Raw genomic sequence first — 57,671 nt, forward strand, 5'->3', positions numbered from 1 at the left:
ACGTACACACGCGTGGTGTGTACGTCGACGAAGAGCCCCTACGGAGAACCCTGAAAGCGAAGTGGCGTCAGCCCCGCTTCTCCTGCTTGCGGGACTTGTCACCGACCATGACCAGGCCCGCGATCACCAGGAACAGCACGATGGGCGCCACGACATAGAGGCCGAGCGTCTCGACCACGCTCAGGCCGGGACCCGGATCGTCGCCGTCGTCGCGCGTGAGCGCGAGCGCGGGGGACGACATGAGCAGCATCATCAGCGTCGTACCGGAAGCCAGGGCGCCGGCGCGCAGGGCGTTCTTCTTGTCCACGGTGCCAACGTAGCGAACTGCTAAACGGGCCGCGCGCCCGGGGGTGCCGTACGGGTCCTTTCGCGTGCTTCGCGCGAGCGGAACGCGTCCATGAACACGTCCATGAACGCGTGCACGCGCGGTGCGGCGGCGAGTTCCTCCAGGGTGACGGGGCGTCCGTCGGCGTCGGCGATCGGCAGCCGCCAGTTGGGGTACTGGTCCCAGGTGCCGGGGAGGTTCTGCGGGCGGCGGTCACCGACCGTGTCCGGCAGCCATACGCCGACCATGCGGGCCGGGGTGGCCAGCAGGAAGCGGTGGACGGCGCGGATCTCCTCCTGCTCGTGCCCACCGCCGCCGGGCAGCATCCCGAGGCGGGAGAGCAGCGCGAGCCACTCGGCCACGTCGGCCGCCGCCTCGGCCTGCTCGACGGCCGCAGGCCGGGTCAACAGGCCGAGGCGGTCGCGGAGTTGGACGTGCTCGCCGGTGATGCGGGACGCGGTGGACGGCAGGTCGTGGGTGGTCGCGGTGGCCAGGCAGTCCGCGCGCCAGCTCTCGGGCGGCAGCGGCCGTCCCGTACCGGCCCAGTCGCGCTCGAACCAGAGCACGGAGGTACCGAGCACGCCGTGCCGCTGCAGGGTCTCGCGGACGCCGGGTTCCACCGTGCCGAGGTCCTCGCCGATGACGAGGGCGCCCGCGCGGTCCGCCTCCAGGGCGAGGACGGCGAGCATCGCCTCGGCGTCGTACCGGACATATGTTCCCTCGGTGGGTGCGCGGCCCTCCGGGACCCACCAGAGCCGGAAGAGCCCCATCACGTGGTCGATGCGGATCGCACCCGCATGGCGGAGCAGGGCGCGCAGGAGGCCGCGGTAGGGGGCGTACCCGGATTCGGCGAGGCGGTCGGGGCGCCAGGGCGGAAGGCCCCAGTCCTGGCCGCGCGCGTTGAACGCGTCCGGCGGCGCGCCCGCCGACATGCCCGCGGCGAAGTGCCGCTGCTGCGCCCAGGCGTCGGCTCCCGCCGGGTGCACCCCGACGGCGAGGTCGTGCACGAGGCCGATGTCCATGCCCGCGTCACGGGCGGAGCGCTGCGCGGCGGCGAGCTGGGCGTCGGTGAGCCAGGCGAGGCGGCAGTGGAAGTCGACGCGGTCCATCAACTCGCGGCGGGCGCGGGCGGACTGGGGTGAGGCGGGGTCGCGCAGGGGCGCGGGCCAGGTGTGCCAGTCGGGGCCGTACCGCTCGGCGAGCGCGTACCAAGTGGCGTGGTCCTCGAGGGCTTCGCCGTGCTCGGCGAGGAAGTCGTTGTAGGCGGCGCGGCGGCCGGGGCCGAGCGGGACCTCGTGGATCAGCTCGAGGGCCGCCAGCTTGAGCGCCCAGACCGCGTCACGGTCGATCAACTGGCCCTGCTGGAGGACGGATTCGCGCAACGCGGCGGCCCGGCGCGTGAGATGCGCGGCCACGTCGCGGGCCTCGCCGTCCAGGTGGGCGTACTCGGGAACGTCCTCGACGCGCAGGTGCACGGGGTCGGGGAAGCGGCGCGAGGACGGGCGGTACGGAGAGGGGTCGCAGTGTCCGTCCGGCGGCTTCGGAACGGCCGCGTGCAAGGGATTGATCTGCACGAATCCCGCGCCGATGGCCCGCCCGGACCAGGCGGCCAGCTCGGCGAGGTCCCCCAGGTCGCCCATGCCCCAGGAGCGGAGGGAGAGGAGGGAGTACAGCTGGACGAGTATCCCGTACGACTTCTCGCGCGGGGGCGGCAGGCGGTGCGGGGCGACGATCAAGTGGGCGGTGGCCGTCCGGCCGTCCGGGGTCTCGGCTCCAAGCCGGTGGACGCCCAGGGGCAGGTCCCGCGCCACTCCCGGCTCGGGGTTTGCGCGGCTTCGCGGGGCGTCCTCGTCCGGCGGCGTGTCCCACTCCACCCGCTCCCCGCGCTCCGTCTCCACGCACACGCGCGTGCCCGCCGGCAGCGCGGACCAGGGTGGCGGGGCCGCGCGGGGGCCTTTCTGCCACTGCACCACCGTCGGCGGCAGGAGCCGGGTGCTCAGCTCCGTCTCGCGGGCCGCGAGGGCACGCCGCACCGCCTCGGGGGTGCTCGCGTCCACGTCGAGGGCGGCCAGGGCCGCGATCACCGCGGCGTCGGTGGCCGGAACCGGTCGGTCCGGGGACGGGGAGTAAGAGGTCGCCACGCCGTGCAGTGCGGCCAGGCGGGAGAGTCCGGTGAGTCCAGGGGTGGGCCCGGTGGGTCCGGGAGTGGGTCCCCTCGCTCCGGGTGGGGCCATTTAGACCCCCATGTAGGCCAGACCCGACGCGGTGCCGGTGGAGGTGGGCTCGCTGGTCAGCGGGGCGGCGTCGGCGAGCGGAGGCTCGCTGGTCAGGGGTGCGGCGTCGGCGAGCGGGGGCTCGCTGGTCAGGGGCGGCTCAAGGCAGCCGCAGGCGCAGGATCCGTCCAGTCCCGAGTCAGGACCCGAGACCTGTTTGGAAAGAGCGGAGAGCAGGAGGTTCGCGGAAGCGGGCACGTAGGGCTCCAATGTCAGGGGGCAGGTCTTCGGCAGCCCTACCCAGTGCGCGGGATCGCAGACATATCCGTTGTATGAACGTGCGCGTACTCACATTCGTTTCTCTGAGCGGGGGTCCGGACGCAAGATCTTCCTTTTCCCCGCCCCCGTCCCTTCCCCGATCCGGCCAAGTCATTCCAGCCCCTTCGGCGATCGGGGGCGGACCCGGTCGTGTTCCGGCCATGCGCCCGGCGATGTCACGGGCAATGTCACAGGGAAGAAAACCCCCACAACACCCACGGCCGTTGACACCCGCGCCACGCGAGTGGTGGGCTCAGTGACACCCTGAGACAACAAGCGCACCACACGTGATCATCGGGCCGGGAAACAACGAGGAGAGGGCCGTGCAACTGCGGCGCAGGAAGGGCGCGGCGGCCATCGCCGTCGCCGTCATCGCGGGCGCGCTCAGTGGCGCCCCCGGCGCCGTCGCCGCCCCCGGCCTCCCCGGAAAACCCGGCACCCCGGCCACCTCCCCGGACGACGACCGGGAGAGCGACGGCACCCTCCCCCCGGTCTGGCCCCGCCCTCAGTCGATGACCGCGGCAGGGACCCGGGTCACCGTCACCGACGAGGTCGTCCTGGCCACCGGCCGGGATCCCGATCCGTACGCCATGGACGCCCTGCGCGCACTCCTGCGCGACGCGGGCGCCCGCGAGGTCGTCGAGGTCAAGGACGGCGAGCAGCTTCCCGCGGGCGGCGGCAGGCTCCTCGTCCGCGCCGACGGCGCCGGTGCCGACCAGGCCCTGCGCACCCTCGGCGCCCGCGCCCGGGGCGATCTGCCGTCCGGCGGCTACCGCATCGCGGTGGGCCGGATCGGCGGCCAGGACACCATCGCGCTGGCGGGCACGGGGCAGGACGGCCTCTTCCACGGCGTGCAGACCCTGCGCCAGCTGGTCACCAAGAGCCCCGACAGCACCCGCAAGACGGTCCCCGGAGTCCAGATCCGCGACTGGCCCGGCACCGCGGTCCGCGGCATGACCGAGGGCTTCTACGGCACCCCGTGGACCCGCGAGCAGCGCCTGGACCAGCTGGACTTCATGGGCCGCACGAAGCAGAACCGCTATCTGTACGCCCCCGGCGACGACCTCTACCGCCAGGCACGCTGGCGCGAGCCGTACCCCGCCGCCCAGCGCGCCGACTTCCGCGCCCTGGCGGAGCGGGCCAGGGCCAATCACGTGACGCTCGCCTGGGCCGTCGCCCCCGGTCAGGCCATGTGCATGTCCTCGGACAAGGACATCAAGGCCCTGAACCGCAAGATCGATGCGATGTGGGCCCTGGGCGTGCGCGCCTTCCAGCTCGGGTTCCAGGACGTCAGCTACAGCGAATGGCACTGCGAGGCGGACGCCGAGGCCTTCGGTTCGGGGCCCGACGCCGCGGCGAAGGCGCAGTCCCGCGTCGCCAACGCCGTGGCCGCGCACCTGGCCGAGCGCCACCCCGGCGCGAAGCCGCTCTCGCTGATGCCCACGGAGTACTACCAGGACGGCTCCACCGAGTACCGCGACGCCATCGCGGACCGCCTCGACCAGGGCATCGAGGTGGCGTGGACCGGCGTCGGCGTGGTCCCCAAGACCATCACGGGCCGCGAACTGGCGGGCGCCCGCAAGGCGTTCGGCTCGCACGCGCTCGTGACGATGGACAACTACCCCGTCAACGACTTCGCGCAGGACCGTATCTTCCTCGGCCCGTACACGGGCCGCGAGCCCGCCGTGGCCACCGGCTCGGCCGCCCTGCTCGGCAACGCCATGGAGCAGCCCTCCGCGTCCCGCATCCCCCTCTTCACGGCCGCCGACTACGCCTGGAACCCGCGCGCCTACCGCCCGCACGAGTCCTGGCTCGCCGCGATCGACGACCTCTCGGGCGGCGACGTCGAGGCGCGGGGCGCCCTGCGGGCCCTCGCGGGCAATGACGCCTCCTCGGTGCTCGGCGCCGACGAGTCGGCGTATCTGCGTCCGCTCATGGACGACTTCTGGCGCGCGCGTACGACGACGGACACCGCCCGCATCGAGAAGTCCGGGCAGGCCCTGCGGGACGCCTTCACCGTCATGAAGGAAGCGCCGCGGCGGCTCGCCGACAGCGACGTCGACACCGAAGTGCGGCCCTGGGTGGAGCAGTTGGCGCGCTATGGGGAGGCCGGCGAGACGGCGGTCGACATGCTGCGCGCCCAGTCCACCGGCGACGGCGCGAGCGCCTGGCGTGCCTCGCGCGCCCTGAGCGGGCTCCAGAAGGACCTGAAGGCCGGGCGGGTGACCGTCGGCAAGGGCGTCCTCGCCCCCTTCCTGACGCGCGCGCAGAAGGCGTACGGGACATGGGCGGGGCTCGACAGCGAGCAGGCGACCGACCGCGCGACGGTCCGCGCCCCCCGTGCCCGCCCCCTCACCGCGGTGACGGCGCTGACCGACCCCGGCACCAAGGGCAGCATCGAGGCCCACGTCCCCGGCGAGGGCTGGCGGCGCATCGGCGCCCTGTCCGGCACGGGCTTCACGGAGGCCAGGCCCAAGGAGAAGACCGCCCCCCGCACCGACGCCGTCCGCGTCACGCTCACCGAAGGCACCGTGCGCCACGTCGTGCCCTGGTACGCCGACTCCCCCGACGCCCGCTTCTCCCTGGCCCGCACCGAGGCCGACGCGGAGATCGGCGGCGGCCCGCAGCGGATCACGGCGAAGCTGACGTCCCTGCGCCCCGGCGACGTACGGGGCAAGGTCACCGCGAAGGCCCCCAAGGGCATCGAGGTGCGCACTCCGGAGAGGTCCACGCTGCCGCGCGGCACGCAGGTGGACGTCCCGGTCGACGTCACCGTCCCCGCGGGCACCCGCTCGGGGACGTACGAGATCCCGGTCACCTTCGACGGCCAGACCAGGACGGTCTCGGTGCGCGCCTACCCGCGCACCGGCGGACGCGACCTGGCGCGCGGCGCGAAGGCCTCGTCGTCGGGCGACGAGACGAAGGACTTCCCGGCGTCCGGGGCGAACGACGGCGACCCGAGGACCCGCTGGTCCTCACCGGTCGAGGACGGCGCCTGGTGGCAGCTGGAGCTCGCCGAGCCGGTCAGGCTGGGCCAGGTCGTGCTGCGCTGGCAGGACGCGTACGCGGCGGGCTACCGCGTGCAGACGTCCGCCGACGGCAGGACCTGGCGCACGGCGGCCACCGTGAAGGACGGCAAGGGCGGCCGCGAGGCGATCCGCATGGACGCCCGTGACACCCGTTACATCCGCGTCCAGGGCGACGAGCGGGCCACGCGCTTCGGTTACTCGCTGTGGTCGGTGGAGGCGTACGCCGTGGCAGCGGCCGCCGACGGGTGACGGCGGCCGACAGCCACGCGGTGGCCCCGTGCGGGCGGCCACGTACAACAGAGCCCGGATCGATTCCTAGGCAGAAATGCCATCGATCCGGGCCATCGCGTCGTCCGCGCCGAACGGCTGCAAGTACGGCAGCCAGCGCGGATCCCGATGCCCGGTCCCGATGATGCGCCACGCGAGGCCCGAGGGCGGCGCGGGCTTGTGACGCAGGCGCCACCCCAGCTCCAGGAGATGACGGTCCGCCTTGGTGTGGTTGCAGCGGCGGCACGACGCCACCACGTTCTCCCAGGCGTGCTGACCGCCACGGCTCTTCGGAATGACGTGGTCGACGCTGGTTGCGACGCCACCGCAGTACATGCACCGACCGCCGTCGCGGGCGAAGAGCGCCCGCCTGGTCAGAGGAACGGGCCCCCGGTAGGGGACCCGGACGAACCGCTTGAGGCGGACCACGCTGGGTGCGGGGACTGTGCGCGTCGCGCTGTGCATGAAGGCGCCGGATTCCTCGAGGCAGAGAGCCTTGTTCTCCAGGACGAGGACGAGCGCGCGGCGGAGCGGTACGACGCCCAGAGGCTCGTACGACGCGTTGAGGACCAGGACATGCGGCACGGATGCCTCCTATTACGCCGGCGGCGCGTGGCTCGCGCCGGGACGATCTGTAGCCAGTCTCCCCTCATGCCTGGTCCAAGCGCCACCATCTGCTGGTAACGGGCTCGGAGTGTTTTCGACCACACCTGTGCGTCACCCTCATCTTCCCCAGGTGAGCACTGTCTCTCCCTCGAACATCACAACGATCCACACACAATGCCCCGTTAGTGTGGTGTCTCTGCCCGGTGCATCTCCTGGGCAGACCGCTATGCCTGGAGGTACCTGCCGTGTTCCTGTCCGTCCTGTCAGCAGCCGGAACGGACCCGGACGACAAGACGACGCCGAAGTCCCCGACCTTGGAAGATGCCCAGGAGAGCGCGACGAACGCCGCGAGCTGGGTCGAGCAGAACTGGTCGGCGTGGCTGGGCATCGGGCTCCGCATCCTGCTGATCGTCGCTGTCGCCGTCGTCCTTCGCGTGGTCATCCGGCGCTCGATCACCAAGCTCATCGAGCGCATGAACCGCACGGCCCAGTCCGTGAACGGCACGGCGCTCGGCGGTCTCCTCGTGAACGTGGAGCGCCGCCGCCAGCGCTCGCAGGCCATCGGTTCGGTGCTGCGTTCGGTGGCGTCGTTCCTGATCCTGGGCACGGCCGCGCTGATGATCCTCGGCACGTTCCAGATCAACCTGGCCCCGCTGCTCGCTTCGGCGGGTGTCGCGGGTGTGGCGATCGGTTTCGGCGCCCGCAACCTCGTCACGGACTTCCTCTCCGGCGTCTTCATGATCCTGGAGGACCAGTACGGCGTGGGTGACTCCATCGACGCCGGTGTGGCCTCCGGCGAGGTCATCGAGGTCGGCCTGCGGGTCACCAAGCTGCGCGGCGACGCGGGCGAGATCTGGTACGTCCGCAACGGCGAGGTCAAGCGCATCGGCAACCTCAGCCAGGGCTGGTCCACGGCGGGCGTGGACGTCACCGTCCGCCCGGACGAGGACCTGGAGAAGGTCCAGGCGAAGCTGGTCGAGGTCGGCGAGTCCATGGCCAAGGACGAGCCGTGGAACGAGCGCCTGTGGGGCCCGGTCGAGGTGCTCGGCCTGGACAGCGTGCTGCTCGACTCGATGGTCGTACGGGTCAGTGCGAAGACGATGCCGGGCAACGCGCTCGGCGTGGAGCGCGAGCTGCGCTGGCGCATCAAGCGGGCCTTCGACGCGGCCGGCATCCGGATCGTCGGCGGTCTTCCGCTCCAGGCGACGGAGGAGGCCGCCGACCCGTCGGCGGGTGTCGCGGCGCCCTCGGCGTACGCGTCGGCCACCTCGCCCCAGTCGCTCGCGGCCTCTCCGATAGCACCGCCGCCGAACCTGGCGAAGTAGATCCGGGCGCCTCACTCCGCGAACGCGGTCGTCCCCAGAGCCATCGCCGGGCGCCGCGTCCGATAGCTGTCGGCGTCGAGGGCGACGACCTCCGCGTGGTGGGCCAGGCGGTCCACCGTCGCCGAAGCCGTCGCGGCGTCGCCGAACACCTCGCCCCAGCGGTCGAGCGCCAGGTTGCTGGTGACGATCAGCGACGCCCGCTCGTAGCGGTGCGAGACGAGCTGGAAGAGCAGGCGCGCGGCCTCGGGTTCGAAGGGCACGTAGCCGACCTCGTCCACGACGAGCACGGGGTACGCGTCCAGTCGGGCGAGCTCCTTGCGCAGCCGGCCCGCGGCCTTGGCGTCCGCGAGCCGGGCGCCCCACTCGGCGGCCGTCGCGAACAGCACCTGGTGTCCGGCCTGGCAGGCCCGTGCGCCCAGGGCGACCGCCAGGTGCGTCTTGCCCGTGCCGGGCGCACCGAGCAGCACGACGTTGGCCTTGCGGGTGACGAAGTCGACCTTGCCGAGGCGGGTGATCACCTGCGGTTCGGGCGCCCGCAGACGCCCTTCGTCGAACATCTCCAGGACCTTCCTGGACGGGAACCCGGCGGCCTCGATGCGCTCCTCGGCGCCCGTACCGACGCCCACGCCCACGCCCGCGTACGGCTCCCCCGCCTCCCCGCCGTCCCGCTGGGCCGGGATGACCGCGCCCCGCGGGTCCTCCTCCCGGTGCGCGCCGCGCGCCCTCGCCTCCTGCGCCGCCATGGGCCCGGACATGTACGCGAGGATGGCCGCCGAGGCGATGAACGCCATGTGGATGACCGTGCCCCAGAGCAGGTCGTGCCGGGGCGTGTGGTGCACGTCGACGAACATCTGGAGCAGATGCACCGACGAGATCCCCACGATGGCCGTGGCCAGCTTGACCTTCAGCACGTTGGAGTTCACGTGCGAAAGCCACTCGGGCTGGTCCCGGTGCCCCTGGAGGCCGATCCGCGAGACGAAGGTCTCGTATCCGCCGACGATCACCATGATCAGCAGATTGGCGATCATCACCACGTCGACGAGCTTCAGGACCGCGAGCATCACGTGCGTCTCGTCCGCGCGCCCGCTGACGACGTGGTGGATGAGGTGCCACAGCTCGTTGAAGAACTTGTAGACGTACACGCCCTGCGCGGCCACCAGGCCGAAGTACAGGGGTGCTTGGAGCCAACGGGTCGCGAAGAGGGAGCACCCCAGGGTGGTCATGTTCGGTGGGGATGAGGCGGAGCGGGACACCAGACCTCCAACAGCCGTGAGGCTCGTCATTCTTGTGGTCCGCGACCGACAATCTGAATTCGAGCCACCCGTTGGGATTAATAGGAATCCAGTCGGACAAGATCGACGACCTGACGACCCGACGGCTGCGGGGTCCCCGCGCCGGGCGCGGCGGGAGCACTCCGTGCAACACCGGCCCCCACCAGGTAACGACTTGGTTGCCGCGAGGCCGTTCGCTATTGACGCCCGATTCACGACGGCCGTACGGTCCTCACGAATTGGAAAGTTTCCTAACAGTTAGCCGTCACCGGGAAGCAGGTTCGTCATGGCAGCAGGCAGCACTCCGGGGACCCCGGGCACGCCGAGCGTCCTGCGCGCCATGAACGACCGGGCGGTGCTCGATCTGCTCGTCGTACACGGCCCGCTCACCCGCACCCGCATCGGCGAGCTGACCGGGCTCTCCAAGCCCACCACCTCGCAGCTGCTCGGGCGGCTGGAGGCCGCGGGTCTCGTGCACACCACCGGCAGCCTCAGCGGGCGGCCGGGACCCAACGCCCTGCTGTACGAGATCGACCCGGGCGCCGCCCATGTCGCCGCGCTGTCCGCCGACCCGAACGGGATCACGGCGCTGGTCGCCGACATCACCGGTACGGTCCTCGGCCAGGCCCGCGTCGAGGCGCACGCCGTGGCCGAGGACGTGCGCCACCGCACGGCGCAACTGGTCGCGGAGGCCGTCGACGGGGCGCTGCGCCAAGCGGGTCTGGGCCACGACGATCTGCGGGCCGCGGTGATCGGCACCCCCGGCGCCATCGATCCGCACACCGGTGCGCTGCGGTACGCCCCGCATCTGCCGGGCTGGCACTCCCGGACGCTGCGCGACGATCTCGCCGCCGTCCTCGGCACGCCCGTCGTCATCGAGAACGACGTGAATCTGGCCGCCGTCGCCGAGCAGTACGAGGGCGCCGCCCAGGACAACGACAACTACGTGCTGACCTGGCTCGACGAAGGCGTCGGCGCCGCGATCGTGCTCGGCGGCAACCTGCTGCGCGGCGCGACCGGCGGGGCGGGCGAGATCGGCTACATGCCGCTGCCGGGCGCTCCCCTGGCGCGCGGCGGCTCGGGGGACGGCGGCGGCTTCGAGAGCCTCGTCTCCGCGTACGTCGTGCGTGAACTCACCGGCGGCGGGGCGACGTTGGCCGAGGTCATGGCCGACGACGCCGCGCTCGGCGAGGTCGCCCGGCGCATCGCCACCGGAATCGCCGCGGTCGTCGCCGTCGTCGACCCCGAACTCGTCGTGCTCTCCGGCTCGGTGGCGCAGGCGGGCGGCGACAAGCTGCGCGTCAAGGTCGAGGAGGAGCTGACCGGGCTCGCACTGCCGCGCCCGCAGATCCGCATCAGTGAACTCGACGGCGACCCGATCCTCACCGGCGCCCTGCGCTCGGCGCTCACCCAGGCCCGCGACCAGGTCTTCGACACGGCCTGAACGCCCTGCCCCTGCGCATCCCCCGCTTCCCCGCACCTCACTTCCCCGCCCCTCCCCCGTAAAGGAAGTCCGCCATGCCGCGATGGCGCATACCCACCTGCGCGTCCGCGGCGCTCGCCGCAGCCGGCCTCTTGCTCTCCGGCTGCGCCAATCCGAGCGTCGGCAGCGCGAACGACGACCCGACCAAGCCGGTCACCCTGAAGTTCTGGCACGGCTGGTCGACGCCCGGCGAGGTCAAGGCCGTCAACGACAGCATCGACCGCTTCGAGAAGCTGCACCCGAACATCAAGGTGAAGGCCACCGGGAACGTCTCCGACGAGACCGTGAACCAGGCCCTGCGGGCGGGCGGCGACAAGGCGCCCGACGTGGTGTCCTCCTTCACCACCAACAACGTGGGCCAGTACTGCGACTCCGGGATGTGGGCGGACCTCGATCCGTTCATGGCGAAGACGGGCCTGGACAAGCGCAAGGTGTTCCCCAAGACCCTGCTCGACTACACGAGTTACCGGGGCAACCAGTGCGCCCTGCCGCTGCTCGCGGACGCCTTCGGGATGTACTACAACAAGGACGCCTACAAGAAGGCGGGCATCGAGCGGCCGCCGCGCACGATGTCCGAGTTCAAGGAAGTCTCCAAGAAGCTGACCATCCGCAGCGGCAGGAACTCGTACAAGCAGGTCGGGTACCTCCCCAACTTCCGCTTCTACCAGAACAGTCCGGACCGGCTCTTCGCGCAGTGGGGCCCCCGGTACTTCGACGCCAAGGGCGACTCACGTCTCGCCGACGACCCGTCGACGTACAAGTTCTTCAAGACCGCTCGTCAACTCGCGGCCGTCCAGGGCGGGTTCGACGACCTGGAGCGGTTCCGGCTGACCTTCGGCGACGAGATGTCCAACCAGAACGCCTTCCTGACCGGCAAGGTGGCCATGCACCTGGACGGTGAGTGGCGCGGCCTGATGCTGGACGAGGCGAAGGCGAAGTTCGACTGGGGCGTGGCGCCGCTGCCCGTCCCCGACGACCAGGCCGACACCTACGGGCGCGGCTTCATCACCGGCACCGTCGCCGGGATCGCGCACAGCAGCAAGCACCAGAACGCCGCGTGGGAGCTGGTGCGGTTCCTGACCGCGGACACCAAGCAGGTCGTGAACTTCGCGAACGCCATCCACAACGTGCCCTCCACGTTCGCGGCGCTCAAGTCGCCCGACCTGGACGCCGATCCGACCTTCCGGACCTTCTTCGGCATCCTTCAGAACAAGCACAGCAAGGCCCTGCCGCCCTCCGTCAACGGCGGCGCGTACGTCGTCTCGCTCGGCGACTTCTCGTACGGCGTCGAGGCCGGGCGCACGGGCAATCTGCGCGAGCGCCTGAAGAAGCTGGACGAGCAGATCGACGCCGACACCCTCCAGTCGAAGAGCTGAGCTGAGGACCCCGCCATGGCACTTTCCCTCTCCAACCCCGCGCGCCGCAGACTGCGCACGCTCGGTTTCCTCTCCCCCTGGCTGGTCGGCTTCAGCGTCTTCTTCGCGTATCCGCTGATCGCCACCGTCTACTTCTCGTTCATGCACTACAACCAGATCAAGGAGCCCACCTTCGTGGGCCTGCGGAACTGGAAGTACGTGTTCGAGCAGATGCCCCTGTTCGGTCCCGCCCTGTGGAACACCCTGTGGCTGGTCGTGATCATGGTGGCCGTGCGGGTGGTCTTCGGGCTCTCGCTCGGGCTGCTCATCACGAAGATCAAGACGGGCGCCGGCTTCTTCCGCACCGCCTTCTACATCCCCTACCTCGCGCCGCCGGTGGCCGCCACCGTCGCCTTCGTCTTCCTGCTCAACCCCGGCACGGGTCCGGTGAACGAGATCCTCGAAGCGGTCGGGATCTCCGGGCCCAACTGGTTCAACGACCCGGACACCGCCAAGCCCTCGCTCGTGCTGCTCTCCCTGTGGGGCATCGGCGACCTGATGGTGATCTTCATGGCGTCGCTGCTCGACGTGCCCCAGGAGCAGTACGAGGCCGCGGAGCTCGACGGCGCGGGGGCGTGGTCCAAGTTCCGCTACGTGACCTGGCCCGCGATCACGCCGATCGTGATGTTCGCGGTGGTCACGGGCGTCGTGCAGACCATGCAGTACTACACGCAGGCCCTGGTCGCGGGAAAGGTCGCCTCCGGCGTCAACATCGGCCCCGGTTCGGTGATCCAGCCCGGCTACCCCGACCACTCGACCCTCACGGTCCCCCAGCTCGTCTACTCGATGGGCTTCCAGAACTTCAACACCGGTGCCGCGTGCGTGCTCTCGCTCGTGCTCTTCGCCATCGCCATGGCCGTCACGCTGCTCCTGATGCGCAAGCGCTCCGGACTGCTCGCGGCGGAGGACTGAGGATTCCATGACCACCACGACTCTCGACGCCCCTCCCGCGCCCGAACGCACCGCCCCGGCACGGGGCCCCGCCGCCGCCCGCGCCCGCCGCAAGCGCGTCCTGCACTGGATCGCCGTGCACAGCGTGGCGATAGCCGTCGCGCTGCTCTTCGTCCTGCCGTTCGTCTTCGTCTTCCTGACGTCGGTGATGAGCGACTCGCAGGCCATGAGCGGCGACCTGTGGCCCGACGCCTGGCACTGGTCCAACTACAAGGAAGTCTTCGAGACGCCCGGCTTCCTGGACTGGTGGCGCAACTCGCTCATGTACGCGGGTCTTGGCACCCTCTTCACCGTCTGCTCGGCGATCCCCGTCGCGTACGCGCTCGCCAAGTTCCGCTTCCGCGGCCGGCGCACCGCGATGCTGCTCGTCATCTCGACGATGATGCTGCCGCCGCAGGTCATCGTGATCCCGATGTATCTGGTGTGGGCCCAGCAGTTCCACCTGTCGGGCACCCTGTGGCCGCTGATCATCCCGATGGCGTTCGGCGACGCGTACTCGATCTTCCTGCTCCGTCAGTTCCTCCTGACGATCCCCAAGGAGTACATCGAGTCGGCGAAGGTCGACGGCTGCGGCGAGTTCCGTACGATGATCAAGATCGTGGTGCCGATGGCGAAGCCCGGAATCACCGCCATCGCGCTCTTCCAGTTCTTCTACTGCTGGAACGACTACTTCGGACCGCAGATCTACGCGGCACAGAACCCCGGCGCCTGGACACTGAGTTACGGCCTCGAATCCTTCAAGAGCGCCCACGCGGTCAACTGGAACATGACCATGGCCGCGACGCTGCTCGTCATGGCGCCCGTCATCCTCGTTTTCTTCTTCGCACAAAAGGCCTTCGTAGAAGGCGTCACCCTCACCGGAGTAAAGGGCTGAGAACCGATATGAAGCTCGCAGTGGTCGGCGGAGGGTCGACCTACACACCCGAACTCATCGACGGATTCGCGCGGTTGAGGGACAGCCTGCCGATCGAGGAACTGGTCCTGGTCGATCCCGCCGCGGACCGTCTCGAACTGGTCGGCGGGCTCGCCCGCCGCATCTTCGCCAAGCAGGGGCACCCGGGCCGCATCATCACCACGTCGGACGTGGACGCGGGCGTCGCGGACGCCGACGCCGTCCTGCTCCAGCTGCGCGTCGGCGGGCAGGCGGCCCGCAAGCAGGACGAGACGTGGCCCCTGGAGTGCGGCTGCGTCGGCCAGGAGACCACCGGGGCGGGCGGCCTCGCCAAGGCCCTGCGCACCGTGCCGGTCGTCCTGGACATCGCCGAGCGCGTACGCCGTACCAATCCCAACGCCTGGATCATCGACTTCACCAACCCGGTGGGCATCGTCACCCGGGCCCTGCTCCAGGCGGGCCACAAGGCCGTCGGCCTGTGCAACGTGGCGATCGGCTTCCAGCGGAAGTTCGCCCGGCTGCTCGACGTAGCGCCGGGCGAGGTGCACCTCGATCACGTGGGGCTCAACCACCTGACGTGGGAGACGGGCGTACGTCTCGGGGGCCCCGGCGGCGACGACATCCTGCCCAGGCTGCTCGCCGAGCACGGGGACGCGGTCGCCGCCGACCTGCGTATGCCGCGCGGACTCGTCGACCGGCTCGGCGTCGTGCCCTCGTACTACCTGCGCTACTTCTACCAGCACGACGCCGTCGTCGAGGAGCTGCGGACCAAGCCCTCGCGCGCGGCGGAAGTGGCCGAGATGGAGCGCGAGTTGCTGGCGATGTACGGCGACCCGACGCTCGACGAGAAGCCGGAGCTGCTCGCCAAGCGCGGCGGCGCCTTCTACTCCGAGGCGGCCGTGGACCTCGCCGCGTCGCTGCTCGGCAACGGCGGCAGCCCCTGCCAGGTGGTGAACACCGTCAACAACGGGACGCTGCCGTTCCTGCCGGACGACGCCGTCATCGAGGTGCAGGCCACGGTCGACGGCAAGGGCGCCAAGCCCCTGTCCGTACCGAAGCTCGACCCGCTGTTCGCCGGTCTGATCGCGAACGTCACCGGGTACGAGGACCTGGCCCTCCAGGCGGCGCTGCACGGTGGCCGCGACCGCGTCTTCAAGGCGCTGCTCGCCCATCCGCTCGTCGGCCAGTACACGTACGCGGAGCAGCTCACCGATCGGCTGATCGCGCACAACCGGGAGCACTTGGCGTGGGCGTAGGCATGAGCGTGCTCGCGATCGACGCGGGCAACAGCAAGACCGACGTCGCGGTGGTCGCGGCCGACGGCGAGGTCGTCGGCTCGGCACGCGGCGGCGGGTTCCAGCCGCCCCAGGTGGGCGTCGAGGCCGCGATGGACGTCCTTCAGGAGGCGGTGACGCGGGCCCTGGCGGAGGCGGGGGTCGCATCGGTGGGGCATGTGTCCGCCTGCCTCGCCAACGCGGACCTCCCGGTGGAGGAGCGGGAGTTGGCCGCCGCCCTGCGCAGGCGCGCGTGGGGTCCCTCGGTGGACGTGCGCAACGACACGTTCGCCATCCTGCGGGCCGGACTCCTGGAGGACGCCGAGCCGCGGGGGGTCGCCGTGGTGTGCGGCGCGGGCATCAACTGCGTGGGCATGCTGCCCGACGGGCGCACCGCGCGCTTCCCCGCGATCGGCCGGATATCGGGCGACTGGGGCGGCGGGGGCGGCCTGGCCGAGGAGGCGCTCTGGTACGCGGCGCGGGCCGAGGACGGCCGCGGCGATCCGACCGCACTGCGCGAGGCACTGCCCGCGCACTTCGGCCTGCCCTCCATGTACGCGCTGATAGAGGCGCTGCACCTGGGCGCCATCGCTCCGGTACGGCGGCACGAGCTGACGCCGGTGCTCTTCGCCACGGCGGCGGCGGGCGACCCGGTGGCGCGCTCCCTCGTGGACCGGATGGCCGACGAGGTCGTGGCCATGTCGACCGTGGCCCTTGACCGCCTCGACCTGCTCGGCGAGGTGGCCCCCGTCCTGCTGGGCGGCAGTGTCCTCGCCGCCCGCCACCCGCAACTGGACGACCGGGTGCGCATGTTGCTCGCCGAGCGGGCGCCCAAGGCGGTGGCCCGGGTGGTCGTCGCCCGTCCCGTGCTCGGCGCGGCGCTGCTCGGCCTGGACCAGGTGGGGGCGCCCACCGAGGTGCACGCGCGCGTGCGGGGGCAGTACGAGAGCGGCGCGGGGGCCTGAAGCGGCCGAGTTCATCGGCCCGGCCGGGAACCGAACCGCACTGGATCGCGTATTCAAGGGCAGGGGTGGCGTGCGATCTTCGCGTGTCCGGACAGGGGGTCCGGACACGATGATCGGAACAAGATCCAGTCAATGCCTGTGCGAATGTCAGTCCCTGCGGCGATACTTGCGGCCGTGCACTTCTTCCCGCACCGCGCACGCTGGGCGGAAGTGAACGTCCGATGACCAAGGGGGAGGTCGAGGTCGAGGTGACATACCCGCCGAACGGCAGCGCCGCGCCGCCGGGACAGGCAGCGCCGACGATGCCCACCGTCCCGCCTCAGGCGGGGCCGGGCTCCGCAGCACCCGCACAGAGCCCGCAGGCCGCCGCGCCGCCCCGCCGCCCCGCGTGGATCGAGGGCCGGGACCGGCTGCGCGCCGCGGCGACGACGGAACCGGGCAAGCTGCGCATCATCGGCGCCCTCCTCGCGCTGCTCGTCGTCGCGTTCGGCGCGGTGACCACCTGGCAGATGACCGACCGCTCGGACGCGGCGAGCAGCGTCCTGAACCGCAGCCAGCCGCTGAGCGACGACGCGGCGGCCATCTACCGCTCCCTCGCGGACGCCAACACGGCCGCATCGAGCGGCTTCCTGGCCGGCGGTCAGGAACCCGCCGACGTGCGCAAGCGGTACAAGGACGACATCGACCGCGCCTCCGAGAAGCTGGCGAACGCCGCGTCGAACGCGGGCTCGGGCTCGTCGGCCGCCGAATCGGTGAGCAAGCTGAACAAGCTGCTCCCGGAGTACACCGGCCTGATCGAGCGCGCCCGCGCGAGCAACCGCCAGGGCCTGCCGCTCGGCGGCGCCTATCTGCGGTACGCGAACGACAAGATGCAGACCCAGATGCTCCCGGCCGCCGAGAAGCTCTACACCGCGGAGAAGCAGCGGCTGAACGCGGACTACGAAGACGCGAAGCCCTACCCCTGGTTCGCCATCGCCCTCGGACTGCTCGCGCTCGGCGCCCTGTTCTGGGCCCAGCGCCGCAACTACCGCAGGACGAACCGCGTGTTGAACCACGGCCTGGTCGCCGCGACCGCCGCGGCCACGGTCGTCCTGCTCTGGCTCATCGCGGGGCACACCCTCGCGCGCTCCGGGCTCAACGACTCGTACGACCACGGCGTGCAGTCCCTGAACGTCCTGAACGACGCCCGCATCAGCTCGCTCAAGGCCCGCAGCAACGAGAACCTGACCCTGGTCAGCCGCGGCGCCGAGACCGTCGAGGTCGGCGCCAAGAAGGAAATCAAGGACAAGTTCGACGTCGACTACCAAGCGCAGATGAAGCAGCTCGGCAGCGCCGACAGCGGACTGCTCGGCAAGGCCGCGGCCATCGCCGACGACGCGTCGGGCAAGAACCCCGTGAAGGCTGCCGCGAAGAACGTGGGGGTCTGGAAGGACCGCCACAAGACCGCGCGGGACAGCGACGACGCGGGTGACTACAAGGGCGCGCTGGCCAAGGTCGTCGGCGACAAGAGCGACGAGCCCACCGGCGAGTGCTTCGACAATGTCGACGACGCACTCGAAGTAGCCCTCACGCATGAGCGGGGCGAGTTCGAGCAGGCGGCCAAGGACGGCAAGGGGGCCATGAGCGGCCTCCCGGAGGGTGCCGCCCTGCTCGCGGTGCTCGCCGCCGCGGGCGCCGTGCTCGGCGTCGGCCGCAGGCTGTCGGAGTACAGGTGAGAGGGGGCGAGCGGACGATGCGTACGCGAGGAACGGCGAGGCTGCGCGGCTGGGGCGGAGCTGCCGCCATGGCGGTGGCCTGCACGCTCACCGGCTCCCTCGTCCTGGTGCTGCCGCAGGCCGGCGGCGCCGACAAGTCCGACGAGGGGGCGGGCCAGGTCACGCAGGGGTCCGCCGCGGCCGCTCCCGCGCGCGCCGAGGAGTGCGAGAGCCCGGAGGCGAGCCTGTCGCCCGCCGACAAGGACGGCCCGACGATAGAGGCCATCCGCGCCCGCAAGGTCAAGAAGCTCATCGTCGGCGTCGACCAGAACAGCTACCGCTGGGGTTACCGCGACCCGAACAAGGAAACGGCGACCCTCGAAGGCTTCGACATCGACCTGGCGCACAAGATCGCCGAGGAGATCCTCGGCGACCGCGACGCCGTGCTATTCCGCGCCATCCCCACCAACCAGCGCGTCAAGGCGATACAGACCGGCCAGGTCGACATGGTCGTGCGGACCATGACGATCACCTGCGAGCGCGAGAAGGACGTCTCCTTCTCCACCGCCTACTTCAAGACCGGCCAGCAGGTCCTCGCCCCCAAGTCGTCGGACATCACCGGATTCGACGACACACTGGACGGCAAGAAGGTCTGCTCCGCGAAGGGTTCCACGGCACTCGCCAAGCTGGGCGAGCTCAAGAAGAAGGGCCTCGATGCCGACATCGGTACTACGGTCCCCAACCAACTCGACTGCCTGGTAAGGCTCCAGCTCGGTGAGGTGGACGCCGTCGTGACCGACAGCGCGCTCGCCGCGAGCCAGGCGGCGCAGGACCCGACGATCGAACTCAAGGGCGACGCACCGCTCAACACCGAGTACTACGGCGTGGCGATGAAGAAGCCGGAGAAGGGCGCGGACGACCTGGTGCGGCGGGTCAACCAGGTCCTGGAGGACTATCGCAAGAGCGGCTGGCAGAAGTCGTACGACAAGTGGCTGAAGCCGGGCCTCGGCGAATCGGCGGGACCGCCCGCACCGAAGTACAGCGACTGAGCCGGACGTGCACAGCAACGCAGAGCGGAGAGGTGATCGATGAGCGTCGCGGGACCCCCTGGTCCTGTGATGGACCGGGACGAGGTGGACCGTGCGCTGGCGCGGCTCGACGCCGAGCACGAGGCGATCGAGACCTCACTCCTCGCCCTTCAGGATCACGCGGGCCGCAGACTCCTCGAAGGTGCCGGACTCACCGGCACCACACAGGAGCGCTGGCTGGCCACCGAACAGCAGATCACCCTCCTCTGGGCGTACTTCGACGCGTACGCCGCCGCCTTGCGCACGGCGCACGAGACGAGGGCACGCAGACGCTGGCCCAACAGGGACGACCTGGTGGAGCTGACCGAGCTGCTGCGCGGTGAGAGCGTCACCGTCGCCGGCGGCGCCGCCCCCGCGCCGTCGGCCTCGATCACCGGACCCGCCAAGCTCACCGAACGCTTCACCCTCATCGAACTCGTCGCCCGGATGAACGACCTGTACGCGCACTCGCTCGACATGGTCGTCGCCGCCGACGCGGTCTGGTCCGCGCTGCCCGCCCGGATAGACCTCCTGGCCGCCGAGCTGCACCGCACCCGTCAGCTCGCGCACTCCGTGGGAGTGCGTCCCGGCGAGCATCCGGCGGGCGACGACCTGGAGCGCATCACGGCGGAGCTGACGCTCCTGCGCGAGCAGGTGATCTCCGACCCGCTGGCCTTCTGGCAGCCCGCGAAGGGCAGTTCGGCCCCGGGCGGCGGCCGTCCGCACACCGATCGGTACGACCGTGAGGCGCGCGCCCTGGAGGACGTACGCCGGGAGATCGACGCGGTGCTCACCGTCCGGCAGGACGCGGAGCTGCGGCTCGGCAGGCTGCGTGACGTGCTCTCGCGCGCGGACCGCACCCTGGCCGAGGCACGCTCCGCGCGCGGCGAGGTCCTCGCCAAGATCGCGGCGTCCGAGGTGCCCGCCGTCAGCGGCCCGTCGACCGCGCTGCAGGAGCAGCTGGCCATGGCGTCCGACTACCGAAGGCACGCCCAGTGGCACCGCCTCTCCCCGCTCCTGGAGTCCCTGGAGGAGAAGGCCGAGGACGAACTGATGCGCGCCCGCGAGTCGTTGACGGCCGTCACCCAGCCGCTGGCGATACGCGCGGAGCTGCGCGGCCGTCTTGACGCGTACAAGGCGAAGGTCGCCAGGCTCGGCCACGCGGAGGACCCGCTCCTGGTCGAGCGGTACGACGCGGCGCGCCGGATGCTGTGGAGCGCGCCCTGCGATCTGCGCGTCGCCGAACAGGCGGTGCTGCGCTTCCAGCAGGCTGCCGCCGAAGTCCTTGCACCGAGGGTGCCGCAACAGGGCGGTCCCACCGACCGGAGGGGGGAAGCATGAGTGAGCAGCGGAAGTGTCAGCGACCCGGATGCACAGGGTCGTACGAGGACGTGGGCGGCGGCGAGCTGTACTGCGACACCTGCGGCCTGGCCCCGGTCGTCTCGCCGACCGGCATGGTGTCCTCGCCTCCGACCGGCATCACCGGCGGCGGCAAGGGGTCGAGCAGCAGCTCCCGGTCCAGTTCGCGCGCCTCCTCGCGCTCGTCGCGCTCGTCGAGGTCGCAGTCCTCGCGCCGTTCGGTGTCGGGGCGGCTCTCGCGCTCGCTGTCCGGCAGTTCGACGTCCCGCTCGGTCTCGGTGCGCAGCTCCGGCTCCGGCGCCGCCTCGTCGGCCCGCAGCAGGCTGGGCATCGGCCTGGTGCAGGTGCCCGAGGTGCCGCGCCCCGATCCGCGCAAGGCGGTGCAGGAGAACCCCGAGGTTCCCGAGCGGAAGCGTTTCTGCTCGCGCTCGGACTGCGGGGCGCCGGTGGGCCGTGCGCGCGGTGAGCGGCCGGGGCGCACGGAGGGGTTCTGCACCAAGTGCGGCCATCCGTACTCGTTCGTGCCGAAGCTGGACACCGGCGACATCGTGCACGGTCAGTACGAGGTCATGGGCTGTCTGGCGCACGGCGGGCTGGGCTGGGTCTATCTCGCCGTCGACCGCGCGGTCTCCGACCGCTGGGTGGTCCTCAAGGGCCTGCTCGACACGGGCGACCAGGACGCGATGGCCGCCGCGATCTCCGAGCGCCGCTTCCTCGCCGAGATCGAGCACAGCAACATCGTGCGCATCTACAACTTCGTCGAGCACCTCGACCAGCGCACGGGCTCCATGGACGGCTACATCGTCATGGAGTACGTGGGCGGCAAGTCGCTCAAGGAGATCGCCAACGAGCGCCGCACACCGCAGGGCAAGCGCGACCCGCTGCCCGTGGAGCAGGCCTGCGCGTTCGGCATCGAGGCCCTGGAGGCCCTCGGCCATCTGCACAGCCGCAATCTCCTGTACTGCGACTTCAAGGTCGACAACGCGATCCAGACCGAGGACCAGCTCAAGCTGATCGACATGGGCGCGGTCCGCCGCATGGACGACGACGAGTCGGCGATCTACGGAACGGTCGGCTACCAAGGCCCCGAAGTCGCCGAGCTCGGCCCGTCGGTGGCCTCCGACCTGTACACGGTAGCGCGCACCCTGGCCGTGCTGACCTTCGACTTCCAGGGCTACACGAACATCTTCGTGGACTCCCTGCCGGACCCGGACAACATCGAGGTCTTTCGCACGTACGAGTCGTTCTACCGCCTCCTCGTGCGCGCCACCGACCCCGACCCGGCCCGCAGGTTCGCCTCGGCGCAGGAGATGGCGGAGCAGCTCACGGGCGTCCTGCGGGAGGTCGTGGCCCTCCAGACGGGACGGCCACGCCCCGCGCTCTCCACGCTGTTCGGGCCCGAGGTGAAGGTCACGGACACCGAGCTGTTCGCCGAACTGACCGGTGACGTATCGCAGTTCGGCGTACGGGTGCTGCCCACGGGCCGCCGCAAGGGCCGACCCGAACTGGCGGCGGGCAACGGGCAGGGACAGCACCAGAGTCAGGGCCAGGTCCAGGTCCCGGGCCAGGTCCCGGGCCAGCCGAACGGCACCCCCGCGATCGCGCCCCCGCCGGTACCCCCGGCCGCCCCGCCCGCCCGGATCGTCCGCTCGCTCGACGCCCCCGGCACGGCACTGGCCCTGCCGGTACCGCGCGTCGACCCGAACGACCCGAACGCCGGGTTCCTCGCGGGGCTCATGGCCTCCGCTCCCGCCGAGCTGATCACCGCGTTGCGGGCCGCGCCCGCCGACTCCGTGGAGCTGCGCCTGCGCGGGCTGCGGGCCCGCCTTGCCATGGGTGAACTGGACGCCGCGGCCCAGGCGTTGACCGAGCTTGAGATACAGCATCCGGACGACTGGCGGGTGGTCTGGTACCGCGGGGTGGCCGCACTGGCGACCGGCGACCACGAGAACGCGGCGCTGTCCTTCGACGCCGTGTACGACGCGTTCCCCGGCGAACCCGCGCCCAAGCTGGCCCTGGGCGTCTGCGCGGAGGTCCTGGAGCAGCTGGACAACGCGGCCGAGTACTACCGCCTCGTGTGGGCCACCGACCCGAGCTATGTCAGCGCGGCGTTCGGCCTGGCCCGCGTACAGCTCGCGTCGGACGACCGGCGCGGCGCCGTGCGCACCCTGGAGTCGGTGCCCGAGGCCTCGATCCACTACACGGCGGCCCGCGTGGCCGCGGTGCGGGCGCGGCTGCGCCACCGTATGACGTCGGACACCGCGCCGTCGCCCGGCGGTTCCTTGCCCGACTTCCTGGACGAGCTGACGGCAGCGGCGGGCCAGGTGGACGCCCTCGCGGGCTTCGGCCTGGACGCCGTGCGCCGCGAGCGACTCTCCACCGAGGTCCTCGGCACCGCGTTGGACTGGGTACTCTCCGGTAGGCACTCTGGTCACGCCACCGCCCCGCCGGCAGCACCCGCTGCACCGGTGGGCGGCTCGCGGACCGTGCTGCTCGGCAGCGACCTGGACGAGCGCGGCCTCAGGTTCGGCCTGGAGCGCTCGTACCGAACGCTTGCCCGGCTCGCACAGGGTGGCGAGGAAAGGATCGAACTGGTGGAACGGGCCAACCGTTTCCGCCCTCGGACGTGGGTGTGAAGATGTCGCAGATGCACCAGCAGACTGCCGGGGCGGGTTCCACGTGCCCCGGCTGCGAAGAGCCGCTGGAATCGGGTGACCTGTTCTGCGGCGCGTGCGGGTACGACCTGTCGGCACTGCCGGCCGGGTCGGACGACCGCCCCACCGTCGCGATGAACGGCTCCCCGTCCGCTCCACCGTCCGTGCCGCCGTCGGCGCCACCGCCCGACGCGTCGTCGCAGTGGCCCATCGCCCCGGACGCGGACAGCTCCGACATGCCGGTTCCCGCGCACCTGCCCACCGACCTGCCGGTCACGGAGTCGTCGGGCGGCGAGCTCTCCCCGAACGCGGGAGAGGCGCGGGCCGTGCGCACCGACGCGCCCTTCGCGTCGCCCGCCGAGCCCCCCGAGCCCGACGAGTACCCCCTGCCCGCGCCCGGCGCCCAGGAGCCCGAGCCCGCCGACCCCCGGGCGGTCCTCGCCGATCCCACGCCGCCCGCGGGCACCAAGCTCTGCGTGGCGTGCCGTTCGGGCCGTGTCGACCCGGACGGCTACTGCGAGAACTGCGGGCACGCCCAGCCGCGCGAGCGCGACCACATGGAGCAGGAGCTCGACGCGGTCGCCGCGGTCAGCGACCGGGGTCTGCGCCACCACCGCAACGAGGACGCGTTCGCCATCTCGGCGGCGGCGCTGCCGGACGGATCCCCCGCCGTCGTCGCGATCGTCTGCGACGGTGTCTCGTCCGCGACCCGCCCCGACGAGGCCTCGCTCGCCGCGTCCCGCGCGGCCAACGAGTCGCTCCTGGACGCCCTGCCGCGCGGCACGCACCCGCAGCAGGCCATGCACGACGCGATCCTCTCGGCGGCCGACGCCGTCAACGCCCTGGCCGCCGAGCCCACCGGGGCCAGGGAGCACTCCCCGCACCAGAACGCGCCCGCGTGCACGCTCGTCGGCTCGATCATCGCCGGTGGCCTCCTGGTCGTCGGCTGGGTCGGCGACAGCCGTGCCTACTGGGTTCCCGACGACCGCAGCGGCCCGACCGTCCGGCTCACCGAGGACGACTCGTGGGCCGCGCAGATGGTGGCGGCGGGTCTGATGAACGAGGCGGAGGCGTACGCCGACGAGCGCGCGCACGCCATCACGGGCTGGCTCGGCGCGGACGCGTACGAACTGGAGCCGCACACCGCTTCCTTCAAGCCGGACCGTGCGGGTGTAGTGGTCGTGTGCACGGACGGACTCTGGAACTACGCGGAAGCGGTGGAGGACATGGCGCGGGCCGTGCCCGTCGATTCCGCCGTGCGCCCGCTGCACAGCGCCCAGGTCCTGGTCGGCCACGCGCTGGACGGCGGGGGCCACGACAACGTAACAGTGGCGATTCTGCCGTTCCGTGTCGTGCCGCAAGGGGCAGGATCCGCCTAGTGAAGGCTCCCCGCGACGGGGGGCCGGCCACGCGCACTTGTCACCCACCGGCTTGGGGAAGCCGGTGGGAACGTATAGGGGGAACAGGGATCCATGGCCAATTTCTCGAAGTCGAACGTGCCGCAGTTCTCGGTCGACGTCTATCAGAACGAGTACATGGCGGAAGGCGCCCGCGAGGTCAACGCGATCGCCACGGTCACCTCGACCGGCGGTGGCACGGTGGGAGCCGCGGTGAGCGCCCCGCACCTCTACTCGGCGGGGCAGACCCCGGACGCGGCCGTGGCGATCATGGTCGACTGCTCCGGATCGATGGACTACCCGCCGACGAAGATGCGCGGCGCCCGTGATGCCACCGCCGCCGCGATCGACGCCGTACGTGACGGAGTCCACTTCGCGGTGATCGGCGGCACCCATGTCGCCAAGGAGGTCTATCCGGGCAACGGCCGCCTGGCGGTCGCGGACGCGCAGACCCGTGAGCAGGCCAAGCAGGCCCTGCGCAAGCTCAGCGCGGGCGGCGGCACGGCGATCGGCACCTGGCTGCGCCTCGCCGACCGGCTGCTCTCCTCGGCGGACGTCTCGATACGGCACGGAATCGTGCTGACGGACGGCCGCAACGAACACGAGTCACCCGAGGACCTCCAGGCCGCCCTCGACGCCTGCGCGGGCCGCTTCACCTGCGACGCCCGCGGTGTGGGCACCGACTGGGAGGTCAAGGAGGTCACCGGCATCGCGTCCGCCCTCCTCGGCACCGCCGACATCGTCGCCGACCCCGCGGGCCTGTCCGCCGACTTCACGCAGATGATGGAGGCGGCGATGGGCAAGGAGGTCGCCGACGTCAGCCTGCGGGTGTGGACACCGATGGGCGCGGAGATCAAGTTCGTCAAGCAAGTGGCGCCCACCGTCGAGGAGTTGACCGGCCGCCGCACGGAGGCGGGACCGCGCGCCGGCGACTACCCCACCGGGTCCTGGGGCGACGAGTCCCGGGATTACCACATCTGTGTGGAGGTGCCGAACGCGGAGCTCGGCCAGGAGATGCTCGCGGCCCGCGTCTCACTGATCGTTCCGCAGCCGGACGGCAGCGCCCAGACGCTCTCGCAGGGCCTGGTGCGGGCCGTGTGGACGGACGACATGGCCGCTTCTACGTCGATCAACCCGCAGGTGGCGCACTACACGGGCCAGGCGGAGCTGGCCCAGGTGATCCAGCAAGGCCTCGACGCACGCAAGTCGGGCGATATGGACGGAGCGACGGCCAAACTGGGCCGTGCCGTTCAGCTCGCCAGCGCGTCGGGCAACGAGGACACCGCCAAGCTGCTTTCGAAGGTGGTCGACGTGGTCGACGCCGTGGCAGGTACTGTTCGATTGAAGGCGCGGGTCGCCGAGGCCGACGAGATGACTCTCGAGACCCGGTCCACGAAGACCGTGCGCGTGAAGAAGTAGCACCATCCGTACTCATCAGTAGCCCCACAAGCAGCACGTACGGCCCTCGGGCCGGAGAAGGAGAGGGGGAAGCGCCGACATGCCGACCTGCCCGAACGGACACCAGTCGGGTTCCGACGACTGGTGCGAGGTCTGCGGTCACCGCATGGCCGGTGCCGTACCGCCGCCCCCGCCGCCCCCGGCCGCTCCCGGTTACGGCTATCCGCCGCCGGGCCCCGGCCAGGACCCCGGATACCCGCAGCCCGGCCCCGGCCAGCCTGCCGGATACGGGTACCCGCAGCAGGCCCCCGGCCGACCGCACCTGTCGTCCGTGCCGGACCAGGCCGCCGAGCCCGAGCTCTGCCCGCAGTGCCGCACGCCCCGCGAGGGGGGCGCGCCGTTCTGCGAGGAGTGCCGCTGGAACTTCCTGACGAACACGGCGACCTCGTACACCCCGGCCGCCCCGCACCCGCCCGCGCCGAACCCGGCGCAGCAGTTCCAGCAGCCCCACGGCCAGCAGCCGCACGGCCAGCAGTCCCCCGGCACCCAGCCCGGCCAGGACCCGTTCGGCTACCAGGGCTCGCGGCCCTCGCAGATGAACCGGCCCGCGGAGCCGATCCCGCCGTTCGGCAACGGCAACCCGTCCGGCCAGGTGCCCCCGCCCTACAGCGGTGACGCGCCCCCGCCGCCCTACGGCGGCGACCAGTCGGGCAGGCCCCCGCAGGCGTTCCAGCAGCAGGGTCCGCCGGCGCCGCCCGCGTTCCCGCAGGAGACGGGGACCCCGCCGCCCCCGCAGCCGCAGCAGCCGGGCCCCGGCGGTCCGTCCTTCGGTGGCGACGACGACTGGATGCTCCCGCCGCCCTCGCAGTCCGCTCCGGCTCCCGGCGCCCCGCAGGCTCCCGAGCAGGGCGAGTGGGTCCGCCAGCCGAGCCCTCAGCCGCCGCAGCAGACGCAGGCGCCGCAGGGCCCTCCGGGCTATCAGGCGGTGCCCGGTCCCAGCACCGGCACGGTCACCTGGTCGGCGACGATCGGTCCCGACCGTGAGTACTTCATGGCGATGATGCACCGCAGCGGCCCCGAGGCGTCGGGCCTGAACCTGCCGGCGTACTCGCCCGAGCAGCAGCGCCCGCTGGCCGGCAACCAGATCACCATCGGCCGCCGCCGCCACTCCACCGGAGACACCCCGGACATCGATCTTTCGGTGCCGCCGGAGGACCCGGGCGTATCGCACCAGCACGCGGTCCTGGTCCAGCAGCCGGACGGCAGCTGGGCGGTCGTGGACCAGAACTCGACCAACGGCACGACGGTCAACAACGGCGAGGAGCCCATCCAGCCGTTCGTCCCCGTGCCGCTCCAGGACGGCGACCGGGTGCACGTGGGCGCCTGGACGACGATCACGATCCGGCACAGCTGAGGATCGCTCGACGCGGGTTCAGGCCAGTGGCCAGGCGTACGGCCCTTCGGGGTCGTCGAGCCAGGCCCACTCGTGCGGCCCGCGGACGGTGACCCCGAACCGCTCGCGCACCGGCCGGTCCTCGCGCTGCCACAGGGCGAGGGCCTCGTGGGGATCGAGGCTCCCGGCCGTCAGTTCGAGCAGAAAACGGAAGAGTTCGTGTCGCAGGGCCCTGCGCGGCAGCCCCCCGAGGTGCTGCTCGTGCGGGGCCCTCGTGCTGCCGCCCCGCAGCGGCACGAAGTACGCGGGCGTGTGCAGGAAGCGGCCTTCGGCGTGCTCGGCGTCCCGCACGGTCAGGGCGATCAGGCCGGTGGCCAGCGGGGCCAGGATGCGGGCGCCCGGTCGGCACTGGGCCAGCCAGGGGCGCGGCACCGAAGGCAGGGTGCAGGTCGCGATGATCCGGTCGTACGGGGCGCGCTCGGGGCACCCCGCGGTGCCGTCGCCGGTGACGACGGCCGGGCGGTAGCCGGCGGCCGTGAGATGCCGCCGCGCGGTCTCGGTGATCTCCGGGTCCAGATCGACGGTGGTCACGTGCTCCTCGCCGAGCCGGTGGGCGAGCAGGGCCGCGTTGTAGCCGGTGCCCGCGCCGATCTCCAGGACGTCGCGGTCGCCGTCGCGCAGATCCAGCTCCGCCAGCATCTTCGCCATCAGGGAGGGCTGGCTGCTGGAGGAGAGCAGCTCTCCGTCGCGTACGCGGGTGGCGAGCGGGACGTCCGCGTAGGCGCCGCGCAGCCAGCGCTCCCGGCGTGCGGGGTCGGGGTCCTCGCCCCACAGCCGCTCGTGGCCGCCGCCGGACGAGGTGACGTAGTAGTACGGCACGAAGAGGTGGCGCGGGACCTGTTCGAACGCCGCTCGCAGCCCGGGGTCCCGCGTCCAGGCGCCGCTCGCCTCGATCTCCCGCACCAGGGCGGATCCGGCCGCCGCGGCCAGAAGTGGGTCGACTGTGGGTCCCATAGAGCCACTGTGCTGCGGTATGGCCCGCGATGCGAGCGGCAGGACGCATCGATCCGGAGGAGATCGGTCCCGATACGGAGGGGATCAGCCGCGATGCGGAGGCGATCAGTCCTAAGTCTTCCGTCCTCGGCCGCCCCGTCTGAGACCATGGACGGTGTGAAAGAGATCCCGCGCGGCACGCTTCAGGAGCAGACCTTCTACGAACAGGTCGGCGGCGAGGAGACCTTCAGGCGCCTGGTGCACTTCTTCTACCAGGGGATCGCGGAGGACCCGCTGCTGCGGCCGATGTACCCGGAGGAGGATCTGGGCCCGGCCGAGGAGCGCCTCGCGCTGTTCCTGATGCAGTACTGGGGCGGCCCCCGCACGTACAGCGACAACCGCGGCCACCCCAGGCTGCGCATGCGCCACGCCCCGTTCACCGTCGACAGGGCCGCGCACGACGCGTGGCTCAAACACATGCGGGCCGCCGTCGAGGAGCTGAAGCTCTCCGAGGAGCACGAGCGGACGCTGTGGAACTACCTGACGTACGCGGCGGCGTCCATGGTCAACTCCGAGGGCTGACGGCTCTCCGCGCGCTCCCCACCCCCCTTCCCGAACTGCCTGCACTCTGAAAGCATCCGTACGGACTTTCGGGGGCGAAAGGCGTACGGCACGGGCACGGGGGGTCGCGGGGGCTGTGACGGGGTTCATTTTTCTGCGCGTGCGCGCGCACCGGCTGCTCCTTGCCGCCGCGCTCCTCGCCGTCCTGCTCACCACGGCGGTCCTTGCCACGCTCACGGCGTTCTCCGGATCCATCGGTGACGTGTCGCTGCGGCACAGCCTGCGTACGCGCTCGGCGGCCCCGGCCTCGCTCGTCGTGCGGGCCCAAGTCCCGCCAGGCGCCCAGGAGTCGGCGGGCCGGGCGGTGCGCGACGCCGCGCGGCGCACGTTCGACGGGCTTCCGGTGGGGCTGCGCTCGCTGGCCCGTTCGGGGCCCTACGCGCTGCCGGGCACCCCGCGCGGCGGCCGGCCCGACCTCACGCACTTCGCGGCGCTCGACCGGTCCAGGATCCGTCTGACCAAGGGCAGTTGGCCTGCTCCGTACGAGAACTCGCCGACGTCACGGGCGTCGCGGGGCAAGGTGGTCGAGGTCGCCCTCCCCGAGGCTGCCGCCGCCCGGCTCAAGCTCGGCCCCGGCTCCGCCCCGCTCACCCTCACCGACCGGCTCACCGGACCGAAGGTCACCGTCCGGGTGAGCGGCGTGTACCGCCCCGCCGACCCCACCGAGCCCTACTGGCAGCTGGACGACCTCGGCGGCCGTGGCGTGCGCGAGAGCGTCTTTCTGACGTACGGGCCACTGCTCGCCGACCCCACGGCCCTGCGGCACGTATCGGCGGACCGTACGCAGTGGCTGGCGACAGCGGACTTCGGCTCCATGACCACGGGCCGCGTCGACGCCCTGCGCGAGGCGGCGAGGAGCGGGCCCGCCACGCTCGCCAAGTCGGCTTCCCTGGGCGGCAGTCCGAGCGCGAGCACGGACCTCCCCGATGTCCTGGACCGGGCCGAGCGCGCACTCCTGGTGTCCCGTTCGACGCTGCTCATCGTCGCCCTCCAGCTGATCATGCTCGCCGGGTACGCCCTGCTGCTCGTGGCCAGGCTGCTCAGCAGGGAGCGCGCCGGTGAGACGGGCCTGCTCCTCGCCCGCGGCGGCTCGCGCGGCCGGGTCGTCCAGCTCGCCGCGGTCGAGGCGCTGCTGCTCGCGCTTCCGGCCGCGGTGCTCGCACCCCTGCTCGCGGGCCCGCTGACCCGGCTGCTCGCGGGGCAGGGAGCGCTGGCCCGGACGGGGGTGCGGCTCGACGCGGCGGTCGGCGCGGACGTATGGCTGATCGGCGTGATCGCGGCCCTCGGCTGCGCGCTCGCGGTGGTCGCCCCCGCGCTCTCGGCCGGCTCCGGGTCGCTGCGGCGGACCCGAGCCGCCGCGCTGCCCGCGCCCCTGCGGGCGGGCGCCGACGTGGGGCTCCTGGTGATCGCGGCGGTGGCGTACTGGCAGCTGGACGGCAGGACGTCGGGCTCCGGCACCCTGAGCGACGACGGCGCGGGAACGCTCGGCATCGACCCGCTCCTGGTGGCCGCGCCCGCCCTCGCGCTCCTTGCGGGCACGGTCGTGACGCTGCGCCTGCTGCCGCCCGCGGCGCGACTGGCCGAGCGGCAGGCGGCGCGGGGGCGCGGCCTGCCCGGGGCTCTCGCGGGCTGGCAGCTGAGCCGCCGCCCGTTGCAGGGGGCGGGGCCCGTGCTGCTGCTCGTCCTGGCCGTGGCGATGGGCATGCTGGCGATCGGCCAGAGCGCGTCCTGGGACCGCTCGCAGGAGGACCAGGCGGACTTCAGGGCGGGTACGCAGATCAGGGTGCTCGGCAGCCGGGTCCCGGAGGCCCGGCAGCCCGAGGTCTACGCGTCCCTGCCCGGCGTACGCGACGCCGCCCCCGTGGCGCGCTCCACGATGGACCTCTCGGACGACCGCCGGGCGACGGTGCTCGCGGTGGACGGCGCGCGGGCGCTGCCGGGGCTGCTGATCCGGGAGGACGGCCGGCAACGGGCGGCGATGACCGAGGCGTTGCGTTCGCCGGGGCCCGGGGCGGTCGTCACCGAGCGGTTCCTGCGCTCCAGCGGGGCGGACGTGGGCTCCCGGATCGATGTGCCGCTGGGCAGCGGTTCGTTGCGCGTGACCGTCGTCAAGGCGGTGGCCCAGCTGCCGACCGCGGGGGCGGCCGAGGGGCAGGAGGGCGACGAGGCGGTGGACGGCGGGGCTCTGCTCCTCGACCTGCCGGGGGTGGACGCGCTGCTCAAGAAGGACGGCAAGAGGGCCCTGTCGCCCACGGAATGGTGGCTCACCACGACCCCCGGCGACTCCGCCGACGCGGCCGCCGCCCTGCGGGCCCGCCCCGACATCGACCCCGAACAGGTCCTGGTCCGGGACGAGATCGCCGCCGAGCTGCGCGACGACCCGCTGGGCGCGGGACCGCAGTCCGCGCTGCTCGCCGTGGCGGCTGCGGCGGCCGCGCTCGCCGCGGTGGGCTTCGCCGTGAGCGCGGCGGGCTCGCTCCGGGAGCGCTCGGCGGAGTTCGCGGTGCTCCGCGCGCTCGGCGCCCCGCGCCGTCAGCTGGCCCGCCTGATCGCGGCCGAACAGGGCTTCCTGCTCGGCCTCGCCCTGCTGGTGGGGATGGCGCTCGGCGCGGTCCTGACCCGTGCGGTGGTCCCCTTGATCGTGCTGACCGGCGAGGCCACCCAGCCGGTCCCGCCGGTCCTGGTGGAGCTGCCGCTCCCCCAGGTGGCCACGCTCCTCGCGGCGACGGCGGCCGTCCCCCTCCTGATCATCGCGGCCCTCGCCCTGCGCCGGGGCGACCCGACGGTGTCCCTGCGCCACGACGGAGGCAACTGACGTGCGCCACGCTCCTGTTGCCGCCCCTGTCGCCCCGTGGATCAGGACGCGCCTGCGGGCCGCTCCCCTGCCCGCGCTCGCGCTCGCGCTGCTCGTGCTCGCCACCGCGTTCCTCGCCGCCGTCTTTCCGCGCGCGGTCGACGCGTACGAGAGCGAGGGGGTGCGCGGCGCGGTCGCCGGAGCCGGGGCCGCGCGCACCGGCATCGAACTCGCGGCGCCCGCACCCGGGTTGGAGGCCGACCAGCACGAGCGGGAGGAAGCGCTGCGGGGCCCGGCCCTGCGCGACCAGTACCGCGAGGTCGTCGCCGCCATGCCCCGGCCCCTTCGCGTCGACCGCGCCCAGTCCACGTACGGCGCACGGACCCTCGAACCGCCCGAGGGGCTGGACCGCTGGCTGCCGCGCCCCACCTCGATCGCCCCGCAGTTCACCCTGGCCGCACAGGCCGATGTCGGCGCCCACGCGCGCGTACGCGAAGGGCGGCTCCCCAAGGGCGAGGGGCTGACCTCGGACAGCCGCCGGGTGGAGGCCGCCGTGACCGCGGACACCGCCCGCGCCCTGAAGCTCCGGGTCGGCACCGCCGTGCATGTGGGCTCCGTGCTCGGCGAGCGCGTCACCGTACGGATCACCGGGATCGTCGCACCGCGCCGCCCCAAGGACGCCTACTGGTCGTACGACCCCGTCCTGCGCACCCCCGCCCTGATCGAGGTGCCGGGCGGCGACCCCCAGTCGGCGAAGAAGCGCTGGCACGCCGCCCTGCTGCTCGCGCCCGGCGCCGGGCCCTTCCTGCCCGCCGTCGACCAGAATCCGCAGCGGTACTGGCGCGTCGCCCCCGACCCGGGCGCCCTGACCGCCCGCGACGTACCCACCCTGAAGGAGCACATCGCCTCGCTCGAAGGCGGGCCGCTGCGCAGCGAGTTGCGCGGATTCACGCATGACGACGCGCTGGTCTCCACCGGGCTCGACAAGGTCCTTGGCGGGTACGAAGGGCTGCGCGACGCGGTGACACCGATCGTCGCCGTGGCCGCGTACGGCATCGGCGGGGTCGCCGTCGTCGTCCTCCTGATGACCTGCTCGCTCACCGCCGTACGACGACGCGGCGAGCTCGCGCTGCTCCGGGCGCGCGGCGGGTCCGTGCGGGGCGTGGCGGCGCGGCTGCTCGCCGAGACGTCGGTGGCGGCGGTGCCCGCCGCCGCCATCGGGCTGCTGCTCGCGTTCCTCGCCGTGCCGCACGCGCGCGCGTGGCCCTCGATCGTGGCGGCGGCCGGGGTGTGCGCGCTTGCCTGCGCGGCGCTGCCGGTCCGTGCGGCGTTCGCGCACCGCGGTCAGCGGACGCACGAAGGCCGCGACGATCTGGTGACGGCGCGTCCCTCGCGGCGGCGCACGGTGGCCGAACTGGTGCTGCTCGTTCTGGCGGTGGGGGCGGTGGTGACCCTGCGGCGGGGCGGGCTCGGCGGCTCAGAGCCGGGTGCCGCAGGCGGCTCCGATCCCGGGGACGGCTCCGCGGGGTGGCTGGTCAGCGCCGCGCCCCTCCTTGTCGGCGGTATCGCGGCGCTCCTTCTCGTACGGTTCTATCCGCTTCCCCTGCGCCTCTTCGCGCGCCCGCTCGCACGCCGCCGAGGCGCCGTCGGGTTCCTGTCGACGGCGAGCGCGGGCCGGGCGTCCGCCGCCCAGGCGCTGCCCCTGCTCGGTCTGCTGCTCGCCCTGACGACGGCGGCGTTCGGCGGCTCCGTGCTGACCGGCATCGCCGACGCCCGCGACCGCACGGCGCTCCTCGCGGTGGGCGCGGATGTCCGCGTGGACCGCGGCGACGGCAACCTGCCCGCCTCGCTCGCCGCCGAGATCCGCGGGACGCCGGGCGTGGGCGAGGTGGCCGCCGTCCACATCGACTGGTACCTGGAACTTCCCGACCACTCCACCGCCCCCTTGGTCGCGGTCGACCCGGCGGTCTACGCACGCCTCACCCGCACCACAGGCCTCGGCCCGTTCGGGGAGGACGAGTTGGCGGCGCCCGGTGGCCGCCGGGCCACGCTCCCCGCCGTGGCCTCGCCGGACGTGGCCCGGCGGCTCGGCAAGGGCCCGCACAGCTTCCGCACGCCCGCCGGTAGCTTCAGGGCAGCGGTCGGGGCCGTCAGGAGCGGCACCCCCGCCCTCCCCGCGGACAGCGCGTTCCTCCTGATCGACCGCCGGGTGCTCGACCACCCGGCGGACACCGCGCTCCTGGCCACCGGAGCCTCGGGGCGGCGGATCGACGCGGCGGCCCTGAACCGGTCGGCGCGGGCCGCGGGGCCCGGCGTCGAAGCGACGTTCCGCGCCACCGAACGCGCCTCGCTCACCGATTCGCCGCTCCAGTCGGGCGCCGAGCGCATCTACACGGCGGCGGTCGCGGCGGGCGCCGGGTACGCCGTCCTTGCCGTCCTGCTCGCCCTCCTGCACTCCGCCCCGCAGCGGGCCGCGCTCCTGGCCAGGCTGCGCACCATGGGCCTGAGCAAGCGCCAGGGCCGTCGCCTGCTGGTCCTTGAGTCACTGCCCCAGGCGGTGCTCGCGGCGTGCGGCGGGGCGCTCGCGGGGTGGGCGGCCATCGCCCTGCTCGCACCCGGGGTCGACCTGGCCCAGGTCGCCCTCGCGGCACGCGGCACGCTCGCGGGGCCCGGCGACGTGACGCTGCGGGCCGATCCGTGGTCCTTGCTGGTGCCCGCCGCGGGCGTGGTGATGCTCACGGGCGCCGTCGCCTTCGTACAGGCGTGGTGGACCGCGCGGCACACGGCAGCGACCGATCTGAAGACAGGAGACACCACTAGATGACCCCCGGCGCATCCAGCACATCTGGCACACCCGGCACGCCTGCGCCCACCCCCAGGCTCACACCCGCGCTCACACCCGCACCCGCACCCGCCGCCGCCATGTCCTCGCTCGCGGAGCTGGAGGCGCGGGCCACCGCCCACCGCGACCGCCCCGCCTACGGTCATGACGCGCTGATCACCTGCGATCGCCTGGTCCGCATCTTCTCCACGGACGGCGTCGAGGTACAGGCGCTCCAGGGGCTCGATCTCCTGGTCCGCGAGGGCGAGTTGATGGCCCTGGTCGGCGCGTCGGGCAGCGGCAAGTCGACGCTGATGAACATCCTCGCCGGGCTCGACGAGCCGACCGCGGGCTCGGCGCGGGTCGCGGGCCGCGATCTCCTGGCGATGGGCGCGAAGGAGCGGCTGCGTTACCGCAGGGAGGCCGTCGGCTTCGTCTGGCAGCAGACGGCACGCAACCTGCTCCCATACCTGACGGCAGCTCAGAACGTAGCCCTACCGATGCAATTGAAGGGAGGCCGCCGCACGTCACGCACGCACAAGGCCGAACGAGCTTCGGAACTCCTGGAGTTGATGGCGGTGTCGGACATCCGCGACCGGCGCCCGCACCAGCTCTCCGGCGGCCAGCAGCAGCGCGTCGCCATCGCGGTGGCCCTCGCCAACAACCCCTCGGTCCTGCTCGCCGACGAACCCACCGGCGAGCTGGACTCGCACACCGCCGAGCAGATCTTCGCCGCCTTCCGCACCGCGAACGAGGAGCTGGGCACCACCATCGTCATCGTCACCCACGACCAGGCGGTCGCCTCGGAGGTCCGCCGCACGGTCGCCATCCGCGACGGCCGCACCTCGACGGAGGTCCTGCGCCGCACGGAGGTGGACGCGTCGACGGGCCAGGAGTCCGTGACCTCCCGCGAGTACGCGATGCTGGACCGGGCGGGACGCCTCCAGCTGCCCGCCGAGTACACGGCGGCGCTGGACATGCGGGACAGGGTGGCGCTCGAACTCGAAGGGGACCACATCGGGGTGTGGCCGGACGACGGGCGCGTGGGTGAGTGACGGGGAACCCGACAAGGCCGGTGGCCCCGACCCCTTAGGCCGGGGTCACCGAGAGGCCGCCAACCCCTAAGCCGGGTCACCGAGAGGCCGCCGACCTCCAGGCCGGGGCCACCGAGAGGCCGCCAACCCCTAGGCCGGGGTCACAGATAGGCCGCCAGCCCCTAGACCAGAGTCACCGAGAAGCCGCCGACCTCCAAGCCGGGGCCACCGAGAAGCCGCCAGCCCCTAGGCCAGGGTCACCGAGAAGACGCCAACCTCCAAGCCGGGGCCACCGAAAAGCTGCCAACCCCTAGACCAGAGTCACCGAGAAGACGCCAACCTCCAAGCCGGGGCCACCGAAAGGCCGCCAACCCCTAAGCCGGGGTCACCGAGAGGCCGCCGACTCCGGCCCTGCGCACGGCGATCGACCCATAGTTCGTACGCAGCCGCAGCCACGGCCCGGACGACAGCAGGTCGAGCGAGTCGCCCCGCAGGAAGCCCAGCGCCTGCGCGGCATGCGCGGCCCGCACGGGCAGCCCGGTGTTCCCGATGGTCCGGGACCAGATCTCCCGCCCCACCTGATCGAGCTCGGCCCGGACCCGCTGCTCCTGCGGCAACTCCTCGACCCTGGACTTGAATTCGGCGACCGCGGCCGCCACGAGCTGCCGCACCTCGCCCACCGGAGGAAGCCCCGGCTCCGGCTGCCAGCCGCCTCGCGGCGGAAGCACTCCGGCCCACGGCGGCCCGGTGACGGCCTGCGGCACGACGGCGTCCCCCGTGCCCCCCGTGCCCCCCGCATCCCCCGCGTGCTCCGCGGAATCGGCCGACTCCCCCACGTATTCGAGGAGTTCACCGGCGGAGACGGTGACGTCGAGCGAGGTCTCGATCCCATGCTCGTACGGCTTCGCGAGCCGCGCCGTACGGATGGCGAGCACTTCGAACGACGGCGGCCGGCCGAAGACGGCAAGCGTGTCGCCCGCCGCCTGGAGACGGACCGCGGCAGCCTTGTCGTAGTGGATGAGCCGGGCCAGGAAGGCGGCGAGATCCCCCGCCTCCCCGGCATCGGCGAAGTGCAGCTGCGCCGTCATGCGACGAGCGCCTCCGCACTCTCGTCCTCGTCCTCGTCGCCGTCGCCGTCGTCGTCCATGTAGGTCAGGAGCACGGCCTTCTCCTCGGCGGTGATCCGCCGCGGGCGCTGTGCCTCCAGGTTGAACGGGACGACGACCGTCGTGGCCCGCACATAGACCTGCTCGGGGTCCTTCACCTCGTACGAGATGGTGAGCGAGGCAGCGCCTATCTTCGTCACCCACGACTCGATGGTCACCGGCGAGTGCCGGTGGACCAACGGCCGTACGTAGTCGATCTCATGGCGGGCCACGACGGACCCGCCGGAGAACGACGGGCTGCCGTCCCCCGGTGCGAGCCGGAACATGAAGTCGATCCGCGCCTCTTCCAAGTACCGCAGGAAGACGGCGTTGTTGACGTGCCCGAAGGCGTCCATGTCCGACCACCGGAGGGGGCAACTGTAGATATGCCGACTCATGTCAGTCTCAGCCTCGGGTGAGCTTCTTGTAGGTGGCGCGGTGCGGACGGGCCGCGTCGGCGCCCAGGCGCTCGATCTTGTTCTTCTCGTACGACTCGAAGTTGCCCTCGAACCAGTACCAGGAGGAGTCGCCCTCGTAGGCCAGGATGTGCGTGGCCACTCGGTCCAGGAACCACCGGTCGTGGGAGATCACGACAGCGGCGCCCGGGAACTCCAGGAGCGCGTTCTCGAGGGAGGACAGGGTCTCCACGTCGAGGTCGTTGGTCGGTTCGTCGAGGAGGAGCAGGTTGCCGCCCTCCTTGAGGGTCAGCGCCAGGTTGAGGCGGTTGCGCTCACCACCGGAGAGCACCCCGGCCGGCTTCTGCTGGTCAGGACCCTTGAACCCGAAGGCGGAGACGTACGCCCGCGAGGGCATCTCGACCTGGCCGACGTTGATGTAGTCGAGCTCGTCGCTCACGACGGCCCACAGGGTCTTCTTCGGGTCGATGTTGGCACGGCTCTGGTCGACATAACTGATCTTGACCGTGTCGCCGACCTTGATCTTGCCGGAGTCCGGCGTCTCCAGGCCCTGGAGCATCTTGAACAGCGTGGTCTTGCCCGCGCCGTTCGGACCGATGATGCCGACGATGCCGTTGCGCGGCAGCGTGAAGCTCAGGTCGTCGATGAGCACCTTGTCGCCGAAGGCCTTGGAGAGATTCTCGACCTCGACGACGATCGAGCCCAGACGCGGGCCCGGCGGAATCTGGATCTCCTCGAAGTCCAGCTTCCGCATCTTGTCCGCCTCGGCGGCCATCTCCTCGTAGCGCGCCAGACGCGCCTTGGACTTGGCCTGACGCCCCTTGGCGTTGGACCGCACCCACTCGAGCTCTTCCTTGAGCCGCTTGGCGCGCTTCTCGTCCTTGCGGCCCTCGACCTTGAGGCGGGACTGCTTCTTCTCCAGGTACGTGGAGTAGTTGCCCTCGTAGGCGATGGCGCGGCCGCGGTCGAGCTCCAGGATCCACTGGGCGACGTTGTCCAGGAAGTACCGGTCGTGGGTCACGGCGATGACGCAACCCGCGTACTTCGCGAGGTGCTGCTCCAGCCAGTTGACCGACTCGGCGTCAAGGTGGTTGGTGGGCTCGTCGAGGAGCAGCAGGTCGGGCGCCTCGATGAGGAGCTTGCAGAGCGCGACGCGGCGCTTCTCACCACCGGACAGGTTCACAACGGGCCAGTCGCCGGGCGGGCAGCCCAGGGCGTCCATGGCCTGCTCGAGCTGGGCGTCGAGGTCCCACGCGTTGGAGTGGTCCAGGTCCTCCTGGAGCTTGCCCATCTCGTCCATGAGCGCGTCGGAGTAGTCGGTCGCCATGAGCTCGGCGACCTCGTTGAAGCGCTTGAGCTTGCCCATGATCTCGGCGGCGCCGTCCTGGACGTTCTCCAGAACGGTCTTCGTCTCGTCGAGCTGCGGCTCCTGCATGAGGATGCCGACGCTGTACCCGGGCGAGAGGAACGCGTCACCGTTGGACGGCTGCTCCAGCCCGGCCATGATCTTCAGCACCGTGGACTTACCGGCGCCGTTGGGGCCCACGACACCGATCTTGGCGCCAGGCAGGAAGCTCAGGGTGACGTCATCAAGAATCACCTTGTCGCCGTGCGCCTTGCGCGTCTTGCGCATGGTGTAGATGTACTCAGCCAAGAGAAACCGTCCGGCAATCAGTGAGTGGGCAGATACACCCCATCTTGCCTGACGGCTAGCTACCGGGGGAAACCAGTACTGGCCGGGGGCCATGACCTGGACGTTCACTGACCACTTGGGTAGTTGGACCGTCACTGGCCGTCAGTGTCGGGTGTCGAGGGAAGCCGCTCAGTCCTCGGTCGGCGTCTCCGGCGTAGTCGCCGGGTCCTTCTTCTTGCGGAGGAGGAACATCGCCGCCGCGCCGAGCACCACCATCAGGACCGCTATCGCGGCGATCATCGGGGTCGCGCTGGAGCCGCCCGTTTCGGCGAGGTCGCCGCCGCCGGTGCTCGTGCCGCCCGCCGACGCGGGGCTCGGGTCGGCTACCGGCTCCGTCTTGTTGCCGATCGTGCTGCCCTCGGTCCGGCAGTCGAGTACGCCCTTGAAGCGCTTCTCGAAGCCGTTCGGTCCCTTGATCGTGAAGTCGTAGGGCTGGTCCTCCTGCAGCGGGATGGTCACCGTGCGGGACGCGCCGGCCTCGATGGTGTGCTTGAGGCCCATCAGGCGGAAGGTGAACGGCTTGTCGCCCGGGTTGCTCGCCTTGATGTCCACACCGCTCTTGGCGCAGTTCTTCTCCGCGGACAGCGCCGGCATCGCGCCTTCCTCGGCCCAGGTCGCGCTCGCCGTCGCGGAGACCGTGGACTCGCTGGAGCCCGCGAGGATCTGCGTCTGGCTGCGGGTCTCGGAGGTGAAGGCCCGGCCGACGGGCACCGTGGTCGACGCCTGCACGGCGAGAGCCGCCGAGCCGTCCGGAGCGCCCTCGGGGACGTCGAAGAACAGGCGGCTGCCGTCGACCGCGGAGGTGACGGGCTTGCCGTCCTTGCCGACGATCTTCACTCCGCTCGCCACCGAGTCCGCGGGCGGGGTCACGGACACGGCGTCCGCGTCCGTCCGCACGGTGACCGGGCCGAGCCGCTCCCCCGCGCGCCCGGAGACCGCGGGCGGGTCGAGGGTCAGCGACGCCTTGGGCTCCACAGAGCCTCGGGCGCTCTTGTAGAGGTAGTCCGCGAGCTTCTCGGCCCGCGGGTCGACCGCCCGCACGTCGGCGCCGTCCGAGTAGCGCCAGATCGCCACCTGGGTGCCGGCCGCGGCTTCCTGCTCGGTCAGCGTCCGCGCGCCCGCCTTGCCGGCCAGCGCTGCGAGGTCGTTCACCTGGGGGTAGGAGTGCCGGAGGATCCAGCCGATCCTGCCCGCGTTCTTGTTGCCGCTCAGCGACGTCCCGCTCCAGGGGGTCTCCTGGTACTTCGCGTCCTTCTGCGTGGGGTTCTGGATGTCGATGCAGTACGTCTGCAGCGTGCCGCCGCCGTCCACGGACATCTCGAAGAGTCCGGCGGGCACCTGCTGGCTCGCCCCGTTGTCACGGATGACGGCCTGCTCGTACGTCTGGAGCCCGCCCAGCGTCGCGACGGCTCCGCCCCGGTGCTGCGGAGCCTCTTCCGCCGCGGCCGGACCCGCGGTGGCTATCGCCCCCGCCGCGACGGCCCCGGTCGCCAGCGTCACCGCGACGAGGCGCGCGCCACCTCGTCTCCGCCGGGACGGCGCGGAGCACGCGCGGCCCTCGGAGAGAGCAGAGAACGCATCGAACACAGAACGCGCAAAAGACACAGAGTTCCCCTCCGGACGGGACCCGTTCACTTCGAGGGGGGTGATCCCGCCAGCAGATCGAAAGGGGGCAGAATCACCTGCCACCTGCGTGGCATCCACTACCAACTGCCCCGATAGCTACGTTCGGCATCCTAGGGACGCGGCAGACCACGGTCCCCGGTCCTGCCGTTCGATAACCGATCCGACTCGGAATCGTTATCGCCGACAACCATTGCGAGCTGGGCTTATCGACAAATCAACGGAGCCCATTCGGGCATCCATTCCCCGATAAGCCGCACATCGGTCGCCCGCCCCCTCCCTGACGGCCCATCACCCCTCGCCCATCACCCCTCGCCCCTCACTCATCACCCCACCGGTTCAGGCTCCGGCTCACGCACCGCGGCCGGTTCCGTCAGCGCCGCGTTCGCCTTGAGCACGCGCCGGAACGCCGCCGTCCCGCGCGAGAGATCGTGGCCGATGGTGATTGCGTCGATGTCCGCCGACGTCCAGTGCTGACCGCCCCGCTCCTCGTCACGCACCTTCAACTTGCCCTGCACGATCACGGGTTCACCGATCGTCAGGGAACCCTGCACATTCGAGCCGAGCCCCCGCCTCGCCCACACCGTGAAGAAGTTGGTGTGCCCGTCCGCCCAGACGTTCTGCACCGCGTCGTAGTACCGCGCGGTCACCGCGAGCCGGAACCGCGCCACCGGCCCGGAGGGCAACTCCCGGAACACCGGCGTCGTCGCGACGTTCCCCACCACCGTCACCAAGGTCTCGTTCATGCCGAACCCCTCCCTCGTCCACTCCGCTTCCGCCGCCGCGGCGATCCGTCCCGCGGCGTCGATCTCAGAGTGGACCGGTCGGGGCGATCCCGCTGAGCCCTGTGGTCTACCGGGCAGTTGTGGAAAACTCCCTCACCCGGACGGGGTACCCGGCCACCATTCCGGCAGGGCACCCGGCCACCGCGTTTCAGCAGCCCGGCCGCCCGTCAGCCCACCGCCGCCCCCGTCACCCGCACGTACTGCTCCCGAACCTCCAGGTACCGCAGCAGCTCCGCCGCCACCGGATCAAGGACCCGCGCCCGCCCGCACCCGGCAGCCGCCTCCCGCAGCCGCCGTTCCGCGTCCAGGCCGTAGCGTCGCGCCGGCCCCCGCGCCGCCATCCGGCTCCCCCACTCCACGCAGGGGCCGCCCACGATACCGACCAGCATCAGCAGCACCGGCACGCCGAGGTTGGGCACGGCGACGCCGATGATCTGCGCCACCAGCCAGAGCCCGCCCACGACTTGGAGCATCGTCATCGCCGCCTGGGCGAGCACCGCCACCGGCCACCACCCGGGGCGCGGCGGCCTGCCCTCCGGCACCCCGGCCGTCACCGTCAGCTGATCGAGCGCCTCGGGCAGCCCGTCGGCGCCGCGCACCGCCGCCTCCCGCACGGCCTGCCCCCAGGGCTGGGGCAGCCCGGAGGCGGCCTCGTCGGCCACCGTGCGCACCGCGTGCTCGACGCGCTGGCGAGCCGTGGCCTCCTCGTCCGCCGGGGCCTGCGCCGCGGGCCAGCCGACGCTCTGCGGCGAGCGCTGGGCCTCGTACCAACGCCACAGCCGTAGCCAGGGCGTCCCGCACGCCTTGCCCGCATGGCGCCGCCAGGCCCGTTCCGCGGCCTGCCCGGCGGCCGCCGCGCCCACCGCGTCCGCGAGCCGGTCGGCGAACTCCTCGCGCGCCTCTTCGCTGAGCCCGATCCGCGTGCCGCCCCGGCCCCCGTGCGCCCCTGCCCCGGCCGCGTACACGGGCCACAGCCGGTCGGCTGCGGTGTCCAGGTCGGCGGCGATCCGGCGGGCGGCGGCGCCCCGCTCCTTGGTGAACTGCCCGAGGGATTCGCGCAGTTCACCGACTCCCTCGCCGGTCAGCGCGGAGAGGGCAAGCACGGTGGCACCGGGTTCGCCGTGCTCGCCGAGGGCGATGCCGTCCTCGTCGAGCAGCCGCCGCAGATCGTCGAGCACTTGGTCGGCGGCGTCGCCCGGCAGCCGGTCCACCTGGTTGAGCACGACGAACGTGACCTCGGCGTGGCCCGCCATGGGCCGCAGATAGCGCTCGTGCAGCATCGCGTCGGCGTACTTCTCGGGGTCGACGACCCAGATGACCGCGTCGACGAGCCCGAGGATCCGGTCCACGTGCGCGCGGTGCTCCCCGACCGCCGAGTCGTGGTCGGGCAGGTCGATCAGGACGAGCCCCTCCAGGGTGGCCGCGTCCGGGCCCTGGAGCGGGCGCCTGCGCAGCCGTCCGGGGATGCCGAGCCGGTCCAGGAGCCCGGCGGCCCCGTCGGTCCAGCTACAGCCGATGGGGGCCGCCGTGGTCGGTCTGCGGACGCCGGTCTCCGAGATCGTCACCCCTGCCAGGGCGTTGAACAGCGTCGACTTGCCGCTCCCGGTGGCGCCCGCGATGGCGACAACGGTGTGCCGACCGGAGAGCCTGCGCCGGGCCGCGGCCTCGTCGAGGACCCGGCCCGCCTCGGCGAGCGTGGCGCTGTCCAGCCGGGTGCGGGAGAGCCCGACGAGTTCACGCAGGGCGTCGAGGCGGGCTCGCAGGGGCCCTTCGTACGCGGTCGAGACTCCGGACGAAGTCCCGGAGGGAGCACCGGACGGCGTACTGGAGGGCGTACTGGAGGGCGCCCCGGACGGAGTCTCCGGCGGGGCGTACGCGTCGGCTCCGCCCCCGCCCGTCCCCTGTGTGGCGCCGCCGCGCACACCGCTGCCCCGGCGCGCGATCAGTCCGTCGTCCCACACGCCTTCGGAGCCGTTGCGGCCGTCTCCGGGTGCGGTGTCGGCGCTGTCGGCACTCTCGGCCCCTCTGGGGCCGTCGGAACGCTCGGCGCGGGCACGCGCGTGCCCGCGCGTACCTGCGCGCTCGCTCTCGGGAGCACGCCCGCTCTCGCCTTCGTGCTCACGCTCGTGCTCGGTGTGATCAGTGACGGCAGTCACCGCGGTCACCTCTCCTTCTGCAGTACGGACAGCGCGGCGATCAGATCGGCCTGGGGTTCGGGGTTCACGTCGAGGGCGTCGAGAGGCGCGAGGCGTCGCTCGCGTTCCGCGCCCAGGACGTTGTCCAGGTAGGTGGTGAGCAGGCGTCCGCCCCGGTCCCGCAGCCGGAGCGCGCCGTGGGCGCCGATCCGCTCGGCGAGCGTCTCGCCCGCCGTGCGTCCGCGGTCCCCGCCGAGCAGGGCCGTGGCGAGCAGGGCCGACACCATCTCGGGGTCGGGCACGAGGTTCTTGTCGATCCTGTCGAGCCCGCGGACCTCGTCCTCCGCGTACTCCTCCAGGACGCGCCGCCAGCGCCGTACCGCCATCCCGATGCGGTGCTCGGCGCTCTCGGCGTCCCGGTCGCGGTCGCCGAGGCCGGGGGCGTCTGCTGCGGGCTCACGGCGCCACGCCTCGTCGATCCGCTCGTCGGCGGCGGTCACCGCGCACAGCAGCAGCGCCTCCAGGCTCTCGGAGACGGCGTCCAGGAGCTCTCCGGCGTCGCAGTCCAGCGGATAGCTGCGCCACCGCTTCAGCGCGTCGCCCGCGAGGACGGCTCCGGACTGCAGACGTTCCCGCACGCGCGCGTGCTCGTGTCCGTACGCCTCGTCGACGGCGGAGGTCAGGCGCAGTGCGGCCGAGTACTGGGTGGCGACGGCGCCCGCGAGCTCCGGGACCCGCACGTTGAGGGACTGGATGACTCCGCACGCGGTCCGGGCGATGGCCTGGGCGCGGGCCGTGGGCTCCTGGGCCCGGTGGGTGAGCCAGGCCCTCAGCGGCGCCACGGCGGTGGACGGGAGCAGCCCGCCGCCGCCGGCGGACTCGGGCAGCTCGGGCACCGTGAAGCGCGGCACGTCGCCCAGGCCCGCCTTGGCCAGCAGGGCTCCGTACTGCCGCGACACCTCGGCCACCAGCTGGTGCGGCACCCGGTCGAGAACGGTGACGAGGGTGGCGTCGTGCTCCTTGGCGGTACGCAGCAGATGCCAGGGCACGGCGTCCGCGTACCGGGACGCGGTGGTCACCATGACCCAGACGTCGGCCGCGGAGATCAGCTCGGCGGCGAGGATCCGGTTGTCGGAGACGAGCGAGTCGACGTCGGGTGCGTCCAGGAGTGCGAGCCCCTGGGGCAGGGTCGGCGCGGTCTCGATGCGCAGCGCGCGCTCGCCGTCGGGGCCGATGGCCAGCAGATCGTCCCGCCCGTCGGCGCCTTCGTCGTCCTCGCCGTCGGAAGGCTCGGGACGCGGCAGCCACACGCGCGTGAGGTCGGGCAGTACGCGCATTCCGGCGAACCAGTGATGATCCTCCGGATGGCACACAAGGACCGGCGTCCGCGTCGTGGGCCGCAGCACCCCCGCCTCGCTGACCTGCCGCCCGATGAGGGAGTTCACCAGGGTCGACTTACCCGCCCCGGTGGAACCCCCGATCACGGCGAGCAGCGGTGCTTCGGGGGCCCGCAGGCGGGGCACCAAGTAGTCGTCGAGCTGGGCAAGGAGCTCGTCCCGGTTGGCACGCGCGCGTGGCGCCCCCACCAGAGGGAGCGGAAAGCGTGCGGCGGCGACACGCTCGCGCAGGGCGGAGAGTGCGTCGAGCAGTTGAGGCCGTACGTCCAAGGTCACCACATGCGAAGAATGCCCAATTTTGGCGGCTTTCTGAAGCATATGGGCACCACCTGCGCGCCGATCGGACACTCGGGACGGAAGGGGCGACTGGGGCGCAGGCATAACGAGTGCACAACACCCGGGGCGTGAGACGCCAAAAGCGATGCGGGATTCGCACCTGCCTGCGATTATCAGGACCGCTTCACTGAACCTCCACATAGCGCCTCGGAGGCGAAGCACCAGGGACAAGGACCCGGGAGCCCTATCCTTGTCCCCGGCAAGGTCACGGCTCGTCCCCACCCGGGCTCCAGGCCACCGGCCACCATCCGGCCCCCGTAGCTCAGTGGATAGAGCAGGCGCCTTCTAAGCGCTTGGCCGCAGGTTCGAGTCCTGCCGGGGGCGCTTTCACGATCCCTGTTCGGCCCTCCCTCTGGGAGGGCCTTTTTGCTGGTCGGGGCAACGTAGCGGGCGGGGCGTAGCGGGCACGTAAGCGCCGGACCTGCCCCAGGTCAGCGTGGGGGCGGTCCGGCGCCGGTTGCTCCGTCTCAGCTCAGTTGCTCGGCCAGGCCGACGATGATGCCCTCCGGGCCTCGGAGGTAGCAGAGCAGGTAGCTGTCCTCGAATCGGGCGATCTCGCCGACGAGTTCCGCGCCGTGAGGGCGCAGGCGGGCAACGGTGTCCTTGAGGTCGTCGACGGCGAACATGACGCGGTGCGTGCCCAGGACGTTGTGCGGGCGGTTGCGCGGGTCGGTGCCCGTCGCCGCGGGGCTGCGGTACTTCGCCAGCTCGAGGCGGCTGTGGCCGTCCGGGGTCCGGACCATCGCGATGTCACAGTGGACGCCGTCGAGTCCGGTGCACTGGTCGGCGACGAGGCCCTCGACCTCCGCCCTGCCCTCCAGCTCCATACCGAGCTCCACGAAGAACGCGATGGCGGCGTCCATGTCCTCGACGACGATGCCGACGTTGTCCATCCGCTGAATCGCCATGCTGGCTTCTCCTTCTTCCTCGTACTTCCTCGTGCGGCCGGTCGTGGCCGCTGATGTCCCTGGGACGGAGCCGGTGGCACGTTCTCGACATCCTCAGATGCCCGGACTTCGAACTCCGAACTTGAAGCTGGGAACTTGGAACTTGGAACTTGGAACTTGGAAGCGTCTGGATCGTCGCTTTTGGCAGATTCATGCGGATGTACCAACCCGTCGCCCGCCCGGCGTTGCCCTCGGAGGCGGTCAGCGCGTCACTTCTGCTTGACCGGCGGGCACATGCCCGTCTCCTCGCCGATCGAGTTGATCTCGGCGTTGGGGCGGGAGTCGCCCGCGTAGTCGACCTGGTCCGTGCACTTCTTGTCGGCGTCCTTCGGCGTGCCCGACGCCGCGCCGGCCTTCTGGGGCTCGGGGCACGTACCGGTGTCTTCGCCGATGGAGTTGATCTCGGCGTTGGAGCGGGAGTCGCCCGCGTAGTCGAGCTGGTCGGTGCACTTCGTGTCCGACGGCGACTTCTGGACCGGCGGGCACGTGCCCGTCTCCTCGCCGATCGAGTTGATCTCGGCGTTGGAGCGGGAGTCACCCGCGTAATCGATCTGGTCCGTGCACTTCTTGTCGGACTTGGCGGGCGTGCCCGACTGCTTGCCGTCCGCGGTGCCGGACTGCGGGGTGTCGGACTGCGAGGTGCTCGTGGACGTCGCCGACGACTTGCTCGCGGAAGGGGACGCGTTGTCGGCACCGCCGCCGTTGCATGCCGTCAGGGCCAGGCCAAGGGCCACCGCGGTCATGGTCAGTGCCGAGATCTTCCGAGTGCGCATGGTGCTGTTTGTCCTCTGCGTGGGGCTGTCCGTTCCGGAGGAGCGGACAGGCGAGTGAACTGGGCGACGGCTGTTCGCCCGTGTGGCTTTCTGTCCTCTCAGATAGTCGATGTGGTTGCTTCAGTTGCTTCATGATCGCGCTCAGGACACGTTCGTGACATGACAGTGGCCGCGCCGTGAAGTCCGTGTCGCGTGCCTCGGGTGGGAGGGCGGGCCTTTCCGAGAGCGGCACGCGCCCATACGGTGACCTGATGACGTCGATCAAGAAGTTCCAGGTCACCTTCGACTGCGCGGAACCCGAACGCCTCGCCCGCTTCTGGTGCGAGGTCCTCGGTTACGTCGTGCCGCCGCCACCGGAGGGGTTCGCCACTTGGGACGATTTCAAGAGCTCGCAGCCGCCTGAGCAGCGGGATGCGTGGTTCGCCTGCGGTGACCCCTCAGGTGTGGGCCCGCGGCTGTACTTCCAGCGCGTCCCCGAAGGGAAGGCCGCCAAGAACCGGGTGCATCTTGACGTGCGGGTCGGTACCGGACTCGTGGGGGAAGAGCGCCTCGCCGCGCTAGAGGCCGAATGCGCCCGGCTGGTACCGCTCGGCGCGGTACACCTGCAGACGTTGTACGACGGCAATGACTCGTGCATCCCGATGCAGGACATCGAGGGCAACGAGTTCTGCATCGACTGAGCGAGTCGGGCACGCGCGCGTGAGGCGTCGGGGCACGCGCGCGTGGGACGTCGGCCCCCTCACCGCCCCGGCAGCCGCAGCTCCCCATAGGCCCCCGCGGGCACCGCCGGCTCCCCCGGCGCGACCACCGGCACGCGCGCGTACCCCGCGCCCTGCTCCGGGCGGCCGTCCGCCTCCCCCTTGTTGGGCCAGTGCGCCATCGCCCGCTCGGCCTGGGCCGTGATCGTGAGGGACGGGTTCACGCCCAGGTTCGCCGAGATCGCCGAGCCGTCGACCACCGAGATCCCCGGGTGTCCGTAGACCCGGTGGTAGGGGTCGATCACTCCCGTGTCCGCCGAGTCGCCGATGGGGCAGCCACCCAGGAAGTGCGCGGTCAGCGGTGTGTTGAGGAGTTCGCCGAGGTTCGTGCCCGGGTAGCCGTTGATGCGCTCGGCCACCAGGCCCGCCGCCTCCCAGCCCTCCGCGATGTGTACGGGGTTGGGCGCGCCGTGGCCCTGCTCGGCCGTCAGTAGGCGGCGGCGTCCCAGGCGGGTGGTGAGGGAGTTGTCGTGGGTCTGCATGACGAGGCCGATGATCGTGCGCTCCGACCAGCGGTGTGTCGATGCGACGCGCGCCACGAGCGCGGGGTGGGTGAGGAAGGCGAGGACGGCGGCCAGCGGCTTGGGGAGGTTCTGGCGGTACTGCGGGACGCAGATCAGCGCCATCAGGTTGGAGCCCTTGCCGTAGCGGACGTTCTCGATGTGGGTGGTGGGGTTCGGGTGGATGGAGGAGGTGATGGCCACGCCCCGCGTGAAGTCCAGGGGGCGGCCGTCGCCGTGCTTCTTGCGGTAGCGGCGCGGGAAGGTCACCGCGCCCACCAGGGCTTCGGAGTTGGTGCGGGTCAGTCTGCCCAGCCGGTCGGACAGGCCGGGGAGCACTCCTTCGTCCTTCATCCGGTGCAGGAGGGTCTGGGTGCCGTACGTCCCTGCCGCGAGGACGACGTGCCGGGCGCGCAGGACGGTGCGGCGGCCCCTGCGGCGCTTGCCGGTGGGGACGGTCACCACCTCGTGGCCGCCCCCGGCGACCTCGCGCACCGACACCACCGTCGTCATCGCGCGAATCTCCGCTCCCGCCCGCTCGGCCAGGTACAGGTAGTTCTCGGTGAGCGTGTTCTTGGCGCCGACCTTGCAGCCCGTCATGCACGAACCGCACTCGGTGCAGGGCGTCCGCGCGGGACCCGCGCCGCCGAAGTACGGATCGGGAACTTCCGCGCTCGCTCCGGGTGAGTACGGATCGGGAACCTCCGCCCTCGCCCCGGGTGAGTGCGGATCGGGAACTTCCGGCCTCGCCCCGGGCGTTGAAGGGACGGAGCCGGTGGCGCCGCCGGTACCGCCAACGCCCCCTGCGTCCGCCCCGTCTCCGAAGAACACGCCCACGGGCGTCAGCCGGAAGGTGTCCGCCACGCCCATCCGGTCCGCCGCCGCCCGCAGGTGTTCGTCCGCCTCCGTAATGGTCGGGTTCTGGCGTACGCCGAGCATGCGCCGCGCCTGGTCGTAGTACGGGGCGAGTTCCGCCCGCCAGTCCGTGATGCCCGCCCACTGCTTGTCCTGGAAGAAGGCGGGCGGGGGTACGTAGAGGGTGTTCGCGTAGTTCAGCGAGCCGCCGCCCACCCCCGCGCCCGCAAGGACCATGACGTTGCGCAGGAGGTGGATGCGCTGGATGCCGTAGAGACCGAGGGCCGGCGCCCACAGGTAGTTGCGCAGGTCCCAGGAGTCGCTGGGCAGAGAATCGCGGGTGAAGCGGCGCCCCGCCTCCAGGACGCCGACGCGGTAGCCCTTCTCCGTCAGACGCAGGGCGGCCACGGACCCGCCGAACCCGGAGCCGACCACAAGCACGTCGAAGTCGTACGCCGGCTCATCGGCCGACCGCGCCTCGCTCACCGCGCGGACTCGCCGTAGAGCGCCTCGATCTCGGCCTCGTACGCCGCCGCCACCGCATGCCGCTTGATCTTCAGCGAGGGTGTGAGCAGCCCGTTGTCCTCGGTGAACTCGCCCTCGACCAGCGAGAATCTGCGGATCGACTCGGCCCGTGACACCGCCGCGTTCGCGTAGTCCACGGCCTTCTGGATCTCCGCGATCATCTTCGGGTCCCGGCACAGTTCGCCCAGCGGGGTGCCTCGCGGGCGCTTGCGTACGGCCAGCCAGTGCTCGACGGCCTCCGGATCCAGGGTGATGAGCGCCCCGACGTACGAACGGTTGTCGCCGACGACGATGCACTGCCCGACGGGTGCCCGGCTGCGCAGCCGGTCCTCCAGGATCGCCGGGGAGACGTTCTTGCCCCCGGACGTGACGATGATGTCCTTCTTGCGCCCGGTGATCGTGAGATAGCCGTCGTCGTCGAGCGCCCCCAGATCACCGGTCGCGAACCACTCGTCCCGCAGCACGGCGTCCGTCGCGGCCGGGTTGTTCCAGTACGAGCCGAAGACGATGCCGCCCTTGACGAGCACCTCCCCGTCGTCCGCGATGCGCACGGTGGTGCCCGGCACCGGGAGACCCACCGTGCCGGGGCGCGGCTTCAGCGGCGGGGTGATGGTCGCGGCGGCCGACGTCTCCGTCAGGCCGTACCCCTCGTAGATGATGATTCCGGCGGCGTAGAAGAAGAGGTTGAGGCGCCGGTCGAGGGGCGATCCTCCGCTGATCGCGTAGCGCAGCCTGCCGCCGACCTCCTTGCGGATGCGGCGGTAGACGAGCAGTTCGTACAGCGCCCAGCCAAGATGGAGCCCGACGGAGGGGCCGGGGCCGCGCTGGTCGAGGAACTTGTTCAGGTACGCCTCCCCGAACCGCACCGCGATCCCCTCGGCCCGGTCGAAGGACGCGCCGCGTCCGATCTTCTCCGCGGTCGCGCGCCCGGTGTCGTGGATCTTCTCGAAGAGGTACGGCACGCCGACGACGAACGTCGGCCGGAACGAACGCAGTTCGGGCCTCAGCTCGTCCGGTTTGATGCTCGGGCAGTGGCCGAGTTCGATCCGGGCGAGCATGCAGGCGATCTGGATGGTGCGGCCCAGGATGTGGGCGAGCGGCAGGAAGAGCAGGGTGGAGGCGACCTGGCCGGTGATCTCCTTGAAGATCGGGTGCAGCAGGTCGACGGTGTTCGCGGCTTCGGCGTGCAGATTGGCGTGGGTGAGGACGCAGCCCTTGGGCTTGCCGGTCGTGCCCGATGTGTAGCAGAGGGTGGCGATGGAGTCCGGGGTGAGGGCCGACCGCCGCTTGGTGACTTCCTCGTCCGACAACTCCCGCCCCCGTGCGGCGAGTTCGGTCAGCGCCCCGTCGTCGACGCAGAGGATGCGGGGCTGCTCGGCGTGCTCCGCGACCGCCGCGCGGGCCGTCGCCACGTTCTCCGCCGTCTCCGCGATCAGCAGCGTCGCGCCGGAGTCCCGCACGATCCACTCGATCTGCTCGGCCGCCGACGTCGCGTACACGGGCACGCTCTGCCCGCCCGCCGCCCAGATCGCGAAGTCCAGTACGGCCCACTCGTACCGCGTACGGGACATCAGCGCGACCCGGCCGCCCGGTTCGAGCCCGGCGTCGATCAACCCCTTGGCCGTGGCGGTGACTTCGCGCGCGAAAGCCGCCGCGGTGACCGGCAGCCACCGGTCGCCCCGCTTGCGCCGCAGGACGACCGCGTCGGGCGCTTCGGCGGCATTGGTGAAGGGGATGTCGGCGGTGCTGCCCGCAGTGGCCTTCGCCGCGAGCGGGGGCGTACGCGCCTCGCGCACGGTGCCGTGTTCGTCCCTGACGAGCTCCACCACGGCGCGTTCCGCCAGTTCGCTGTGGCGTTGCGCCCGTTTCAGATCCTTGCGTACGCCCATGACGGCTCCCGGCTCCCGGCTACCAACTGACGTGCAGAGGTCGTGCAGAGGTGATGCGGTGCGTACTTACTGGGAGGTCAACTTACTCAAGCGTAGGGAAAGTTCAAGAGGTAGTTCAACGGGGCCGCGGGCAGTCGGCGAGGAAGCCGGGCGGCGGGACTCACCCGGGCGAAGGAACCCAGACCTCGCCCTCCAGCACCCGCCCCATCCCCACCCACACCATGTTCATCAGCCGCAGCGTGACACCCTCCGGCGACTGGCCCGGGTGGCCGCCCATCCAATCCGTGAGCGAGTCCGCGGCCCCGACCAGCGCGTGGGCGACGAAGTCGGCGTCCTCGTCGTCGAGCCGGGAGCCGCGCTCGCTCTCCGCGATGCCGTCCCAGACCAGGCCGGCGACCTGCGCCATCACCGCACGCCGCGCGTCGGCGACGGCGGACGCGATCGCCTCGCTCAGCTCGGACGCCTGGCGGTGCAGGACGATCCAGCTGTCGCGGTGCTCGGCGACGAAGGCGAAGAACGCCGAGAGGCCCGCGTACAGGCGCAGTTCGGGCGCACCGCCGCTCGCCTGCGCGGCGCTCTGGAAGGCGGCGACCAGGCGGTCGGCCTCGCGCCGCAGGCAGGCGAGGAAGAGCCCCTCCTTGGAGTCCAGGTAGAGATAGACCATCGGCTTGGAGATCCCGGCCAGCTCGGCGATCTCGTCCACGGACGCGGCGTGGTAGCCGCGCTTGGCGAAGACCGTCACCGCCACATCGATGATCTGCTGCTCGCGCTCCTGGCGCGGAACGCGCCGACGCCGTCCCTCAGTTCTCCCGTTGACCGTCACCCTTGCAGCCTCCCAGACTCGGGGCTACCTTACCCTTTAGTAAGTTTACTGTTGAGTAAGGAGATTGCCATGGCGGACGGTGTCGGCGGTGCGGAAGGTGTGGCCGGTCTGGACTTCGCGAGCGTCACTCCCGAGGAGTTCGCGAAGATCGTGAAGGGCCTGTCCGGCAAGGAGATCACCGAGATCGCGCAGGACGGCGAGCTGCGCGCCCGCGTCCTGCGCGAGGTCTTCGGGCGGATGGGCCGGCAGTTCAAGCCGGAAGCGGCGGGCACGGTGAAGGCGCTGATCCGCTGGAAGATCACGGGGATCGACGAGGCGGTCTACGAGACGGACATCGACGAGGGCTCCTGCACCGTCCGCGAGGGCCGCTCGGAGGCCGAGCCGCGCGTCACGCTCGTCATGTCCGACGCCGAGTTCCTCAAGCTGGTCTCCGGCAACGCGAGCCCCGTGACGATGTTCATGATGCGCAAGCTCAAGATCGTGGGCGATGTGGCGTTCGCCGCCGGTCTGACCCGCTACTTCGACATCCCGAAGGCCTGACCCGCCCGCCCCTTCACCCCGTGACCACCACCACCGAACGACTCCCGGAAGGGAACACACCATGGCCTTCTCGCTCGAACTGACCGAGGAACAGCGGGACCTGCGCGGTTGGGTGCACGGCTTCGCGGCCGATGTGGTGCGCCCCGCGGCCGCCGAGTGGGACGAGCGCGAGGAGACGCCCTGGCCCGTGATCCAGGAGGCCGCCAAGATCGGCCTGTACGGATTCGAGTCCCTGGCCGACCTCTTCGGCGACCCGAGCGGGCTCTCGCTGCAGATCGCCAACGAGGAGCTGTTCTGGGGCGACGCGGGCATCGGGATGGCCCTGTTCGGCACGTCGCTCGCGGTGGCCGGGATCTTCTCCGCGGGCATGCCCGACCAGCTCGCCGAGTGGGTGCCGCAGTGCTTCGGCGACGAGGACGAGCCCAAGGTCGCCGCGTTCTGCGTCTCCGAGCCCGAAGCGGGCTCGGACGTGTCGGCGATGCGGACGCGCGCTACGTACGACGAGGCGCGCGACGAGTGGACCCTGTCCGGCCAGAAGGCGTGGATCACCAACGGCGGCATCGCCAACGTCCATGTGGTGGTCGCGTCCGTCGATCCGGCCCTCGGCTCACGGGGACAGGCCGCGTTCATCGTGCCGCCCGGTACGCGCGGCCTCGAAGGCGCCAAGAAGATAAGGAAGCTGGGGCTGCGGGCCTCGCACACCGCGGATGTGTTCCTGGACGACGTACGCGTGCCGGGGCACTGTCTGCTCGGCGGCAAGGAGCGGCTCGACGCCCGGCTCGCGCGGGCCCGCGAGGGGACGAAGTCCGGTTCCGGCGGTCGCGGGCAGGCGGCGATGGCCACCTTCGAGGTGAGCCGGCCGACCGTGGGCGCGCAGGCGCTCGGCATCGCGCGGGCCGCGTACGAGTACGCGCTGGACTACGCGGGCTCCCGGGTCGCCTTCGGCCGCCCCATCATCGAGAACCAGTCCATCGCCTTCGCGCTCGCCGATCTGCGGACCGAGATCGAGGCGGTGCGGCTGCTGATCTGGCAGGCGTCGTGGATGGCGCGCAACGACAAGGCGTTCGACGCGGGGCAGGGCTCGATGTCCAAGCTGCGGGCCGGGGAACTGGCCGTCGCGGCGACGGAGAAGGCGGTGCAGGTGCTGGGGGGCGCCGGGTACAGCAGGGAGCATCCGGTGGAGCGGATGTACCGGGACGCGAAGATCTACACGATCTTCGAGGGGACGAGCGAGATCCAGCGTCTGGTGATCGCCCGGGCCATCTCGGGGCGGCAGATCCGCTGAGAGGGCGGGCCGCGGGCCTGGAGCGGCGGGCCTGACGGGACCCCCACGCCAGGTGGGACGTTCAAGCCCGCACTGACCTGCGCCGATGAAAAGATCATGACGTCGACGCACTCCCCCCTCCGCGAATCCGGCGCCGTCCTCGGTCAGCTCAACAACCGACGCGTCGCCCACGGCCGCCTCCGCACCGCCCTCTGTCTTCTGCTCCCGGCGATCGCCGTCGCGGTCGCCGGGTTCCAGCGGCGCTGGATGTCCGACGACGGGCACATCTACGTCCGCACGGTCCGGCAGATCCTGGCCGGCAACGGCCCCGTCTTCAACGCGGGCGAGCGCGCCGAGTCGTCCACCGGCACCCTCTGGCAGTGGCTGCTGGTGCTCGCGGGGCTGCCGGGTCTCGACATCGCCAGGGCCGCGATGTACGGCGGGCTGCTGCTGACCGTGGCCGGGTTCGCGTTCGCCTCGCTCGGGGCGCTGCGGCTGTATGCGGGCAAGGCGGCCCTGCCCGTGGGCTGTCTCGTCCTGCTCGCCCTGCCGCCCGTCTGGGACTTCGCCACGTCCGGCCTGGAGACCGGCCTCGCCACCTGCTGGATCGCGGGGGCCTGGCTGCTGCTCGTGACGCGGGCGCGCTCGCTCGCCACGTGTGTGGTCGTCGGGCTCGGCCCCCTCGTACGGCCCGACCTGGCGCTGGTGTCGGCCGTCTTCCTCGGCGCGCAGTGGCTGATGGTGCGGCCCTCGCGGCGGGCCGCCTTCGGGGGCCTGGGAGCGGCCCTCGCGCTGCCGGTCGCCTACGAGGTCTTCCGGGTCGGGTACTACGGGCAGCTGATGCCGCTGCCGGGCGTGACCAAGGAGGCCTCGCAGAGCCTGTGGGGGCGCGGCTTCGACTACCTCGCGGACTTCGCCGGGCCCTATCTCCTGTGGGTGCCCGCGCTGTTCCTGCTCGCGGCCCTGCTGCCGTCGAAGGCGACGCGACGGGACCCCGCCTTCCTGGTGCCCGCGCTCGCGCCCGTCGTCGCGGGGCTCCTCTGCTGGGCGTACGTCATCAAGGTGGGCGGCGACTTCATGCACGGCCGGATGTTCCTGCCGGGGCTGCTTCTGCTGCTCCTGCCGGTCTTCCTGGTGCCGTTCACGCGCGCGTGGGCCATCGCGACGGTGGGCGTCGGAGTCTGGGCCCTGGCCTGCGCGAGCTGGCTGCGGATTCCCTACGAGGGGCGGATCGGGCCCGGCGGGGTCGCGGACGAGCGCGGGGTGTACGTCCGGCAGAACGCCGCGGCCCATCCCCTTCACCACGACTTCGCGGGCTACCCGAGCAACGTGACGTACGCCCGTCTCGTACGCGAAGCAGCTCGCGAGGGCACGCCGGGCCTGTTCCTCGGGAGTACCTCCGCCGGCGCCAACTCCCCCACGCTCACCGGCGTCTACAGCACGCTCGGCTTCGGCGGCACGGTGGTGCCCCTGGACGGTGCCGCCCTCGACCCGATCGGCCTCGCCTATCCGCTCGCTGCCCACTCCGAGCGCATCGACGGGCGGGTGGGCCACGACAAGCGGCTGCCGGACACCTGGATCTTCGCCGACCGTGGCCGTGGCCCCCTCCCTGACGGCGTCGACCCTGCGGGGGTCGCCGCCGCCCGGCGGGCGCTCGACTGCGGTGCGCTGGCCGAGCTGCGGGCGGCGACGCGGGATCCGATGACGCCGGGCAGGTTCCTGCGCAATGTCACCGGCGTCTGGGAGCGCACCTCGTTCCGCTTCCCCAACGACCCGGTGCGGGCCGAACGCCAGCTCTGCGGCGGCAACCGCTAGCGGATCTCACCGTCGTCCCCCGCCCCACCCGCGCCGCTTCCGTACCCGCCGGTGAGGCGGTCCGCCCGGCCGATGGCGGTGGCGAGATCCCGCAGGGACTTGTCGCCGTCCGAGTCGGCAGACAACTCGTCGGCGTTCTCTGCCAGTTCGGACAGCGAGGGGGTGCCGGGCAGGGACTGCTGCCGGGCCGGTGAGCCGGTGTCGGGGCTCACGGCGGGGTCGCCGGGGCTGGTCCGCGTGGAGGTTCCCTGCCGCAGCGCGTCCGCGAAGTAGGCGGCGACCGCCGTGGTCCGCAGGCCGCGGTCGGCGTTCCACAGCCCGCCGTCCATGTCTCCCGACTCGATGTCGCTCGACTCCTCGTGCGGGACGCGGCTTTCGGGGTCCAGCCAGCGGACGTTGGCGGTCGCCACGTGCCCGCTCGTGCCGGGCCTCATCCGTATGGCATACAGCGCGGTCACCGTGTGGCCGGGCCCGACCTCTCCGCCGTCCACGCTGTCGTCGCGGAAGTCGTCGTCGGCGACCTCGCGGTTGTCGTAGCCGATGAGCCGGAACTGTTTGACCGTCTGCGGGTCGAAGGCGACCTGCGCCTTGGCGTCGCGGGCGCGCAGCTCGATGTTGGCGGGAAGCTGCTCGCAGAAGACCTTCCGTGCCTCCTCGCTGTCCGACACGTAGGTGGTGTGGCCGTCGCCCTTGTCGGCGAGGCGTTCCATCAGCGCGTCCCCGTAGTCGCTGCCGACGCCCACTCCGAAGAGGGTGATGCCGTGCTCGCGGCGGGCGTCGGAGATGCGCTCCAGGATGCCGTCGGCGCTGGTCTCGCCGGTGTTGGCGAGGGCGTCGGAGAGGAGGACGACGCGGTTGGTGGCGCCCTCGCGCTCACCGCGTACGGCGGTGTCGTACCCGGTCTTGATGCCCGCTTCGAGGTTGGTGGACTGGGTCGGCTCCATCTTGTCGATGGCCGCGTGCACCTTGCCCCGGTGGTCGCCGACGCGGGTCATGGGCAGCACGGTCTTCGCGCTGTCGCTGAAGGTGACGAGCGCCAGGGAGTCGTCGTCGCGGAGCTGCTCGGTCATCACGCCGAGGGATTCCTTGACCAGGTCGAGGCGGCCGGGCTCCGCCATCGAACCGGAGACGTCGATCACGAAGGTGAGGGCGGCGGGCGGGCGTTCACCGTCCGAACCGTCCCCGCGGGTCGCGAGCCCCACCCGCATCAGGGACCAGCCGTCCTCGTCGGTGCGGGCGCCGTCCACGTTCACCGAGAAGCCGTCGCCCTCGGGGCGCGGGTAGTCCTGGCGGAAGCTGTTGACGAACTCCTCGGGGCGTACGGTCGCCGGGTCCGGGAGGCTGCCTTCGGCGAGGGTGCGGCGGGCGAAGCCGTACGAGGCGGTGTCGACGTCCAGGGCGAAGGTGGAGAGATAGTCGGCGGGCGGGGCGAAGTCACGCTCCTCGCCGCTGTCCTGCTTGCCGTCCCCCGGGGCGCTCGGGGCGGCGGGTGCCGGGGCCGGCAGCGGTCCGGTCGCGGAGCCGCCGCCGCGGCGGCGGCTCTTGTCCGCGTTGTCGGAGGCCCGTTCGCCTCCGCCGCCGCTGCATCCGCTCAGCAGCAGCCCTCCGGCCACGGCGGTGGCGAGCAGCCCCTGCCGTATCTTCCAGGTCCCCATGGTGGTCCCCCTCGCTTCGTCAGCACTCGTGACTGTGACGCCGGGGACGGGCCCGGGGGTCGCACCGGGACGTTGCGGATGGGTCTCGATGTGGCCACGGCGGGCCGGGGGCCCTCAGCTGACCACGTCCTTCTTCGCGAAGCCCCGGAACGCCAGGGCGAACAGCACCAGGGCGTACGTCACCGAGATCGCCGAGCCCTGGATCATGCCGCCCCACTCCATCCTCGGCTGGATCGCG

At 71.8% G+C, this 57,671-nt stretch carries 43 protein-coding genes and 1 tRNA gene (1 of these 44 running past the window's edge); 24 read left to right on the top strand and 20 right to left on the bottom strand.

The window, feature by feature from the left end:
- Positions 1-67: 67 nt before the first annotated feature.
- The 3 genes from ACFUPX_RS30390 to ACFUPX_RS30400 are packed head-to-tail and all read right to left on the bottom strand — an operon-like array spanning position 68 to position 2,796.
- Positions 68-307: a hypothetical protein gene (locus ACFUPX_RS30390; RefSeq protein ID WP_383329727.1), complete on the bottom strand. Its 240-nt coding sequence runs from the start codon at positions 305-307 to the stop codon at positions 68-70.
- Between the two features lie 20 nt (positions 308-327).
- Positions 328-2,559: a 4-alpha-glucanotransferase gene (gene malQ / locus ACFUPX_RS30395; RefSeq protein WP_383329730.1), complete on the bottom strand. Its 2,232-nt coding sequence runs from the start codon at positions 2,557-2,559 to the stop codon at positions 328-330.
- Positions 2,560-2,796 carry a hypothetical protein gene (locus ACFUPX_RS30400; RefSeq protein ID WP_351164512.1) on the bottom strand — a complete coding sequence of 79 codons (237 nt, stop codon included), beginning with the start codon at positions 2,794-2,796 and terminating at the stop codon, positions 2,560-2,562.
- Between the two features lie 383 nt (positions 2,797-3,179).
- Between ACFUPX_RS30400 and ACFUPX_RS30405 the strand changes: the two genes are divergently transcribed.
- Positions 3,180-6,134 (top strand): beta-N-acetylglucosaminidase domain-containing protein, encoded by a 2,955-nt coding sequence (locus ACFUPX_RS30405; protein WP_383329734.1) that lies wholly within the window; start codon positions 3,180-3,182, stop codon positions 6,132-6,134.
- A gap of 66 nt (positions 6,135-6,200) precedes the next feature.
- Here the strand turns inward: ACFUPX_RS30405 and ACFUPX_RS30410 are convergent, their stop codons facing one another.
- Entirely contained in the window at positions 6,201-6,737 is a 537-nt protein-coding gene (locus ACFUPX_RS30410; RefSeq protein ID WP_190080400.1) for an HNH endonuclease, read from the bottom strand.
- Between the two features lie 266 nt (positions 6,738-7,003).
- Between ACFUPX_RS30410 and ACFUPX_RS30415 the strand changes: the two genes are divergently transcribed.
- Positions 7,004-8,083: a mechanosensitive ion channel family protein gene (locus ACFUPX_RS30415; protein ID WP_383329738.1), complete on the top strand. Its 1,080-nt coding sequence runs from the start codon at positions 7,004-7,006 to the stop codon at positions 8,081-8,083.
- Between the two features lie 11 nt (positions 8,084-8,094).
- Here ACFUPX_RS30415 and istB read toward each other — a convergent pair whose 3' ends face one another.
- The gene (gene istB, locus ACFUPX_RS30420) at positions 8,095-9,306 is read right to left on the bottom strand and encodes an IS21-like element helper ATPase IstB (protein ID WP_383329741.1); all 1,212 of its coding nucleotides are present in this window, start codon (positions 9,304-9,306) and stop codon (positions 8,095-8,097) included.
- 334 nt (positions 9,307-9,640) lie between these two features.
- Here istB and ACFUPX_RS30425 point away from each other — a divergent pair, with 334 nt between their 5' ends.
- The 13 genes from ACFUPX_RS30425 to ACFUPX_RS30485 all read left to right on the top strand — a co-directional run bounded on the left by ACFUPX_RS30425 (position 9,641) and on the right by ACFUPX_RS30485 (position 27,317).
- Complete coding sequence (locus ACFUPX_RS30425) at positions 9,641-10,798, top strand: ROK family protein (protein ID WP_383329744.1); 1,158 nt, start codon at positions 9,641-9,643, stop codon at positions 10,796-10,798.
- Positions 10,799-10,872: 74 nt separating this feature from the next.
- On the top strand, positions 10,873-12,213 hold the full coding sequence (locus tag ACFUPX_RS30430; RefSeq protein ID WP_383329747.1) for an ABC transporter substrate-binding protein: 1,341 nt from the start codon (positions 10,873-10,875) through the stop codon (positions 12,211-12,213).
- Positions 12,214-12,228: 15 nt separating this feature from the next.
- On the top strand, positions 12,229-13,164 hold the full coding sequence (locus ACFUPX_RS30435; protein ID WP_383329750.1) for a carbohydrate ABC transporter permease: 936 nt from the start codon (positions 12,229-12,231) through the stop codon (positions 13,162-13,164).
- Between the two features lie 7 nt (positions 13,165-13,171).
- The gene (locus ACFUPX_RS30440; RefSeq protein WP_383329753.1) at positions 13,172-14,077 is read left to right on the top strand and encodes a carbohydrate ABC transporter permease; all 906 of its coding nucleotides are present in this window, start codon (positions 13,172-13,174) and stop codon (positions 14,075-14,077) included.
- Positions 14,078-14,085: 8 nt separating this feature from the next.
- Complete coding sequence (locus ACFUPX_RS30445) at positions 14,086-15,351, top strand: 6-phospho-beta-glucosidase (protein WP_383329756.1); 1,266 nt, start codon at positions 14,086-14,088, stop codon at positions 15,349-15,351.
- A 2-nt stretch (positions 15,352-15,353) separates the two neighbouring features.
- On the top strand, positions 15,354-16,334 hold the full coding sequence (locus tag ACFUPX_RS30450; RefSeq protein ID WP_383329850.1) for an N-acetylglucosamine kinase: 981 nt from the start codon (positions 15,354-15,356) through the stop codon (positions 16,332-16,334).
- A 221-nt stretch (positions 16,335-16,555) separates the two neighbouring features.
- Positions 16,556-18,049, top strand: coding sequence for a hypothetical protein (locus ACFUPX_RS30455; RefSeq protein WP_383329759.1), 1,494 nt, complete (start codon positions 16,556-16,558; stop codon positions 18,047-18,049).
- Positions 18,050-18,066: 17 nt separating this feature from the next.
- The gene (locus tag ACFUPX_RS30460; protein WP_383329762.1) at positions 18,067-19,077 is read left to right on the top strand and encodes a glutamate ABC transporter substrate-binding protein; all 1,011 of its coding nucleotides are present in this window, start codon (positions 18,067-18,069) and stop codon (positions 19,075-19,077) included.
- 39 nt (positions 19,078-19,116) lie between these two features.
- Positions 19,117-20,436, top strand: coding sequence for a hypothetical protein (locus ACFUPX_RS30465; protein ID WP_383329765.1), 1,320 nt, complete (start codon positions 19,117-19,119; stop codon positions 20,434-20,436).
- Positions 20,433-23,090: a tetratricopeptide repeat protein gene (locus ACFUPX_RS30470; RefSeq protein WP_383329768.1), complete on the top strand. Its 2,658-nt coding sequence runs from the start codon at positions 20,433-20,435 to the stop codon at positions 23,088-23,090. The genes ACFUPX_RS30465 and ACFUPX_RS30470 overlap by 4 nt, the downstream gene beginning before the upstream one ends.
- A gap of 2 nt (positions 23,091-23,092) precedes the next feature.
- The gene (locus tag ACFUPX_RS30475; protein ID WP_383329772.1) at positions 23,093-24,487 is read left to right on the top strand and encodes a protein phosphatase 2C domain-containing protein; all 1,395 of its coding nucleotides are present in this window, start codon (positions 23,093-23,095) and stop codon (positions 24,485-24,487) included.
- A 93-nt stretch (positions 24,488-24,580) separates the two neighbouring features.
- A complete protein-coding gene (locus ACFUPX_RS30480; RefSeq protein WP_383329775.1) occupies positions 24,581-25,924 on the top strand; it encodes a VWA domain-containing protein in 1,344 nt (447 codons plus the stop codon).
- Between the two features lie 79 nt (positions 25,925-26,003).
- On the top strand, positions 26,004-27,317 hold the full coding sequence (locus tag ACFUPX_RS30485) for an FHA domain-containing protein (RefSeq protein WP_383329778.1): 1,314 nt from the start codon (positions 26,004-26,006) through the stop codon (positions 27,315-27,317).
- An 18-nt stretch (positions 27,318-27,335) separates the two neighbouring features.
- Here the strand turns inward: ACFUPX_RS30485 and ACFUPX_RS30490 are convergent, their stop codons facing one another.
- Positions 27,336-28,310, bottom strand: a complete 975-nt coding sequence (locus ACFUPX_RS30490; RefSeq protein ID WP_383329781.1) for a methyltransferase domain-containing protein — start codon at positions 28,308-28,310, stop codon at positions 27,336-27,338.
- A 147-nt stretch (positions 28,311-28,457) separates the two neighbouring features.
- Here ACFUPX_RS30490 and ACFUPX_RS30495 point away from each other — a divergent pair, with 147 nt between their 5' ends.
- The 4 genes from ACFUPX_RS30495 (at position 28,458) to ACFUPX_RS30510 (ending at position 35,580) form a co-directional block, all read left to right on the top strand.
- Positions 28,458-28,871: a globin gene (locus ACFUPX_RS30495; RefSeq protein ID WP_383329784.1), complete on the top strand. Its 414-nt coding sequence runs from the start codon at positions 28,458-28,460 to the stop codon at positions 28,869-28,871.
- 115 nt (positions 28,872-28,986) lie between these two features.
- Positions 28,987-31,725, top strand: coding sequence for an FtsX-like permease family protein (locus tag ACFUPX_RS30500; protein ID WP_383329787.1), 2,739 nt, complete (start codon positions 28,987-28,989; stop codon positions 31,723-31,725).
- A 1-nt stretch (position 31,726) separates the two neighbouring features.
- Positions 31,727-34,528, top strand: coding sequence for an FtsX-like permease family protein (locus tag ACFUPX_RS30505; RefSeq protein ID WP_383329790.1), 2,802 nt, complete (start codon positions 31,727-31,729; stop codon positions 34,526-34,528).
- Between the two features lie 98 nt (positions 34,529-34,626).
- Positions 34,627-35,580, top strand: coding sequence for an ABC transporter ATP-binding protein (locus ACFUPX_RS30510; RefSeq protein ID WP_383329853.1), 954 nt, complete (start codon positions 34,627-34,629; stop codon positions 35,578-35,580).
- A gap of 353 nt (positions 35,581-35,933) precedes the next feature.
- Here the strand turns inward: ACFUPX_RS30510 and ACFUPX_RS30515 are convergent, their stop codons facing one another.
- The 7 genes from ACFUPX_RS30515 to ACFUPX_RS30545 all read right to left on the bottom strand — a co-directional run bounded on the left by ACFUPX_RS30515 (position 35,934) and on the right by ACFUPX_RS30545 (position 45,071).
- Positions 35,934-36,647, bottom strand: coding sequence for a hypothetical protein (locus ACFUPX_RS30515; protein ID WP_383329793.1), 714 nt, complete (start codon positions 36,645-36,647; stop codon positions 35,934-35,936).
- On the bottom strand, positions 36,644-37,102 hold the full coding sequence (locus ACFUPX_RS30520) for an acyl-CoA thioesterase (protein ID WP_383329796.1): 459 nt from the start codon (positions 37,100-37,102) through the stop codon (positions 36,644-36,646). The genes ACFUPX_RS30515 and ACFUPX_RS30520 overlap by 4 nt, the downstream gene beginning before the upstream one ends.
- Before the next feature lie 7 nt (positions 37,103-37,109).
- Positions 37,110-38,774: an energy-dependent translational throttle protein EttA gene (gene ettA / locus ACFUPX_RS30525; protein ID WP_383329799.1), complete on the bottom strand. Its 1,665-nt coding sequence runs from the start codon at positions 38,772-38,774 to the stop codon at positions 37,110-37,112.
- Between the two features lie 168 nt (positions 38,775-38,942).
- A complete protein-coding gene (locus ACFUPX_RS30530; RefSeq protein WP_383329802.1) occupies positions 38,943-40,400 on the bottom strand; it encodes a Cys-Gln thioester bond-forming surface protein in 1,458 nt (485 codons plus the stop codon).
- A 362-nt stretch (positions 40,401-40,762) separates the two neighbouring features.
- Positions 40,763-41,182: a single-stranded DNA-binding protein gene (locus ACFUPX_RS30535; RefSeq protein ID WP_383329805.1), complete on the bottom strand. Its 420-nt coding sequence runs from the start codon at positions 41,180-41,182 to the stop codon at positions 40,763-40,765.
- A 206-nt stretch (positions 41,183-41,388) separates the two neighbouring features.
- Positions 41,389-43,377, bottom strand: coding sequence for a GTPase (locus ACFUPX_RS30540; protein ID WP_383329808.1), 1,989 nt, complete (start codon positions 43,375-43,377; stop codon positions 41,389-41,391).
- A gap of 5 nt (positions 43,378-43,382) precedes the next feature.
- Positions 43,383-45,071 (bottom strand): dynamin family protein, encoded by a 1,689-nt coding sequence (locus ACFUPX_RS30545; protein ID WP_383329811.1) that lies wholly within the window; start codon positions 45,069-45,071, stop codon positions 43,383-43,385.
- Between the two features lie 269 nt (positions 45,072-45,340).
- Between ACFUPX_RS30545 and ACFUPX_RS30550 the strand changes: the two genes are divergently transcribed.
- Positions 45,341-45,413, top strand: a tRNA-Arg gene (locus tag ACFUPX_RS30550).
- Between the two features lie 143 nt (positions 45,414-45,556).
- Here ACFUPX_RS30550 and ACFUPX_RS30555 read toward each other — a convergent pair.
- Positions 45,557-45,997, bottom strand: coding sequence for a VOC family protein (locus ACFUPX_RS30555; protein WP_383329814.1), 441 nt, complete (start codon positions 45,995-45,997; stop codon positions 45,557-45,559).
- A gap of 248 nt (positions 45,998-46,245) precedes the next feature.
- Positions 46,246-46,809: a hypothetical protein gene (locus tag ACFUPX_RS30560; RefSeq protein ID WP_383329816.1), complete on the bottom strand. Its 564-nt coding sequence runs from the start codon at positions 46,807-46,809 to the stop codon at positions 46,246-46,248.
- A 251-nt stretch (positions 46,810-47,060) separates the two neighbouring features.
- Here ACFUPX_RS30560 and ACFUPX_RS30565 point away from each other — a divergent pair, with 251 nt between their 5' ends.
- The gene (locus ACFUPX_RS30565) at positions 47,061-47,489 is read left to right on the top strand and encodes a VOC family protein (RefSeq protein WP_383329819.1); all 429 of its coding nucleotides are present in this window, start codon (positions 47,061-47,063) and stop codon (positions 47,487-47,489) included.
- Positions 47,490-47,548: 59 nt separating this feature from the next.
- Here ACFUPX_RS30565 and ACFUPX_RS30570 read toward each other — a convergent pair whose 3' ends face one another.
- The 3 genes from ACFUPX_RS30570 to ACFUPX_RS30580 all read right to left on the bottom strand — a co-directional run bounded on the left by ACFUPX_RS30570 (position 47,549) and on the right by ACFUPX_RS30580 (position 52,159).
- Positions 47,549-49,408, bottom strand: a complete 1,860-nt coding sequence (locus ACFUPX_RS30570; RefSeq protein WP_383329822.1) for a GMC family oxidoreductase N-terminal domain-containing protein — start codon at positions 49,406-49,408, stop codon at positions 47,549-47,551.
- Positions 49,405-51,336, bottom strand: coding sequence for an AMP-dependent synthetase/ligase (locus ACFUPX_RS30575; RefSeq protein WP_383329825.1), 1,932 nt, complete (start codon positions 51,334-51,336; stop codon positions 49,405-49,407). The genes ACFUPX_RS30570 and ACFUPX_RS30575 overlap by 4 nt, the downstream gene beginning before the upstream one ends.
- A 160-nt stretch (positions 51,337-51,496) precedes the next feature.
- Positions 51,497-52,159, bottom strand: a complete 663-nt coding sequence (locus ACFUPX_RS30580) for a TetR/AcrR family transcriptional regulator (RefSeq protein WP_383329828.1) — start codon at positions 52,157-52,159, stop codon at positions 51,497-51,499.
- A gap of 69 nt (positions 52,160-52,228) precedes the next feature.
- Here ACFUPX_RS30580 and ACFUPX_RS30585 point away from each other — a divergent pair, with 69 nt between their 5' ends.
- The 3 genes from ACFUPX_RS30585 (at position 52,229) to ACFUPX_RS30595 (ending at position 55,778) form a co-directional block, all read left to right on the top strand.
- Entirely contained in the window at positions 52,229-52,699 is a 471-nt protein-coding gene (locus ACFUPX_RS30585) for an SCP2 sterol-binding domain-containing protein (protein WP_383329831.1), read from the top strand.
- A 61-nt stretch (positions 52,700-52,760) separates the two neighbouring features.
- A complete protein-coding gene (locus tag ACFUPX_RS30590; protein WP_383329834.1) occupies positions 52,761-53,984 on the top strand; it encodes an acyl-CoA dehydrogenase family protein in 1,224 nt (407 codons plus the stop codon).
- A gap of 96 nt (positions 53,985-54,080) precedes the next feature.
- The gene (locus ACFUPX_RS30595; protein ID WP_383329837.1) at positions 54,081-55,778 is read left to right on the top strand and encodes a hypothetical protein; all 1,698 of its coding nucleotides are present in this window, start codon (positions 54,081-54,083) and stop codon (positions 55,776-55,778) included.
- On the opposite strand, the gene ACFUPX_RS30600 is transcribed toward ACFUPX_RS30595, so the two are convergent.
- Positions 55,775-57,433, bottom strand: coding sequence for a von Willebrand factor type A domain-containing protein (locus ACFUPX_RS30600; protein ID WP_383329840.1), 1,659 nt, complete (start codon positions 57,431-57,433; stop codon positions 55,775-55,777). The two genes, ACFUPX_RS30595 and ACFUPX_RS30600, sit on opposite strands and share 4 nt — an antisense overlap.
- A gap of 114 nt (positions 57,434-57,547) precedes the next feature.
- On the bottom strand, positions 57,548-57,671 hold the 3' portion of the coding sequence (locus ACFUPX_RS30605; RefSeq protein ID WP_383329843.1) for an ABC transporter permease. It continues 752 nt past the right edge of the window; only the last 124 of its 876 coding nucleotides appear in the window; its start codon lies off the right edge, out of view — the gene reads right to left on this strand; its stop codon occupies positions 57,548-57,550.

The organism is Streptomyces sp. NPDC057302 (assembly GCF_042667685.1).
Taxonomy (GTDB): Bacteria; Actinomycetota; Actinomycetes; order Streptomycetales; family Streptomycetaceae; genus Streptomyces.

Coding starts and splice junctions, on each gene's coding strand:
- malQ (WP_383329730.1), bottom strand. CDS start 2,559: ATGGCCCCACCCGGAGCGAGGGGACCCACTCCCGGACCCACCGGGCCC.
- istB (WP_383329741.1), bottom strand. CDS start 9,306: ATGACCACCCTGGGGTGCTCCCTCTTCGCGACCCGTTGGCTCCAAGCA.
- ACFUPX_RS30425 (WP_383329744.1), top strand. CDS start 9,641: ATGGCAGCAGGCAGCACTCCGGGGACCCCGGGCACGCCGAGCGTCCTG.
- ACFUPX_RS30430 (WP_383329747.1), top strand. CDS start 10,873: ATGCCGCGATGGCGCATACCCACCTGCGCGTCCGCGGCGCTCGCCGCA.
- ACFUPX_RS30435 (WP_383329750.1), top strand. CDS start 12,229: ATGGCACTTTCCCTCTCCAACCCCGCGCGCCGCAGACTGCGCACGCTC.
- ACFUPX_RS30440 (WP_383329753.1), top strand. CDS start 13,172: ATGACCACCACGACTCTCGACGCCCCTCCCGCGCCCGAACGCACCGCC.
- ACFUPX_RS30445 (WP_383329756.1), top strand. CDS start 14,086: ATGAAGCTCGCAGTGGTCGGCGGAGGGTCGACCTACACACCCGAACTC.
- ACFUPX_RS30450 (WP_383329850.1), top strand. CDS start 15,354: ATGAGCGTGCTCGCGATCGACGCGGGCAACAGCAAGACCGACGTCGCG.
- ACFUPX_RS30455 (WP_383329759.1), top strand. CDS start 16,556: ATGACCAAGGGGGAGGTCGAGGTCGAGGTGACATACCCGCCGAACGGC.
- ACFUPX_RS30460 (WP_383329762.1), top strand. CDS start 18,067: ATGCGTACGCGAGGAACGGCGAGGCTGCGCGGCTGGGGCGGAGCTGCC.
- ACFUPX_RS30465 (WP_383329765.1), top strand. CDS start 19,117: ATGAGCGTCGCGGGACCCCCTGGTCCTGTGATGGACCGGGACGAGGTG.
- ACFUPX_RS30470 (WP_383329768.1), top strand. CDS start 20,433: ATGAGTGAGCAGCGGAAGTGTCAGCGACCCGGATGCACAGGGTCGTAC.
- ACFUPX_RS30475 (WP_383329772.1), top strand. CDS start 23,093: ATGTCGCAGATGCACCAGCAGACTGCCGGGGCGGGTTCCACGTGCCCC.
- ACFUPX_RS30480 (WP_383329775.1), top strand. CDS start 24,581: ATGGCCAATTTCTCGAAGTCGAACGTGCCGCAGTTCTCGGTCGACGTC.
- ACFUPX_RS30485 (WP_383329778.1), top strand. CDS start 26,004: ATGCCGACCTGCCCGAACGGACACCAGTCGGGTTCCGACGACTGGTGC.
- ACFUPX_RS30490 (WP_383329781.1), bottom strand. CDS start 28,310: ATGGGACCCACAGTCGACCCACTTCTGGCCGCGGCGGCCGGATCCGCC.
- ACFUPX_RS30495 (WP_383329784.1), top strand. CDS start 28,458: ATGGACGGTGTGAAAGAGATCCCGCGCGGCACGCTTCAGGAGCAGACC.
- ACFUPX_RS30510 (WP_383329853.1), top strand. CDS start 34,627: ATGTCCTCGCTCGCGGAGCTGGAGGCGCGGGCCACCGCCCACCGCGAC.
- ACFUPX_RS30515 (WP_383329793.1), bottom strand. CDS start 36,647: ATGACGGCGCAGCTGCACTTCGCCGATGCCGGGGAGGCGGGGGATCTC.
- ACFUPX_RS30520 (WP_383329796.1), bottom strand. CDS start 37,102: ATGAGTCGGCATATCTACAGTTGCCCCCTCCGGTGGTCGGACATGGAC.
- ACFUPX_RS30535 (WP_383329805.1), bottom strand. CDS start 41,182: ATGAACGAGACCTTGGTGACGGTGGTGGGGAACGTCGCGACGACGCCG.
- ACFUPX_RS30545 (WP_383329811.1), bottom strand. CDS start 45,071: ATGCTTCAGAAAGCCGCCAAAATTGGGCATTCTTCGCATGTGGTGACC.
- ACFUPX_RS30555 (WP_383329814.1), bottom strand. CDS start 45,997: ATGGCGATTCAGCGGATGGACAACGTCGGCATCGTCGTCGAGGACATG.
- ACFUPX_RS30560 (WP_383329816.1), bottom strand. CDS start 46,809: ATGCGCACTCGGAAGATCTCGGCACTGACCATGACCGCGGTGGCCCTT.
- ACFUPX_RS30565 (WP_383329819.1), top strand. CDS start 47,061: ATGACGTCGATCAAGAAGTTCCAGGTCACCTTCGACTGCGCGGAACCC.
- ACFUPX_RS30575 (WP_383329825.1), bottom strand. CDS start 51,336: ATGGGCGTACGCAAGGATCTGAAACGGGCGCAACGCCACAGCGAACTG.
- ACFUPX_RS30585 (WP_383329831.1), top strand. CDS start 52,229: ATGGCGGACGGTGTCGGCGGTGCGGAAGGTGTGGCCGGTCTGGACTTC.
- ACFUPX_RS30590 (WP_383329834.1), top strand. CDS start 52,761: ATGGCCTTCTCGCTCGAACTGACCGAGGAACAGCGGGACCTGCGCGGT.
- ACFUPX_RS30595 (WP_383329837.1), top strand. CDS start 54,081: ATGACGTCGACGCACTCCCCCCTCCGCGAATCCGGCGCCGTCCTCGGT.
- ACFUPX_RS30600 (WP_383329840.1), bottom strand. CDS start 57,433: ATGGGGACCTGGAAGATACGGCAGGGGCTGCTCGCCACCGCCGTGGCC.